This window comes from bacterium, assembly GCA_035295165.1.
Lineage (GTDB): Bacteria > Sysuimicrobiota > Sysuimicrobiia > Sysuimicrobiales > Segetimicrobiaceae > JAJPIA01.
On sequence record DATGJN010000020.1, the window covers coordinates 1 to 50,491 of the forward strand.

Consider the following 50,491-nt stretch of genomic DNA (forward strand, 5'->3'; position numbering starts at 1 on the left):
ATGAAAGGTCCGAACATCATCCACGTCCCCACCTCGCAGCAGTCGGGCCACCTCCTCCTCGCAGGGATTTGGTGACCCAGATTCAGTCGGGGTGGGGAATTTTACTCCGGCTCTTTGAGGAGTCTAGCACCGGTCGTGACACAGCGTCCATCGGGCGTACTGCGCGGCGCCCCCGGTGGCAACGATGCACGCGCGTGCACATCGGTGGCATACGTTTGACCGAAAAACGGGACGTTGGCGGGCTGGCGTACAGTCCACGGTCCTTTGTCTTTTTGACGGAGACCTTCTTTATCAATCCGCGGGGACGGATCGTGGGCAAGTTTCTGGGCGAGCTGCTCGACGCATCGGCGGGACGCCGCGCGGTCGAGGCCCTCTTGGCGGACCGGCGCCTCGTCCCGTAGCCGGCGTTCCTAGTAGCCGTTGCCTGGGTAGCTCCACAGGTGCCGCCCGATTGGGTTGCTGGCGCCCGGGGTGACGCCGGCCGGCAGCACGTCCACGCCGTCCGGGACGTTGAGGTAGCCGGGCGCCGTGCCAGGCACCCCCGTGTGGCCGTACTGCCAGACGATACGCTTCGTGGCCGGATCGATCACGATGACACGGTGGTTGAAATCGTCATTCAGCAGCACCATCCGGTTCGGCAGCTGCACGGCGAGCGACGGGTGGTTGAGGCGCCCGGGACCCGACAGCACCTGGTACTGCCAGAGCACCTTGCCTTTGGGTGACATGATCACGATTGCGCCGGGGTTGGTGTAGAACACGCAGATTACGTTGCCGTCCGGCGTGAAGTTGGCATCGGACGGGTAGTAGAACGCGGATGGAAACCGCAGCGTCCACACCACGCGTCCCTCGCGGTCGAGCAGGATCGCGTCGTTCCCGTTGATCTGCGTCACCAACATACCCTGATCGGGCGCCGGAAAGTCGCCGTTCGGCGCGGAGAAGTACCGCGGCGGATCGATCCGCATCACGCCGGTGTGGCCGTACTGCTTGATGATCCGCTTGGTCCGGCGGTCGATGAACACGATTCGCTGGTTCTTGATGTCGGCCGCGGTGATGAGCCCGCCGCCGCGGGCGTACAGGAAGGCGTCGTCCGGGGTATTGAGGTAGCCTGGCGCGCGCCCCGGCACGCCGGGGTGACCGTAGCTCCAGACGATCCTGCGGGTCCGGAAGTCGATGATCGAGATCATGTGGTGGTCTTCTTCGTTGGTGATGATCTCGTCGAAGTGCGGGCCGAAGAAGACATCGTCGTCGTCTCGCAGGGGAGACGCCCGGCCGGGCTGCGGCATCTGCCATACGATGTGCTTGTCCGGCGTGACGAGCAGGATCCGGTTGTTGCTCGCGTCGGCGATCAGCACATCGTCGGGGAGAACCGGGTTGGCCCGGCGGGCACCCCAGGGGAGCGCCTGCGGGGCAGGGCTTGCGGGTGGGACCGCGCCGCCGGCCAGGAGCGCGCAGACGAGGACTCCGTTCACGATCAGACCGCGATGCATGATCCCATCATAGTACAGCGCCCGTCTCGGACACCGCGGCGAGCGCGCGGCGGACACTTGATGGCGCGCGAGTTCATTTGTCGAGATCTCCCTCGAACTCCACCCCTTGCACTGATGACGACCGTTGCGGAAGGATCTCCTTAGTCGACCCCTCAACTCGTGGTAGATACCCCTTGATCCATAAGCTCTTCCGCGCGGCGGTTGGGACTACCCTTTCTCAAAGCCCGTGAAACCGCCGAAACGGTCACGCCTATTTGACGTGCCGCCTGACTGCGGGACAGCGTACCGGCTTCTATAGCGGGCCTCAGAGCCTCCAGGTTACCATCCAGCACTGCGGGTCGACCGATAATATGCTTCCCCTGCTTCCTGGCACGCTCCATACCTGCCCGGTTGCCCGGACGCGTTCTGAGATGAGACTGCGCTCGAACTGCGCGAACGATGCCAGAATGTTGAGCATCAGATCGGCAACTGGCGAGGTTCCCGACGTGTCGAGCCACGGTTCCGAATACGACCGCAACCCCACGCCCCACCGACGGAACTCCTCAACGGCCGTCGCCATGTGCGCGACTGACCGGAAGGCCCGGTCGAGCTTCCAGACGAGAATCGCATCCAACTTTCGGCGGGATGCCTGGGTGAGTAGCTCCCGCCAGGCCGTTCGGCCGCGTAGATCGGTCGCGCTGGCGTGGTCGACGTACTCCCCTGCCGACGACCATGCCTGGGCCGTGACGAACTCGCGAAGCGGAAGTAGCTGGGTGTCGGGATTCTGTTCCCTGTCACTAGTGGAAACTCGAGCGAGTGGAGGTCGCCATCGGGCCGGATTGGGGTGCCACGGTAGATCAGTTCGTCGAGGGATCGTCGGGATGACCGCTCGGCAGCTCACGCGGCACTCTGAGGTTCCTCGGCGCCGCTCGCTCCCCTTGGACGATGGGCACGCGTGTGCAAGCGAGCCTGAACGGTTGTTCGCGCAGGACGGCTCTGGCACCGCTGCCGAATACTCCCGCCATTCACAAGACTCTACCGAGACGATGACCCAACTCTCCCCTGCGGTTCGTGAGTTTCTGGACGGGCTCGCCGGGATTATCGCCCGCGATATCCTTCGGAGCCGGTGATGGGGAGTCGCGACGCAACACAGGACGCTCCGCGCCTAGCGGCGGCAGTCTACGCTCGGTTTTCCTCCGAGCGCCAGAAGGCGACCTCGATCGAGGACCAGGTCAACCTGTGCCGCGAGGCAGCGGAGCGGTTCCGCTGCACAGTCCTCTCGGACCACGTGTACGGGGATGTCGAAATCAGCGGTGCCGTCGAACAGCGGCCGGCCTACTCGGCACTCCTGGCCGCAGCCAAGGCGAAACGGATCGATGCGATTCTCGTGGAGAGTCAGGACCGCCTGTGGCGCGACCAGGGCGAGTTGCACCATGCCCTGAAGCGTCTGCGATTCTGGGGCACACGGGTCTTTTCTGTCATGGCGGGCACCGACCTGACCGAAAAGACTGGTAGCCTGCTCGCGTCGGTTACGGGGTGGAAAGATGAAGTGTTCCTCGAGGATCTCCGCGAGAAGACCCGGCGCGGAATGCTCGGCCAGATCAGGCGGGGGCTATGCGCTGGTGGTCGCGCATATGGTTATCGCAGCCAGCCGATCCTCGACGATCACCAGCAAATCACCGGCTACCGCAGGGTCATCGATCCTGATGAAGCTGGCACCGTGCGGCGGATCTTCGAGCTCTACGCCGCCGGGTATTCGCCGAAGACGATCGTCCACGTTCTGAACGACGAGCGTGTGTCTCCTCCGCGCCCGGTGCGGGGTCGGCGGCTACGGGGCTGGACGTGGACGACGGTAAGCGGATCGTCCAAGAAGGCGTTCGGCATCCTCCACAACCCGATCTATGTCGGGCGCCTCGTGTGGAACCGCAGCCGCAAGGTGCGAGATCCTGAGACCGGCAAACGCACCATGCGGATGCGGCCCAAGGACGAATGGACCTGGACCGATGCCCCGGCACTGCGGATCGTGCCCCAGGGACCTGTGGGACCAGGTGCAGATCCGCCGGCAGAATCGGCAGAGCTCTCCGGCTGCCGCGTCGGGTCGCAAGCCGAAGTACCTGTTCAGCGGCCTGCTCATCTGTGCGGAGTGCGGAAGTCGGTACACCCTTCAAGACTCCACCCGCGGCTACTACGCCTGTAGCGGTCACGTGAATCGGGGCGCCGCCGTCTGCGCGAATACCAAGAAGGTCCGTCGCGATCGGCTCGAAGCGGAGCTATTGGATGCGTTGTTCAACGAGTTGTTCACGCCGGCCGCGGTAGCCTATCTTACGCAGCAGGTCGATGCTGCTATTGCTCGAGACTCAGAGAGTCTGCATGATCGGCGGACTAGTTTGGAGCGCGACCTCATCCAGGCCAAGACCGAGCTCGCGAACGTCCTCGACGCGATTCGGCAGGGCCTCGCCACGCCTGCGACCAGACATCTGCTGGAAACGTGCGAGCGCCGTGTGGTCGAGTGCGAGGCGGCGCCGCTGTCGATAGTGATCGCACGCTATCTCGGTGATCTGCGCGCGCAACGCTCAGCACCGATGTCGAGGCGGCTCGGTTACTATTGGCGAAACTCCTCGGATCCGTCATCCTGAGGCGAGTAGGCCCACACCTGGTCGCAGAAATCGAGGGCAACATGGAGGCGATGCTCAATAGCGAGGAAGTGTGTAGTGATAACCATGGTGCCGGGAGGGGGATTTGAACCCCCACGGGTTGCCCCACACGCCCCTCAAACGTGCGCGTCTGCCAGATTCCGCCATCCCGGCGCGGAGAAAACGCCCTGCCCGGTCAGGCGGCAGGGACAGCTCATTATACGAATCGCCCTGGGACGGTGTCAATCAAGTCGGCTTCGCAGCGATCTACCGAAACACAACCGGTCGCCGCTGGCGCTGCCGCGATCGCGGCGGCGACTCAGGGCCGCAAACGCGGCGCGGGCGTCCGTCCGGGAATCCGGCCGCGCTTGGCGATGGGGCGGCCGTTAATCTCGTGAAGATCCATCGTCATGTCGATCGGCGACGCGCCGCTCACGTAGCTTCCAACCCCGAACGCGGAGACGCCGGCCTCAATCAGCGCCGGGATCCGTTCCGGCGTGACCCCGCCCGACACGAAAATCTGAACGGCCGGATGCCCGGCGAGCGCGAGCCTCGCCCGGACCTCGCGGACGAGGTCCGGGGTAACGCTGCCCCGCTCGCGGGGCGTGTCGAGCCGGATTGCGGACAGGTCAGGCCCCATCGCCTCGGCGATGCGCACGGCCTCGACCGTCTCGTCCGTGAACGTGTCGACGAGCACGAGCCGCGGCACCCCGGACGGCATGAGTTCATGATACGCGGTGGCGGCCCGCAGTGTGTCACCGACGAGGAGAATGAATGCGTGCGGCATGGTGCCCACCGGTTCTTGGCCGGCGAGTTTCGCGCCGAGAATGCATGCGGCGCCGCGCATGCCGCCGACAATCGCCGCGCGCTCCATGACAGGCGCGACGGCCGGGTGGACGTGGCGCGCACCGAACGAATACACCGGAGTCTCCCCCGCCACCGCAACCACGTGCCGGGCCGCCGTCGCCCAGCCGCTCGGGTGGGAGAGCATCCCGAGAAGCACGGTCTCGTACATGCCGAACTGCCCGTATGGCCCCTCGATGCGCATCACCACTTCGCGGGCCGAGAACGTCTCCCCGTCCCGGAGGGACTCGATGAGCACCCCGGTGTTTCGCAACAGATAGCGCACCTCGTCCACGCCCGCGAGCACGCCGTCGCTGCTGGCGAAGATCTCCGCCACCACCGGCGTGTCGGCCAACCCTAAGGATCGGAGAATCTCCAACGTGCGGACGAAATAGATGTCGGTCGTGGCGCCGGCGAGGATCTCCTCGTGCGAGGCGCTGTGGAGGCGATGCTGGGCGTCGGCGGTGTACCGGCCGACGTCGTCGAGCGATGTGAAGGCGGTCGGCTTCCGCGGCACCTCGGAACCGGCTGTCAGCGACCGAACTTAGTGATGACGAGGACGAGCGACGTGATGCCGAATACGATCGCCAGCGATGATGTCACCCGGAGCAGCAGGGTTTCGCGAGGCTTAGGCCCGTGGAACAGACGGGCGCCCCCGCCGCCGATGGAGCCGAGCCCTTCGCCCTTGGGGCCCTGGAGCACGATCACCCCGACAACGGCGGCGGCGGCAATGAGATGAATAATCAGGATCACGTTCGTCACCCGGACACCCCCAAACTACAGCCTTACTAGATTAGCATACTCCGGGATGCCGTCCAAGGCCCCAACCGGGCCTGCCAGCCCAAGGGCTGCCATCCGGCCCGACCGAAGAACGGGACCAGACTCACGGGGAACCCCGAACAGGCGCGTGCGGGGCGCCGGGGTACGCACCGGCTTGGGTCCGGGGGTCATCAGTCTAGCGCGCGGCCGCGCGTACGATCTCGGCGAACGCGCCGGCGTCGAGGCTGGCCCCACCAACGAGCGCCCCGTCGATGCCCGGTCGCTCGAGGAACTCGCCGATGTTGGCGGGTTTGACGCTGCCGCCGTACAGCACCCGAACCTTCTCGGCAGCAGGGACGCTCCCGGCGGTGGCGAGCTGGGCGCGGATCAGCGCGGCCACGCGGTCCGCCTCGGCGCCAGTCGCGGTCAAGCCGGTCCCGATCGCCCAGACCGGCTCGTACGCAATCACGACGTCGTGCAGTCGGTCGGGAGGGATCGTGTTGGTCGCCGCCGAGAGCTGGCGGACGATCACCCCGTCCGCGTCGCCGCGCTCCCGGTCCTGCAGTCCCTCCCCGACGCACACGATCGGCGTGAGGCCGTGGGCCAGCGCGGTTTGCGCCTTGAGACCGACGTCCGCGTCGCGTTCCCCGCAATACAACCGCCGCTCGGAGTGCCCGAGGATGACGACGCGGCAACCCAGATCCACCAGCATCGGCGCGGCGATCTCGCCGGTGTAGGCACCCTCGGGCTCCCAATGCATGGTCTGGGCGCCCAAGAGCACACTCGTCCCCTCGATAGCCCGCCCCACCGCCTCCAGCGCGGTCGCCGGCGGGCACAGGACGACCTGCGGACCGGTTATCTCCGCGACCGCCGCGACGACGTCCCGCGCCAGCCGCACAGCGGCCTCGCGCGTCAGGTGCATCTTCCAGTTACCGGCGATGAGAGGTACGCGCATCCGATGTGGGTGACGCCTAGGCGTCCTGCAGGACGGCGACCCCCGGCAGCGTCTTGCCCTCCATGAACTCCAGCGAGGCGCCCCCGCCGGTGCTGACGTGCGTCATCTTCCCGGTGTATCCGAACTCCTCGACTGCGGCGCCGGTGTCGCCGCCGCCGACGATCGACTCTCCGCAGGACTCCGCGACCGCCTTCGCGATCGCGCGGGTGCCCTCGGCGAACGCCGGGATCTCGAACACCCCCATCGGACCGTTCCACAGCACCGTCCCCGCGCTGGCAATCGGCGCGCCGAACGCCGCAACCGTCCGCGGGCCGATGTCCACACCCGCCCACCCCGCGGGGATCGCACGGGCGTCCACCACGCGCGTCGGGGCACCGGCCTCGACGCGCTCCGCCACGACCACGTCCACCGGGAGCACCAGGGTCACGCCGCGCTGCTCCGCCTCCTGCATCAACTCGCGGGCAAGGTCCAGCCGGTCCGCTTCGCACAGCGACGACCCGATCTCGGCGCCGCCCGCGCGCAAAAATGTGTAGCACATACCGCCGCCGATGAGCATCGTCTGCGCGAGCCGAAGCAGGTTGCGGATCACGCCGATCTTGTCGCCGACCTTGGCCCCGCCCAGAATGACGACGAGCGGGCGCTGGGGCTGCTCCAAGACCTTGCCGAGGAACTGGAGCTCGCGCTCCATCAGGAGGCCCGCCACCGCGGGCAAGAACGCCGCGATCCCCGCCGTGCTGGCGTGCGCCCGGTGTGCGGTGCCGAATGCGTCATTCACGTACACATCGGCCAGCGCCGCGAGTTGCTTCGCGAATGCGGGATCGTTGGCTTCCTCTTCCTTGTGGAACCGCAGGTTCTCGAGCAGCACCACGTCGCCGGGCCGCATCGCCGCAACCGCGTCCGCCACCGCCGGGCCGACGCAGTCGTCGAGCTTGCGCACCGGCCGGCCCAGCAATTCGCCGAGGCGCGCCGCGACCGGGTCCATCCGCAGCGCGGGATCGGGCCCTTTCGGCCGCCCCAGGTGAGAGGCGAGAATCACGGCGGCGCCGTGCTCGAGCAGGTAGGTAATCGTCGGCAGCGACGCGACGATCCGGAGATCGTCGGTGATGCGCCCCCCCTCCAACGGCACGTTGAAGTCCACGCGGACGAACACGCGCCGCCCCTTCACCTCGATGTCCCGAATCGTCTTCTTCCGCATCGGCCGCCCTGAGTGTGCCGGGGTGCTCAGGCGCCCCGCTCGATGATGTAGTGCACGAGATCGGCGATGCGGCACGAGTAGCCCCATTCATTGTCGTACCAGGACAGGACCTTGACCAGGTCCCCCACGGCCATCGTCGACGCCGCGTCCACGATCCCGCTGCGAGGATCGCCCTTGAAGTCCATCGACACGAGCGGTTCGTCCGTGTATCCGAGGTAGCCCTTCAGCTCGCCTTCCGCCGCCCGCTTGAACGCCCGGTTGATGTCGTCCACCGACCCGGGCTTCTCCAGCGTCACGGTCAGGTCCACCAAGGACACCGTCGGGGTGGGCACCCGCAACGCCAGCCCGTTCATCTTCCCCTTCAACTCCGGCAGCACGATCGAGATCGCCTTCGCGGCCCCGGTGGTCGTGGGGATGATGTTCAGCGCCGCCGCCCGCGCGCGCCGCAGGTCCCGATGCACCGTGTCGAGGATCACCTGATCGTTCGTGTAGGAGTGGATCGTGTTCATGAAGCCGCTGCGGATCCCGAACGACTGGGACAGGACCTTCGCGGTGACGGACAGGCAGTTGGTCGTGCAGGAGCCGTTGCTGACGATGCGGTGCTTCGCCGGGTCGTACGCGGTGTGGTTGACGCCCATGTTGACGGTGATGTCCTCGCCCGTCGCCGGCGCGGTGATGACGACGCGCTTGGCGCCGCCGCCCGTCAGGTGGGCCACCGCCTTCGCCGCATCCGTGAACCGCCCCGTGGACTCGATGACGAGGTCGACGCCGTGGGTGCGCCAGGGGAGCTTGGCGGGATCCCGTTCGGAGAGCACATCGATCTTCCGGCCGTCAATGACGATCGCGGCCTCGCCGGATTCGACCGTCCCGGGGTACTGCCCGTACGTGCTGTCGTACTTGAATAGATGCGCGTTCGTCCTGACGTCCGTCAGATCGTTGACGGCGGCGACCTCCATCGCCGGATACCGGTTGAGCATCGCCCGTAACACCAATCGGCCGATCCGGCCGAACCCGTTGATCCCGATGCGCGCCATGCCGCGCCCCCTTCTCCGTGCGCGGGACGCCCCGCGCGCCCACGCACTCTCACTACTAGTATATCGCGCCTACGTCTCGCCCGCCTCGAGCGGTGGCGTACGCCACACCAGCCCCATGAGGTCCCGGCGGATGAAGCCGATGTTGTTGAAGATCCGGATGCTGAATGCGACCACGGCGCCCAGGTAGATGTCCAGCCCCAGCAGATCGCCGAGCGCGGTCAGCCCCGCGGCAAACAGGGTATTGACAACGAACCCGGAGAGAAACACGCGCAGGTCGAACCGCCCCTCGAACTGCGCGCGGGCACCTCCGAGCAGCGTGTCGACCGCCGCGAGGATCGCGATCGCGCTGTACTTGACGTAGGTCAGCGGCACCTGGAAGCTGACGAGCAGCCCCAGGGCGAGGCCGGCCAGCAGCCCCACGATCGGCAGTACCATCGCGCTCACCTCCCCGTGTCGACCGGTGTGGCGAACCGGTGCACAAACGTGCCCGCGTACGCCGACAACCGGACGTCGCTCTCGACCGCCACCGTGACCGGAAAATCGAACGCGCGCAGCTCGTCGAGAATGCCGCCGCGTGCCGTGACCACGGTCCGCAGCGCGTGCGGATCGCCGATCGCCTCGATGCGGTACGGCGGCGCGAGCCGGCGCGCGTTGCACAAGATCGTCGTGCCGACGCAGGAGATGCCGGTCGTCCCGACGACACGTTCGCCGTTGACGGCGACGGCCTCGGCGCCTCCGGCGAACAGCGCGGCGACGACCGCGTACACGTCGGAGTAGTGGATCAATACCAAGTTCGGATCTTCGCCCGGCCGGAGCGCGCGCGTGCTGTCGGAGATCGTGACGAGCACGCCCGGCCCGTGCACGGCGCTCAGTCCGGCGAGGGTCCGCATCCGGCTCAGGTCGGCGGCGAGCGCCGCCGTCGCTTCCCGGCCGGCCGCCGCCCGCTGCTCCTCGTCGGCGATGCCCTGCCGCAGTTCCGCCAGCCGTTCGCGAAGGTCCGCCTGGCGTTGCTCGGCCTGCTGATAGCGGTACGCCACCTCGCCGAGGCGTCCGGAGGTCACCTGCAGGCTCGTTTCGATCGAGCGCTCCGTGCGCACCTGCACCGCGAGCACGAAGCCCACGGCAAGCGCAACCGCGGTCAGGCCGATCTGCCAGGAACGCGCCGTCATCGCCGTCTCTCCGCTCACGCGGCTCCGGGGGCCCGACTTTCCTCGCGGCCGGCGGGCGAGACGCGGAGCATGCCCCACTGCAGTGTGCTCACGGCCTCGACGGAGCGCCGCGGTGCGGCGATGTCCAGCGCGACGCCGCCCGGCCGCACGCCCAGGACCGTGCCGAGGGCCACCAACCCGCCGTCCGCGTCGGCGAGCCCGACGAGCCGGTGTCGAAGCTCGCGAGCCGGCAATTCGGCGACGATGCGGGCGGCGGGGACGCGGCGTCCGGCATGGACGACACTCCGCTCCTGCCGCACCGTGTCGAGGTTCAGGGTCAAGGTGCGGGCGTCTCGAAAGTACTGCGCAAACTGGTGCTCGCGAAACGCCCGGCGCTCCCGGCTCGAGCGCTTCCGCGCCCGCAGATCGGGGCGGAGACGGTGGACCGTCACGCCCCCAGGCATGCGCGCGAGGATCGCCTCGACCTCTTCGGCGCGCTGGATCGCGACTACGTGCCGCGGCTCCGCCGCACGTACCTCTCGAACCTTGGCTGCGACCGCCGCCGCGCCCTCGATCCACCCGGTGGTATCGACCACGATCGTCGAGGCGCCGAGCGCCTGCGCCCGCGTGATCAACCGCACGATCCCGTCGACCACGAACCGGTGCGTGTCGCGGGGAGAGGTGTCGCCGACAAAGTAGGCAGCGCGAAGCGGGATCTCGATCATCCGTCGCACGGGACGGTCCACCATGCCCAATCCAACCGTGGTGGGCGGGCCCAGATCCGACTGCCCGGTGTCGGCGTCGACGATCGCTGGCCGGCGTCCGGCGCGAACCGCGCCGTTGGCCAGCGCGGTGGCGAATGTCGTTTTGCCGACGTCCACCGACCCAAGGATCACCACGACGCCTGGCGCGTCCAGGATCGCGCTGATCGCCTTCCGCCACTCCACCATCGTGCCCTCGCCACGCCGGCGTCGCCCCGACGGCGTGGCCCGCGTGCGGCCGTCTACGTCCCGGACGAGGCTTTGGCCTCCAGCTTCTTCTTGATGCGCTTGAGCCGAAACACGTCCTCGCGGGCGCGCTGCTCTAGGACGTCGCGGATGTACCGGATCTCGCCCCGGATCCGCGGGATCACCACTTGCTCGAGCGCGTTCACCCGGCGGGTCGTCTTCTTGATCTCTTCGCCGATCTTGCGGAGCGTCACCTCGGTGCTCGCGACGTCCAGCAGCGCGGCGACGATCTCCTCGAAGTGGTCAGCGCTCTCCACGGTGCGCGATGTCACCGCCACGGGGTCCTGTCCGCGGGTGAGCACCGTGCGCCGCACTTCGTCCGTGGTAATCGTGGGGATGCGGGTTCCCCACACGTTCCTGCTGTCGATCCCGACCTCGAGGCGGCGCCCGTCGGCGAGCGCCGCCGACTCAAGCACCTCTCGCCCCTCGACCGCCTTCGCGAGGCTCAGCAGCGTGTAGGCTTCGCCGGCGGTCTGCATCAACCGCTCGCGCGCAGCGAGCGCGCGCCGGACGATGTTGAAAAAGTCCGCGACCAGCGCGTCGCGCTTGCGCTTCAGCAGATCGACCCCCTGCTGCGCCAGTTTGACCTGGTTCTGGCGCTGCAGGAGGTTCATTCGGGTTGGGCTGATCGTATCGGCCATCGGTGTGCTCGCTCCGCTCGCCGCCGTGTGTCGCGCGAGACGGGACCTGCGTCCCGCCCGTCGGTGTGGGCGCGCGCGCTAGACCCGGATCTCGCCGGGCCGGTAGACCTTCTCCAACTGCTCCCCGTAGTAGTATTTATCCACGTGATCCTTGCTGATCCGCGTCAGCGCCGTCTTCGGGAACGTCGACAACAGTTTCCAGCCCAGGGTCAGCGAATCCTCGATAGACCGGTCCGCCCCGCCCTGGTTGATGAACTCCTTCTCGAACCCGTCCGCGAAGCGCAGATACAGACGGTCGTTTTCCGTCAACGCCTCCTCGCCGATGATCGCGACGAGACGCCGGAGGTCCAGGCCTTGCGCGTACGCCGAGTACAGCTGGTCGGCGACCTGCCGGTGGTCGACACGCGTCCGGCCCTTGCCGATGCCGTTGTTCATGAGACGCGACAAACTCGGCAGCGGGTTGATCGGCGGGTAGATCCCCTGCCGGTGCAGCGGGCGCGCCAGCACCAGCTGCCCCTCCGTAATGTACCCGGTCAGGTCGGCGATTGGGTGCGTGATGTCGTCGTCGGGCATCGTCAGAATCGGCACCTGCGTGATCGTCCCCTTCTTGTTCTTCAGACGGCCGGCCCGCTCGTAGATGCTGGCGAGGTCGGTGTACATGTAGCCGGGGTAGCCGCGCCGGCCGGGGATCTCTTCGCGCGCGGCGCCGATCTCGCGCAGCGCCTCACAGTAGTTGGTCATGTCGGTCAAGATCACGAGCACCTGCATGTCGAGTTCGTAGGCGAGGTACTCGGCGACCGTGAGCGCGGCGCGCGGCGTCATCAGCCGCTCGATCGTCGGATCGTCGGCGAGGTTCATGAACACCACGCTGCGCGCGAGCGCCCCGGTGCTCTCGAACTCGTGGATGAAGAACGACGCCTCCCGCTGAGTGATCCCCATCGCGCCGAACACCACCGAAAACTGCTCGGCCTCGCCGAGCACCTTCGACTGGCGCGCGATCTGCGCGGCGATTTCGTTCGCGGGCAGCCCGGCCCCGGAAAAGATCGGCAGCTTCTGCCCCCGCACCAAGGTGTTCATCACGTCCACCGTGGAGATCCCGGTCTGGATGAACTCGGCGGGCTTCTCCCGCGCGACCGGGTTGATCGGCGCGCCGAGGATCGGGATCCGCTTCTCGGGGATGATCGGCGGCAGCCCGTCGATCGGGTCGCCGAGGCCGTTGAACCGGCGCCCGATCATCTCGCGGCTGACCGCGATCCGGGCGACGTCCTCGCGCAGACTGAGCGACGTCTTGGCGAGGTCCATCCCGCGCGTCTCCTCGAACACCTGAATCACCGCGTTCCGGGTGGAGACCTCGATCACCTGTCCGCCGCGGACGCTGCCGTCCTGGACGTGGATCTCAACGATCGCCCCGTACGACAGGTCCTTCGCGCCCTCGACGAACAACAGCGGTCCCGAGATGTAGTTGATGCTGGTATAGCGCTTAGTCGCCAGGTTCATCGGACTCCCTCCTTCGCCGCGGCGCCGCGCTGCCCGTCGCCGCCCGCAGCCGCCCCCGCGTGCCCCTTGAACGCCGCGGGCAGCTCCCGCAAGAACTCGTCGATGACGGTCTTGAACTTGTCGTTTGGCACTTCCTTGAACCGGGCGATCTGTTCGTTCTGCGGCAGATTGAGCATCTCGTCGATCGTCATATCCCCTTTGAGCGCGACGCCCGCGGCTTCGTAGAACGCCCGCATCCCGCGAACCATCCAATACGCCTTCTCCAGCGTGCACGAGGCGTCCACCTCGCTGAACGCGCTCTGCTGGAGGAAGAACTCGCGGATCATCCGGCCGAGCTCGATCACCAGCCGCTCGTCGTCCTGCAACGCATCCGGCCCCACGAGCTGGACCACTTCCTGCAGGCCGGCCTCGCGGGCCAGGATCGCGCTCAACCAGCTCCGCTGCTCGGTGAAGTCCTTCGCCACGTTCTCGGCGTACCAGGCGTTGAGCAGGCTCTCGTACAGGCTGTAGGACCGGTTCCAGTTGATCGACGGGAAGTGCCGCCGGTAGGCGAGCTGCGCGTCCAACGACCAGAACGCGCCCACGATCCGCAGCGTGCTCTGCGTCACCGGCTCCGACAGGTCGCCGCCCGGCGGCGATACCGCGCCGACCACCGTCACGGCGCCGACGCGCTGGTCCTTGCCGAGCACGACCGCGCGGCCGGCCCGCTCGTAGAACGCGGACAGCCGGCTGGCGAGGTACGGCGGGTAGCCTTCCTCCGCCGGCATCTCCTCCAGCCGGGAGGAGATCTCGCGCAGCGCTTCGGCCCAGCGGCTCGTGGAATCGGCCATCAACGCGACGCGGTAGCCCATGTCGCGGAAGTACTCCGCCATCGTGACGCCGGTATAAATGCTCGCCTCGCGGGCCGCGACGGGCATGTTCGAGGTGTTCGCGACCAGGATCGTCCGCTCCATGAGCGGGCGTCCGTTCCGCGGGTCCTCGAGCTCGGGGAACTCGGTCAGCACGTCGGTCATCTCGTTCCCGCGCTCGCCGCAGCCGACGTAGACGATGATGTCCGCGTTCGACCACTTGGACAGCGTCTGCTGCACGACCGTCTTCCCGCTGCCGAACGGCCCGGGCACCGCCGCCGTCCCTCCCATCGCCACCGGGAACAGGACGTCCAGCACCCGCTGCCCGGTCACGAACAGCTCCGTCGGCTCCAGCTTCCGCGCGGCGGGGCGCGGCACGCGCACCGGCCACGTGGTCATCATGCGGAGCTCGATCCCGCCCTTCAGCCGCGCGACGACGTCGGTCACCTTGAACTCGCCGCCTCTGATCTCGGCGAGCTCGTCCTCGGCGACGTCCGGGGGGACCATGATCCGGTGCGCGTACGAGTACTCCTGCACCTCGCCGATCACGTCGCCCGGCCCGACCCGGTCGCCCGCCTTGGCCTTCGGCACGAACGTCCACTTCCGCTCCCGATCCAGGGAGTTCACGACGACGCCGCGCGAAATGAAGTCGCCTTGGGCCTCGCGGATCTTGTCGAGCGGGCGCTGGATGCCGTCGTAGATGCTGCTCAGCATCCCGGGGCCCAGTTCGAGCTGCAAGGGCGCATCGGTGGACTCCACCGGCTCGCCGACGAACAGCCCCGAGGTATCCTCGTACACCTGCACGAACGCCGTGTCCCCGTCCAGCCGGATGATCTCGCCGATCAGCTTCTCCCGGCCCACCCGCACGATGTCGTACATGCGCGCGCCGGCCAGGCCGTGGGCGATCACCGCCGGGCCCGAGATGCGCGTAATCTCGCCTACGACCGCCATGGGTCCGTCCTCCCCGCGGAATGCGACTCCGTCCTCACTTGAGCTTCACGTAGAATCCGATGTGCTCTTTCACGAGGCGGGCGATGTACGCCTCCCCGCTCTCCATCTCCACCCGGGCCGGCGGCAGCGGCACGACGATCGGCAGATCCCGGCCGCGCAGGAGCCGGGCGCGCGCCTCGTCGGTGCCGGCGAGCAGGTCCTCGTTCACCGCGACGACGCCGTACCCCGCCGCGATGCACGCCTGGAGCTCTTCGAGGGCACGGGCGGGCGTGTCCGCCTCGCGCACTTCCACCCCGGCGAGACGGAACCCCGTCGCCGTCTCGCCGTCGGTGATCACCGCCATCTTATACATTCACGAGCTCCCGGCGCGCGACGTCCTCGGGAATGCCGAGTTGGCGCGCGTGCGCGACGACGCGCAGGTTGCTGACCTCGGCGCCCTTCCGCGCGAGGTATCCGATCACCACGTCCAGCGCGAGCGGATCCCCCATGTACATCCGGGCGGTCATCCGCACGAACGACTGGTCGATCGCCCGTTCCATCTCCGGCAGATCCTCGGTCCCGGTCAGGTCGGCGCCGAACAGCCGCATCGTCGCGACCTCGGAGAGGCTCGACTGCGGATCGGCGAGCGTGAGAAAGCGCTCCAGCGGCAACGATCCCCCCGAGACGAAGAACCGCTCCCGCTCCTCGCGGGGCAGGTCCTTGATCCGGCGCAGCTTGAGCGCCGTCTTCAGGTTGGTCATCGTGACCTCCGCCAGGAGGTACCGGCGGAGCGCGGACTCGCCCTCGGTGTCGGCGATCCGCATGCCGTACCGGACGTAGGCGCGGTCGAGCGCCATCTCCACGTCGAGCAAGCTGCCGCCGCGCTGCGCCGCGTCCACGCCTTCCCGCAGCGCACGGGCGAGCGGGTGCATCCACGTAACGAGCGTATCCGCGATCGCCTTGAGGTCCGGCTGCTGCAGCAGTTCCTTGAGCTTCACCTCGCTCAAGAGGCCCCCCGGAAACAGCGTGCCGAGGATCTCCTCCTGGCTTCGCCCCGTGGACTTCCCCCGGATGATCGCCCGGATGTTCTGCAGATCGTACCGCAGCAGCACGACCTCGATCACGTCCCGGGGAGTGCCGTCCGCGAAACTCAGGATGCGTTGGGTCGTGTGGTAGAAGTTCTGCGACAACGCTTCGTCGACCGCCCGCACGCCGGCGAAGCGGCTCAGCGCCTCCTGCAGCTCGAGGTTGTACGGGGTGTCGGCCAGCGCCTGGATGACCGCCTCCAGGTCGGGGGCGTGGAGGAGCTCCTCGGCGCGTCCCGGCGGAAGCAGACGGGATTTCATGACCTTGACGCGCGCGTTGATGTACGCGAAGTCGCCCATCGGCCTCGACGTCAGCGGCTGCGGGGGCTCACGCGCCCCACAGCACCTCCGCGACCCGGGAGACCAGTTCGCGCCGCGCGCGGGCGAGCCGACCGGGCAGCATGTTCTCAATGATCGCCCGTCCGTCCTGGCTCACGAGACGGACGCCGTCCCGCACGCCGGGAGCTTCTCGCACCTCCGCGTCGAGACCGAGCTCTCGCACGACCTCGCGGGCCGCGTCCGCGTCCCCAGGGGAGACCTCCACCGCGACACGCCCGCCGGAGACCCCCCGCGCCGCCTCCCGGAGCAGAGCGCGGATCATCGCCCGCCGGCGCGCCGGATCGGCCGCCGCGGCGCGCACCTCCGCCTCCGCGCGCTCGAACACCGCGCGGATGCCCTCGTCCTTCGCCGCGAGCACGAGCGCCGCCGCCCGCAGGCTGGCGGTGCTGGTGGCGCGAGCGTGCTCCTGCGCGCGCTCTCCCTCCAACCGGTGCCGGCCCGCCGCCAGCGCCTCCTCGGCCTCGCGGCGCCCGGCCGCGAGGATCTCCTCCGCCCGCGCCCGGGCCTCGCCGAGGGCCTTGTCCTTCTCGGCCCTCGCCTCCCGTTCGAGCAGCTGGCTCAGCTCGGATCCCATGAGATCGTTCGCCCCCGGGATCGGGCTACAGCTTCCCGTACAGGAAGAACGCCATCACGAACCCGAAGATGACCAGCGTCTCCGGAAGCACGAACAGCACCAGCATCAGTCCGAACATCTCCGGCCGCTCGGCGATCACGCCCGCCGCCGCACCCAGGATGCGGGACTGTGCGATGCCGGTACCGACGGCGCCCAGGCCGATCGCCAATCCGACGCCGATGCCCATCGCGCCCGCGCCGGGGCTGACCTCCGGTTTTGCCCCCGCCTGTTGCGCCGACGCGGCCAGCGAGAATCCGATCACGAACAGCGCCGCGACGGTCAGAGCGAGCAGGACATTCCGTTGCCTCACGAGACTCCACCTCCGGTACGTTGGAATGGGCGATAGCGGTGCCCGGTGTCCTGGTAGTACTTGAACGCGGAGAAGAACTCGACCCAGAAAAGACGTGCCGGCTGCAGAATATGCCCGATCAGCGTGAGGCCGAAGAACAGCATGTGGCCGAGCGCGCCGACGAGCACGCCCAACACGAGAACCGCGAACCCGCTCCCGAGCTGGTTCGCCACGTTCGCGAGCGCCACGGACGCCATCCCGACCGCGAAGATTCGCGCGTACGAGATGAACGCGCCAAACGTGGAAATCGACTCCATGACCCACATCAGGCTGGAGAGCGACACGGAGAGGACGAGCGCGAGCAGGAACACGACCGCGCTGACGAGCATCACGGGACTGAAGAAGCTCGACGGGAGCACGTGGACCTGGGTCGCCATCCACAGGAAGACCGTGGTTCCGCCCCCGATGAGCGCGAGCGCCTCGAGGAGGTCCTTGCGGTGCCGGTGCCTGACCGCCTTGGCGATGTGCATCACTTGACCGAGGTAGACCTGCACGAGGCCGAACCCGATCGACAGGTACAGGTACGTGGTCAGGTTCTCGATCCGGTCGAACATCGGGTGGAACCCCGGGAAGAGCCGTTCCGGCAGATACCCGAAGAACTCCCCAAAGACCACGCCGAACACCATCGTCCACGCGGTCATCCAGCCGAGCAGCGTGGCCACCTGACGGAGGATGGGCACCGGCAGCGTGAATCCGAAATCCATGCCGGCGATGACCGCGCGCCACGGCCGACCCAATCTCGCCCGCGAGGCGAAGAACAGCGTGATCGCGAGCAGGAGCAACCCGTACCCGACGTCCCCGATGATCAACCCCACCCACAGGGGCATGCCGACCGCGAAGAAGATCGTGGGGTCAAACGTCCCGTACTTGGGCGGATCGAAGATGGCGAGAAACAGCTGGAACGGCTTGACCCACCCCGGGTTGTCGAGCAGCACCGGCACCTGTTCCGCGTGGTGGATCGGCGCCGGCTCATGGAACACGAACACGTCGGCGCCGAAGCGCTTGCGCAGCGCGGTGCGGATCGCCCCGACCTGACGCGTCGGCGCCCAGCCGTACAGGGTGAACGTATAGCGCGATTGCGGGATCTGCAGCATCAGCTCGAACCGATGCACCGCGTCCCGCGCGACGGTCGCGATCGCGGCCACCTCGGCGCGCCACTTGCGCGACAGATGCATCAGCCCGGCGCGCAGGTTCTCGAGTTCCCCCGGCAGACGGCGGCCGCGTTCTTGCAGATACGGCACGGCCTCGCCGAGCGGCTTTCCCTGGACGCTGGCCGGGAGCCGGAGCTCGCTGGCGCCCGCCCGCGTGAGGGCCCCGCGCACGGCCTCGGCATCCTCGGCCGTAAACGCCACCACCACGCCCACCCGCCGGTCGTCCACCTGGCGGGCGACGAACGCCGCGCGTCCGTGGGTCGCCTGCGCCAGCTCGGTGCGCAGCGCCTCGACCGCGCCCGCCTTCGCCTCGAGGACGAACCCCGCCGCGTTCACGCGCGTGCTCGTCTCGAGGAGCGCGAGCAACGGCCCCAGCGCTTCGATCGCCGGCCCGTAGGCCCGGAGCAGCTCGAGCTCTTCCTCCGCATCCAGCAGCCGACGGGTGAGGTCCTTCGCCTCCGCGTCGATCGGCTCGACGCGCCGGCGAAGGGCATCCGGGGACTGGCTCAGGAACGCGGCAGTGTCGACGATGGGGATCTCGATTGCGGGAAGCAGGGCCAGCACGCCCTCCGACAACGCGCGCAGGGCGTCCCAGCTGGCGCGGTCGGCCTGGTCGGCGTCCGACAACTCACGCGGCGCGAACGTCTCGTCGGCCGCGCGGACGTGGTCGACGTGGAGCGCGCCGAGTTCCTGGACCGCCTCCACGACGTCCCGCTGAAGCCGCCGGGGCCCGAGCACCGTGATCCGGCTCATGGACACAATCATTCGCGGTCCCCGAGGACCTCGCGCACGACGACATCTGCGGCCCGAGACAGCCGCTCCGCGGCCCGCGTCCGAATTGTCTTCGCCTCGGCGCCGGCGCGCTCGAGGATCTCCGCCGTGACCTTCTGCGCCTCGGCGGTCCCCGCGGCCGCGGCCTCCGCCGCCTCGCGCTCCAACTGCCCCCGGGCGCGCGCACGAATCTCCTCGGCCTCGCGCTGCGCCTGCTCGACGAGCCGCGCGGCCTCGGCTTTGGCCCTGGCTAACTCTTCCTGTAGCGAACGCTCTTTGTCGGCAATTTCTCGGAGGATCTGATCGTCGGAGGAATGCGTAGAGGCATCAGATTGTGCCATGGACACTCCCATAGACAAAAAAATAGCGCCCGTGGACCGAGGCCGTTCTCGCTCCCACGCGGCCCTCGGACGCCGGGGCCGTTGGCTGATCCGATCGTAACAAACCACGCGAAGCCCTGTCAAGGCCGGTGCGGGTGCGGCGACGGCGCTCATGCGGACGCCTCCGGCGAGTGCGCTCTGCTGACGCAGGCCCATTCTCGCACCGCGCCGGCGGGCCGACAATTCCGCGCGAGGTCATGGCCCGCGCCGGCCGTCCCGGCGCGGGAACGCTAGACCCGGAGCAGCATCGACGCGCGCTGGACGAGCCGGATAAACGGCTCAGGGAATACACCGAGCAGGAGCGTCGCCGCGGCGGTGACGCCGAGCACCGCGCGCGCCAGTCCGCCCTCGGGGGCCGCGGACGCATCGGCCGGTGCGGGCGCGTACATTACCCGCAGCACACCCAGGTAGTAGTAGAGCGACGCGGCGCTGTTCAGGATGCCGACGACGGCAAGCCAGCCGAACCCGCTCTGCAGGGCGGCGCCGAACAGGCTGAGTTTCCCCCAGAACAACGCGGTCGGCGGCACGCCTGAGAGCGACAGCATGAACACGACCATGGCGAGCCCCGACAGCGGCGCGCGCCGGGCGAACCCAGCGTAGTCGGCGATCGCGTCCGAGCCGAGCGCGCGTTCGGCCGCGATCACGACGGCGAACGCGCCGACGTTCGTGAACACGTACGCCAACAGGTAGTACAGCACCGCCGCGACGCCGGACCCGACGGCCGTCGGTGACGCGACCAGCGCGACGACGCCGATCATCATGTAGCCGGCGTGCGCGATCGAGCTGTACGCGAGCATGCGCTTGATGTTCTGCTGGGACAGCGCGAGCAGGTTGCCCACGCTCATCGTCACCGCGGCGAGCGCCGCGAGGATCGGGACCCACGCTCCGGGGGGCAGGGCGACGTAGAACACCCGCAGCAGCGCGGCGAACGCGGCGGCCTTGCTGCCGACCGACAGAAACGCGGTGATCGGCGTCGGCGCGCCCTCATAGACGTCCGGTGTCCACTGGTGGAAGGGCACGAGCGATGTTTTGAAGCCGAGCCCCGCCAGGATCAGCACCGCGGCGACGACGACGAACGGCGCGGGCATCTCGGCGATCCGGGGGGCGAGCCGGTACAGGTTCGTGCTGCCGCCCGCCCCGTACAAGTACGAGAAGCCGTACAGCATGATCGCCGACGCCGCCGCGCCGAAGAAGAAGTACTTCACCCCCGCCTCGCTGCTCTTGCGGTCGCCCTTCAGCGAACCCGCGAGCACGTAGGAGACGAGCGACACGAACTCGATCGCGAGAAACAGCAGGATCAGATCGGCGGCCGCGGCCATCGCCACGAGCCCCAGCACCATGAAGACCGTGAGCACGTACACTTCGCCCTCGTGCGGCTGGCGCCGGTCCCGGAAGAACGCCATCGCCGCGAGCAGCACGAGCAGCCCGCTCGCCTCGGCGACGATCTTGAAGAACGCCGCGAACGCGTCGATCGCGTACGTGCCGCCGAAGACGAGGCGCGGCGCGACGCCGAGCAGCGCGAAGGACGGCACCAGGGCGACGGCGAGGCCCGCGACGCCAATCCACCCGACGAGTCGCTTGGCCTCGGGGCCGGTGAACAGCTCGATGACGAGCAGTCCGAGCCCGAGCAGCCCGAGCAGCAGCTCCGGGGTGATCAGCCGAAGATCCACGCGCGTCCTCCGCCCATCATCGGACCAGGCTCAAGATGTTGGTCATCGCGAGGTTGATCATCGCCACAAGCGGCCCGGGGTAGATGCCAAACAGCACCATCAGCGCGCACAGCGGCGCCACCGCCCACCGCTCCCGGCCGTCCAGATCCGGCAGCGCCGCCCACCGCGTGTTGAGCGGTCCGAAGAACAGCCGGTACACCGCCCACAGGAAGTACGCGACCGTCAGCACCACCCCGACGAGGGCGAGTACCGTCAGCGCCGGGTAGATCTGGTACGCCCCGAGAAAAATGAGAAACTCGGCGACAAACCCCATCAGCCCCGGAAGCCCGAGCGACGCCAGGATCGCGAGCAGCGCGACCCCAGAGAACACCGGCATCCGCGCCCACAGCCCGCCGAACTCCGTGAGATTGCGTGTGCCCGCCTCGCCGTCCGCGAGGACCCCCGCAACCAGGAACAACGCGCCGGTGATCACGCCGTGTGCCAGCATCTGCAGCGTGGCGCCGCTCAGCGCCTTCGTCGCCGCGTCCGTGAGCGGTCCGCCGCCGCCGGCGGCCGCCGCCGCGGCCACCCCGAGCATCACGTAGCCAAGATGCCCCACGCTGCTGTACGCGATCAGACGTTTGAAGTCGGTTTGCGCCATGGCGACGAGCGCCCCGTAGACCGCCCCGATCACGGCCAGGACGGCAACCAGCCCCGCCATCTGCCGGAACGCGTCGGGCAGCAGCGGGAGCACGATCCGGATGAACCCGTAGGCGCCGAGCTTCGACAGCACGCCCGCGAGCAGCACGCTCCCGGCCGTGGGCGCCTCGGCGTATGCGTCGGGCAGCCACGTGTGGAACGGGAACAGCGGCACCTTGATCCCGAACCCGAGGAAGAACCCCCAGAACGCCAGCACGGCGAGCGGCAGGCTGTGCGCCAGCGGCCGCTGGCCGATCAGCTCGACGATGTCGAACGTGCGGGGCGAGGCGTGCAGGTACACGAGCAGGATCGCGAGCAGCATCGCGAGCGAGCCCGCGAGCGTGTAGATGAAGAACTTCATCCCGGCGTACGCGCGCCGAGGCCCGCCCCAGATGACGATGAGAAAGTACACCGGCACCAAGCTGACTTCCCAGAACACGTAGAACAGGAAGAAATCGAGCGCCACGAAGACGCCGATCAACCCGGTCTCGAGCAGCAGCAGGAGGATCATGTACTCCTTGACGCGCGTCTCCACGCGCCAGGAGTACGCGACGCACAGGGCGACCAGCAGCGCCGTGAGCACCACAAGCGGCAGGCTCAGCCCGTCGGCGCCGAGGTGATAGCTGATCCCGATCGACGGAATCCACGGGATACGCTCGACGAGCTGCAACGCACCGGCGCGGGCGACGGCGATCGCGGCCGCCGCCCACACCGCAGCGGCGAGATCGGCGAGCGCCGTCACCATCGCGACGATGCGAAGGGTGGGCAACCGGTCGCGGGGGACCGCGAGCAGCGCCAGCGCGCCGGCGACCGGCAACCAGAGGACGACGCTTAAGAGGCCGCTCACCAGGCCAGCCTCACCAGCACGATGATCACGACGCCGAGCGCGGCGAGCAACAGATACGTTTCCTCGCGCCCGGTCTGGACGTACCGCAGGCCGAGCCCCAGCTGGCGCGCGCCCCAGCCGACGAGATTCACGAGGCCGTCGACGACGTACCGGTCGATCGCGCCGGCGAGCCAGACGACGACGGCACCGACGCGCACGAACACCCACTCGTAGGCGTCGTCGACGTAGTACTTGCGCACGAGCAGCACGTACAGCCACCGCAGATCCCGCTTCAGGCGCTCCGGCGACGCGATCCGCCAGGGATAGAGCGCGCCGGCCGCGACCCAGCCGGCGACCGCAACGGCGACCGACGCCAGCAGCACGCCGGTGTTGCCCGCCGGGGCCCCGGCCCCCACGAAGCGGATGAACCGCCCGAACGGATCGCCGAACGCGTCGGCGCCCACCCATCCCAGCACGACCGCGAGCACGCCGAGGATGACGAGCGGCACGGTCATCACGGCGGGGCTCTCATGGGGCACCCCGGCATGCCCGCCGCGCGCGTCCGCGGGCGCATCGCCGCCGCGAAACTCCCCGGCAAACGCGTACCAGCAGAGCCGCCCCATGTACAGCGACGTCAAGAAGGCGCCGGCCAGACCGAGCAGCCAGAGCGTGCGGTCGTGCGTGTAGGCCGCGAGCAGGATCGCGTCTTTGCTGAAGAACCCGGCGAACGGCGGGATCCCCGTCAGCGCGAGCGTCGCCGCGACGAACGTCCAGAACGTGATCGGCATCGCGCGGGCCAGGCCGCCCATCCGCTTCAGGTCGTTCGTCGCGACGGCGTGGATGATGCTCCCGGCCGCGAGAAACAGCAACGCCTTGAACACCGCGTGCGTGATCAGGTGGAACATCCCGGCGCTGTACCCGAGCACCCCAAGCCCGAGCATCATATAGCCGAGCTGGCTCATCGTCGAGTACGCGAGCACGCGCTTGAGGTCGTCCTCCACGACACCCATCGTCGCCGCCGCCAGCACAGTGATCCCGCCGACGTACGCCACGATCGTCAGCGCCTCGTGTCCCGGGGACAGCAGGAACAATGGGTACGCTCGCGCCACGAGGTACACGCCCGCCGCCACCATCGTCGCGGCGTGGATCAGCGCGCTCACCGGCGTCGGGCCTTCCATCGCGTCCGGCAGCCACACGTGCAGCGGCACCTGGGCGGACTTGCCGACCGCGCCGCCGAACACGAGCAGCGCCGCCACCGTGAGGAACGGCCCCCCGAGGCCCCCCGTCCCGATCGCGTGGAAGATCTCGTCGAACCGAAGCGAGCCGGTGCGGAGGTAGAGCATCAGGATGCCGATCATCATCGAGAAGTCGCCGATCCGCGTCACGATAAACGCCTTCAGCGCCGCGCGCGCCGCGGCCGGACGCTCGAACCAGAACCCGATCAGCAGGTAGGAGCACAGGCCGACGAGCTCCCACCCCACGTAGATGAACAGCAGGTTGTCGGCGAGAACCAGGAACAGCATCGAAAACTGGAACAGCGACAGGTACGAGAAGAATCGCGGGTACCGTGGGTCGCCCGCCATGTAGCCGACCGAGTAGATCGTGATCAACGACGCGACGCACCCGACCATCGCCAGCATCACCGCGCTCAGCGGGTCCACGACGAACCCCACGACGAGCGGCCGGCCGGCGGCGATCCACGTGAACGTCAGGTCGGCCCGCGCGCCCGCGGCCGCCTCGGCCAGCACCGCGAGGCCACCGAGGGCGGCGAGGACGATCGCGGCGATCGAGACGTAGGCTCCGCGGCCGGGCAGCCGCTCCCCCCAGAACGTCACCGCGACGAACGCGGCGAGCGGGAGCAGCGGGATGATCCACACGGCGGCGGTCATCGGCGCGACGCTACCATTTCATGAGGTTCAGATCGTCGACGTAGGTGGTCTCGAAACGGCGGTACGCGGCCAGGATCAGCGCCAACCCGACCGCAGCCTCGCACGCGGCCAGCGTGATCACGATCAGCGCGAAGATCTGGCCCTGCATCGCCCCGGGCGCCGCGTACTTGTTGAACGCGACGAGGTTGATGTTCGCGGCGTTCAACATCAGCTCGATCCCCATGAGCATCGCCACCGCGTTGCGGCGGGACAGCACGGCGTACAGCCCGAGGCCGAACAGGAGCGCGCTGAGGACGAGATAGTGCGCCAGCGTGATCATGCGTCGTCCTCTTTCCTGGCGATCATGATCGCGCCGACCAGCGTCACGAGCAGCACGACCGACGTGCTCTCGAACAACAGCAGGTTCGGGCCGAGAAAGCTCTGCCCGATCGCGCCCGGCGTGTACGACGGGAGCGTCCCCGCCCCCTGCGCCCACGGCGTGCGGCCGGCGAGCGCGACGAACAGCGCCGCGACGGCCGCCGCGACCGCCGCGGCGATCGGGGCCTGCTCGTTTCGCTGCCGGACGCGCAGGCCGGTGCCGCCTTCGGTGAGCATGATCACGAACAGGATCAGCACGGTGATCCCGCCGGCGTAGATCAGCACCTGGATGCCGGCAAGGAACTCCGCGTTCAGCAGGATGTAGACGCCGGTCACGCCGAGCAGCGCGGGGACCAGGGCGACCGCGCTGTGCACGAGGTTTGGGCTGCTGACGACGACGATCCCCGACGCGAGGATGATCGCCGCGAGCACGTAGAAGGCGATCGCTTCCCCGCTCATCGATGCGCGCCCGTCACGAAGTACGCCGTCACGACAAGGTTCAGCAGCGCCACCGGGATCAGGACCTTCCAGGAAAAGCCGAGCAACTGGTCGATGCGGAACCGCGGGTACGTCCACCGCACCCACATGAACACGAAGACCAACGCATACAGCTTGATCAGGAACCAGACGACCGACGGCAGCGCGGGTCCGTGCCAGCCGCCGAGAAACAGGGTCACGGCAAGCGCGGCCATGGCGAACATCTCGCCGTACTCGCCGAGTTGAAAGAGCGCGAAGCGCATCCCGGTGTATTCCGAGAAGTACCCTGCCACCAGTTCGCTCTCGGCCTCCACGAGGTCGAACGGCGCGCGGTTCACCTCCGCGGTGGCGGCCGTCAGGAAGATCAGGAACGAGATCGGTTGCGACACGACGAACCACAGATGGGTCTGCATGTTCACGATCGTCACCGTGGACAGCGAGCCGGCGAGCAGCGAGATCGTGATCAGCACGAGGCCGATCGGGATCTCGTAGCTCACCATCTGCGCGGCCGAGCGCAGGCCCCCCAACAGCGCGTACTTGTTGTTCGACCCCCATCCGGCCATGAGGATCCCGACGACGATCAAGGACGACGTCGCGGCGAAATAGAGCACCCCGATGTTGAGATCCCGGAAGATCAGCGGCCCCCAGCGCGTCGCGCCAAACGGCAGGACGACGTAGTCCAGCAGCGCCGCCAGCGGCACGATCACGACCGCGCTCGCGAAGATCGCGGCATCCGCGTTCTGCGGCACGATGTACTCCTTCTGGAGGAGCTTGATCGTGTCCGCCACCGTCTGCAGCAGGCCCCGGGGGCCGACGTGTGTCGGCCCGATGCGACTCTGCATCCAGCCGCTGATCTTGCGCTCGAGCAGGACCCCGAACATCGCCGCGACGACCGCCACGCCGCTGAAAATGACGATCGTCCCGACCACCGCGCGCAGGGCCTCGAGGTACCAGGGCATCACGCCCATTCCAGCGCGCCTTTCCGCCACGCGTACGCGAGGCCGAGGGCCAGGATCGCGAGGAAGATCACGATCGAGGCGAACGCCGGCGGGCCGAGGCTACGGGCCACGACCGCCCACGGGTACAGGTAGATGATCTCGACGTCGAACACAACGAAGATCAGGGAAAACAGGTAGTACCGGATGTTGAACTGCGACCACGCCTGCCCGATCGGCTCCACGCCGGACTCGTACGTCTCACGCTTGTGGGGATACGAGCTCCGCGGGCTGATCAACCAGATGATCGCGAACGGCAGGGACACCATCCCCGCCCCGACGATCACGAAGATCGCGACGTATCCCCAGTCGAGCAGCATCTCTCCCCCTAACCCACGCGGCGGGATGCGCATCCCGCCGGCCGCGTCGCACACCGATGCCCCGTTCCTCGACCGCACATCGTCCGAGGAGACCCGGGGCCGTCAGGACGGTGTGTGTTCTTCCGTCCCCGACAGGGGACGACCGGGGCAGGTGTGTCGCCTCTCGGGGGCCGTCGGTAAGTGGTGCAGTGTGAAGAAACCTGTCCCTGCGATGGGGCAAATCACGGATGTCATCCTAGTATTGTTCGCGCACGGGTGTCAAGACTCCTATACCGGGGCCACCGCGTGCCGGGTCTCGGGGGACACGGTCGCCAGCAGCTGCACGAGCACCGCGGCGATCTTGCGCGGATCGTGCCGCACCAGCTCGTGCTCGCTGATGAGATCCTCGGGAGCCGGGCGCAGGCCGAGCGCGCGGATCGCGTCCACGTCCGGCTCGACCGGCTCCGCCCCCTCCCGGCTGTACCGGGCCAAGAGCGCCTGGTTGCGCGGCCGGCGATCGTTGACGAGCACGTGCTCGAACAACCCCGGTCCGGCCTGCTCGAGCAGCACCCGCACGTGGTCGGACGCCTTGAATCCACGCGTCTCCCCGTGCTGCGTCATGACGTTGCAGATGTAGACCTTCAGCCCGCGAGCGCGGCGCAGTGCGTCGGCGACCCCGTCGACCAACAGGTTGGGCAGGATGCTCGTGTACAGGCTGCCCGGCCCCAGCACGATGAGGTCGGCCTCCGCGATCGCGTCGAGCACGTCCTGGGGCGCGGGCACATGCGCGGGCTCGAGAAAAACGCGGCGGATCGTTCCGCCCGCGCGGGTGATGGCCGACTCCCCCTTCACGACCGTCCCGTCGACGAACTCGGCGCACAGGGTCACGTCGTGCAGCGTCGTCGGGAGGACGCGCCCGCGGATCGCCAGCACCTTGCTGCACTCCTTGAGCGCGGTCTCGAGATCCCCCGCGACCTGCGACATGCTCGCGATGAACAGGTTGCCGAAGCTGTGCCCGTCGAGCGCGCCGCCCTTGAACCGGTGCTCGAACAGACGCGTCAGCAACGGCTCTGCCTCGGCCAGCGCGACCAGGCAGTTCCGGATGTCGCCAGGCGGCAGGATTCCCTGCTCCCGCCGGAGCCGGCCGGACGATCCCCCGTCGTCGAACACCGTGACGACGGCGGTGAGATTCGTGCTCTCCCGCTTGAGCCCCCGCAGCAGCGTGCTCAGCCCGGTGCCGCCGCCGAGCACGACGATCTTTGGGCCCCGCTGCAGCTGTCGCTGTTGCACGAGCAGCTCGACGAGGCGCGGATCGCCGCGCGGCAGGAAGACGTCTACGATCGAGCGGATCGTCTCCCGCAGGCCGAAGATGATGATCGCAACACCGAGCAGGACCAGCAGCAACCCGCCGAGCATCGGGGAGAACACATGGCCGGTGACCCGGTAGGCGACGTCGATCGCCTGGATCAGCGCGAGCTCCAGCACCCCGAGCAGCTTCACGTTGACGACAAGGGCCACGCCGGTGCTGACCAGAAAGATCCCGACGGCCATCACCGCGACCCACCGCTTCACGCCCAACCCCGGCTCGAGCCAGCGCAACCATACGCGCAGCCGGCCGAAGGGGGCGCCGTTCGACGCTCCGTTCAGGCTCATTCCTTCCTCACATCCCGATGCTTGATCCGGACCGGATATCCCGCGTCGCGGAGAAACTTGGTGAGATCTTCTCCGACCACGACCGACCGGTGCTTCCCCCCGGTGCAGCCGATCGCGATCGTCAGGTGGGTCTTGCCCTCGGCGGCGTATTGCGGCAGCAGGTAGCCGAGCAGGTCGTGCAGGCGCCGCTCGAACTCCTGCGTCTGCTCCCACTGCAGCACCCACTCGCGCACTTCGGCACTGTGGCCGGGCAGGGTGCGCAGGGTCTCTACGTAGTGCGGGTTCGGCAGGAACCGCACGTCGAACACGAGGTCGGCGTCGAGCGGGATGCCGTGCTTGTAGCCGAACGTCGTCACGCCGACCACGAGCGAGTGCGCGCCGGACGCGCGGAGGAAGGTGTCGGCGAGCTCTTCCCGCAATTCGCGCGCGCTGAGCCCGCTCGTGTCGATGATCTTGTGCGCGCGCTCCTTGAGCGGCTGCAGCCGCCGCCGTTCGCTGCGAATGCCGTCGAGCACGCTGCCGCCGAGGGGATGCTTGCGGCGCGTCTCCTCAAATCGCCGCACCAGGACCTCGTCGGACGCGTCCAAGAACAGGATCTGGAACCGGATCCCCATCGCTGCAAGCCCGGCGAGAGCCGCATCGAGCGCGTTGAAGAATTCGCCGCCGCGCACATCGATCACAAGCGCGACGCGGCGGATGCGGCCCTGCGACTCCTGGATGATCTCCGCGAACTTCGGAATCAGCGCGGGGGGCAGATTGTCCACGCAGAAGAACCCCAGGTCCTCGAGCGCGTGCATCGCTTGGGACTTCCCCGCTCCGCTCAGTCCGGTGACGATGAGGAACTCGACGCCCCCGGCGACCACGGCGTCCGCGGGTTGATTGGTCGTCGGCTGCGGGAGGGTCGTCACACGGTCACCAGGCGGGAGAGCACGAAGCTGATCACGCTCAGCACGATCGCACCGACCAGCGCCGAGAAGAAGTTCACAATCACGAGCCGGTGGGTCACCGCGGCGACCACGTAGAGCATCCCGGCGTTGACCACGAACGTGAACAGACCGAGGGTCAGGATCGTCAGCGGCAAAGTGAGCAGCAGCAGGATCGGCCGTAAGACTGCGTTGACGATCCCGAGGACCAGCGCGGCGATCACGGCGTTCGTGAAATTGGCCACCTGCAGGCCCGGGACGACGAGCGTAGTCAGATACAGAGCCACGGCGTTGATTGCCCAGCGGATCAGCAGCCCGACCATGTGACTTCATTATAGCATGCCCCCCCGGCGCGACAGGGGATCGCCTCCGCGCCGCCGTACCCCATACGCGCCGTTCCGGATCGCATCGCTCCCGTCTCTCCAACGCGGAGCCCGCGGGGTGACAGGGTGTCTGTTCGCGTCGACGTCGCCGTGATCGGCGGCGGCGTCATCGGATCGTCGATCGCCTATCATGTGGCGCGCCGGGGCCGGCGGGTCGCCGTGTTCGACATCGCGGCCCCTGCGTCGGCGCCGAGTGCGTCGTGGGCGAGCGCCGGCGGCGTCCGCCAGCAAGGGCGGGACCCCCGGGAATGGCGCCTCACGCGCGAGGCCGCCGCCCGGTGGCCGGCGCTCACGACCGAACTGGGCGCCGATCTCGAGTACCGTCAGGGCGGGCACCTGCACCTCGTGGAACGCGACGAGGATTTGCGGGCCCTCGAAGCGCGCGTCGCCCGCGAGCGCGCCGCCGGCCTCGACGTGCACATGGTCTACGATCGGGACCTGCGCGCCGTCGCGCCGGATGTGATGGCGAGCGCGCGCGCGGGGGCGTACAGCCCGGGCGACGGCCAGGCCAACCCGAGGCTGACGACCCGCGCGTTCGCGGCCGCCGCGGTGGCGCGGGGCGCCACGTACTACACGAGCGCGGCGCCGGCCCGGTTACTCCACGACGGCGACCGGATCGAGGGCGTCGAATCGGCAGCGGAACGCGCGGCGGCGGAGTGGGTCGTGCTCGCCGCGGGCGCGTGGAGCACGCCCGTGGCCGCGGAGGTCGGACTCGACCTTCCCATTGCGACGCGCGCTCCTCAGATGCTGCTGACGGACCCAGCCCCCGCGGCGCTCGTTCCGACGGTCACCGCCGCCGGGCACCGCCTGTCGCTCAAACAGCTGCCGTCGGGCGAGTTCTTCATCGGCGGCGGATGGCCGAGCGACATCGACCACAAGCGCATGTCGTGCGCCGTGCGGAGCGAGCACGTCGACCGCAGCCGGTGCGTCGCGGCCGCCGTGTTTCCGCCGCTCCGGTTGCGACGGATCGCGCAGGTCTGGTGCGGCCTGGAAGCCCAGAGCATCGACGGGGTGCCGCTGCTCGGCATGGTGCCGGGACTGGACGGGCTGTGCGTCGCCGTGGGATTTTCCGGGCACGGTTTCCAGCTCTCGCCGGCCGTCGGCCGGGCGGTCGCCGATCTGCTCACGGGCCGCTGGACGGAGGCGCTCGAGCCGCTGTCGCCGTCGCGGTTCGTCTCCCTCGCCGCCGCCGCGATCCGCGCGTTCCGAAGCGAAGCCGACACCGGCATCCCGCCCGGCGCGCTCGGGTAGCGGGTCTCCTCCCGGGCGTTCGCGCCATCGAACAGCCGTGTCCCACGGAACGGCCGATATGCGTCCTGGTCGGACACGACGAGGAGTTCCGCGCCGTCAGGGTGCCCGACCGGCGACAATGGGTGTGACAGTGACGCGATCGGCTACCGCAGCGCGGCTCTGACCAGCGCCGCGACGCCGCTCGGCAGCGTCGCGACCCGCGCGCCGGCGGTTTCGAGCGCCTCGATCTTGTGGTCGGCCGTGCCCTCGGTCCCGGAGATCACGGCCCCAGCGTGTCCCATCCGCTTGCCGGCCGGTGCGGTGCGGCCGGCGATGTAGGCGACGACCGGCTTTCGGACGTTCGCCTGGATGTACCGGGCGGCGGCCTCCTCCGCGCTGCCGCCGATCTCGCCGAGCAACACGATCGCCCGTGTGTCGGGATCCGCGTTGAACAGCTCCAGCGCTTCGACGAATGAGGTCCCGACGACCGGGTCTCCGCCGAGCCCGACCGCCGTCGACTGCCCGAGCCCGGCGCGCGTCAGCCCCGCGACGACCTCGTACGTCAGCGTGCCGCTGCGGGAGACGAGGCCGACCGGTCCCGGTTCGAACAGCTGCGTCGGCATGATCCCGACGCGGCACTGTCCCGGCGTCGTCACCCCGGGGCCGTTCGGGCCGAGCACCCGGACGCCCTGCTGTCGCGCGTATCCGACGACCTCGATCGCGTCGTGCACCGGCATCCCCTCGGTGATGATGACGACGGGATCGAGCCGGCTGGCGATCGCCTCGAGGGCCGCGTCACGCGCGAACCGCGCGGGAACGAAGATGCAGCACGCGTTCGCGCCCGTGGCGCGCACCGCCTCGTCCACGGTATCGAACACCGGCACGTCGTGCGTCCTGGTGCCGCCTTTGCCGGGGGTCACCCCGGCAACGACCTTGGTCCCCGCGTGTAGCATGAGGCCGGTGTGGAACGCACCCTGGTAGCCCGTGATCCCTTGGACCAGCAGGCGCGTCTGGCTCCCAACGATGACGGCCATCTACCGGCCTCCCCGCTTCGCGGCGCCGCGCGCCAGCTCGACCGCCATCCGTGCTCCCTCGTCGGGGTCCAGACCGGCCGCGATGCCGGCGTCCTTGAGAATCTTCTGCCCCTCCGCCTCGTTCGTCCCGGTGAGCCGGATGCTCGCCGGCACCTTCGGCGGGTTTTCGACGATCCCGCGCGCGACGTCGTCGCACCGCGTGATCCCGCCGAAGATGTTGATGAACACGGCGCGCACCCCGGGTTTCCGCTGGACGATCCCGAGCGCCGTCTGCATCGCTTCCGCGCTCGCGCCCCCGCCGACATCGAGGAAGTTGGCCGCGCGGCCGCCGAAGTGCGCGAGCAGATCGAGCGTGCTCATCACGAGTCCCGCGCCGTTTCCGATCACCGCGATGTCGCCGTCCAGCTCGACGTACGAGAGCCCGTGTTTCTTGGCGGCGGCCTCGAGCTCGGTCATCTCCTCGTTCGCCGGCAGCCCCGCGTGGCGGTAGAGCGCATTGTCGTCGAGAACCAGCTTGGCATCCACGCACAACAAGTGGCCGCCGACCAGCGCCAGAGGGTTGATCTCCGCGAGATCGGCGTCCTCGGCCCAGTACAGTCGGTACAGGGTGGCGGCGATCTTCACGAACTCCTCGAGCAGGGCGCCCGTGAACCCGAGCCGGCGGCCCACGACGCGCGCCTGGAAATCGGGGAAGCCGAGGAACGGGTCCGCCTCGGCGCGGGCGATCTTCTCCGGCGCCGTGTGGGCGACCGTCTCGATCTCCACGCCGCCCTCGGCCGACGCGATCGCGGCGACCCGCCCGGTGGTCCGATCGGTCACGAACGCCAGATAGTATTCCTTCTCGATATCCGCGGCCTCGACGACCAGCACGCGCGTGACGCGCTCGCCCTTGATGTCCATCCCGAGGATCGCCCGGGCCCGCTCCTCGGCTTCCTTGGGGGTCGCGGCGAGTTTCACGCCGCCCGCCTTGCCGCGCCCGCCGACGAGCACCTGCGCCTTCACGACCACCGGATAGCGGAGCGTGAGCGTCGCAACCTGCTCGGGCCGCTCGATGACCGTGCCCTTCTGCACCGGAAGCCCGTACCGAGCAAAGTACTCCTTGGCCTGGTACTCGTGCAGCTTCATTGCCCTACCCCTTGACCAGCGCGACGTTCTCGCGGATGCTCTTGACCGCTTCGTCGAACGCGGCCCGCTCGACGCCCTCGAGCGGGATCTCGTAGATCCGCTCCACGCCGCCGGCCCCGAGGATCGCCGGCACGCCGACGTACAGATCTTGGACCCCATACTGGCCGGTCAGATATGCCGACAGCGGGATCACGCGCTTGCGGTCCTGCAGGATCGCCTCGACCATCTCGCAGATCGCCGCCCCCGGCGCGAAGAACGCGCTGCCGGTCTTGAGCAGGCCGACGATCTCGGCGCCTCCCTTGCGCGTCCGCTCCACGATCGCCGCGATCTTGTCCGGCGGCAGCAGCAGGCGGAGCGGCATGCCGCCGACGGTCGCGAGACTCGCAAGCGGGACCATGTGGGTGTCGCTGTGCGCCCCGATCACGAGCGCCGACACGTCCCGCACGGACACCCCGAGCTCGCGGGCGATGAACGTCCGGAACCGCGTGCTGTCGAGGGCACCGCTTTGCCCCATCACGCGCGCGGGCGGGAACCCGCTCGCCTTGTACGCGAGATACACCATCGCGTCGAGCGGGTTGGTCACCACGATCAGGCAGGCCCGCGGCGACCGCCGCGTGACCTCTTGCGTCACCTTCGTGACGATCCCGGCGTTGACGTTCAGAAGATCCTCGCGGCTCATCCCCGGCTTGCGGGCGACGCCGGCGACGATCACGACGACGTCGGATCCCGCGGTGTCATCGTAGTTGTTGGTCCCCGTGATCGTGACGTCAAACCCCTCGATCGGGCCCGCCTGGCTGAGGTCGAGCGCCTTGCCCTGCGGCATCCCCTCGATCACGTCCACGAGCACGACGTCGGCAAGCCGGTGCGACACGAGCCACTGCGCCGCCGAGTGCCCGACGTTGCCCGCCCCCACGATGCTGACCTTTGCTCGCGTTCCCGCCACCGACGTGTCTCCTTCTCCGGCGCCGACTAGCGTCCCCTACCCCTTCGCCGGGTGCGCTCCTAGAACTGGTCGATCACGGCGGTCGCGAACTCGCTGGTCCTGACTTCGCGGGCCCCGTCCATCAACCGCGCAAGGTCGTAGGTCACGATCTTCTTGCGGAACGTCGCCTCGAGCCCACGGACGACCGCGTCGGCGGCCTCGGTCCACCCGAGGTGCTCGAGCATCATCACCCCGGAGAGAATCAGCGAGCCGGGGTTGACCTTGTCCTGGTTCGCGTACCGGGGTGCGGTGCCGTGGGTCGCCTCGAAAACCGCGTGGAAGTCGCTGATGTTCCCGCCGGGGGCCATCCCGATGCCGCCGACCTGAGCCGCGACCGCGTCCGACAGGTAGTCGCCGTTCAGGTTGGAGGTGGCGATCACGTCAAACGATGTCGGTCGGGTGAGCACGTGCTGGAACGTGACATCCGCGATATAGTCCTGGATCAGCACCTTTCCGGCCGGCACCTTGCCGCCGTGCGTCTTCTCGACGTCGTCCCACGGAATCGTGCGGTCGCCGAACTCCTCGCGTGCCAGTTCGTACCCCCAGTCCTTGAACGCGCCCTCCGTGTACTTCATGATGTTGCCCTTGTGGACGAGCGTCACGCTCTTGCGGTGACGGTCGATCGCGTACCGGAGCGCCTTGCGGATCAGGCGCTTGCTGCCGTACGGGCTCATCGGCTTGAGGCCTACGCCGGAGTCCTGACGGACCTTCCATTTGAACTCCTGGTTCACGAAGTCGATCAACTTTTTCGCCTCGGGCGTGCCACTCGCGAACTCGTAGCCGACGTAGATGTCCTCCATGTTCTCGCGAAAGATGATCATATCGACCTGCTCCGGGTGCTTGACCGGGCTCGGCACGTTCTCGAAGTGCCGGACCGGACGCACGCATGCGTACAGATCGAGGAGCTGACGCAGCGCCACGTTCAGGCTGCGCATCCCGCCGCCCACCGGCGTCGTCAGCGGTCCTTTGATCCCGACGACGTAGTGGGAGAACGCGCGCAGAGTGTCCTCCGGCAGCCACGTCTTGAAGCGGTTGAACGACTTCTCGCCGGCAAACACCTCGAACCAGACGATCCGCCGCTTCTTCCCGTACGCCTTCGCGACCGCGCCGTCGAGCACGCGCACCGTCGCCTTCCAGATGTCGGGGCCGGTGCCGTCGCCTTCGATGTAGGGGAGGATCGGCGTGTCGGGGACGTGCAGCGTGTTGTCTCGGATCTCGATCGGCGCACCCTCTGTGGGAGGGGTCAGCGAGTCAAACGTCGGCATGACGGCGTGCTCCTTCGCTCAGGATCGGTGGCCGGGCCGCCCACTCGCCGGCCCCCGGCCGCCGCTCAGGTCGTGTCCGCCCCGGCGCGGCGCCCCGCGTTCCTAGGTGCCGCGTGGTTCTTTCCGCCCGCCGAAAACGCGGAGCAGGGCACGCCACGGATCGAAGTACTCATCGGCGACGCGCTCCTTGAGCGGGATAATGGCGTTGTCGGTAATGTGAATGTGCTCGGGGCAGACCTCTTCGCAGCACTTCGTGATGTTACAGAACCCGATCCCGCCGCGGCCGTGGAGCAGCGCCGTGCGCGACAGCGTGTCCTTCGGATGCATCTCCAGCCCGGCGATGCGCACCATGAACCGAGGGCCGTAGTACCGGTCCGTGCCGTCGTGCTCGCGGAGCACATGGCAGACGTCCTGACACAGGAAGCACTCGATGCACTTCCGGAACTCGAACAACCGGTCCACGTCCTCCGCGTACATCTTCCACGGCCCCTGGTCGTTCGGCGCGGGCGTGAACGGCGGGATCTGCTGGTTCACCCGGTAGTTCCACGAGACGTCGGTCACGAGGTCCTTGATCAGCGGAAACACCTTCATCGGCCGGACCGTGATCGGCTGCCCCGCGAAGTCGTCGAGACGCGTCTTGCACATCAACCGGGGCTTCCCGTTCACCTCTGCGCTGCACGACCCGCACTTCGCGGCCTTGCAGTTCCACCGGCACGCCAGCGTAGAGTCCTGGTGCGCTTGGATGTAGTGGATCGCGTCGAGGACGACCATCCCCTCGGTCACCGGCACCTGGTAGGTGCGGAGGTCGCCGCCGCTTTTGTCGCCTCTGAAGACGTGGAACGTTGCTTCTGCCATCGTTGCCTCCCGCCGGACGTTTGCCGGCTACGCCGGCGCGCCCCCGTCAGAAAATTCCGCGCACCGGCGTATACGCCCCCCGGCTCATGCCTTCGCCTCGAGCAGCCGCGCGAGCTCCGGCGGGATCTGCGGCACCGGGCGCGTCGACACCGCCATTCCCGCGTCGGTGTGCTTGACCACAAGGTTTTTGCGGCCCCACTCCGGGTTCTGGTCCGGAAAGTCGAGTCGCCAGTGGGCCCCTCGGCTCTCCGTCCGCTCGATCGCGGACCGCAGGATCGCCTCGCACAGCACCAGCATGAAACGAACGTCGCGGCACGTGTGCCACCCGGGGTTGAACAGCTGCGACCCGCCGACGTGCATGCGATCGGCCCGCGCCTGCAGGGTCAAGATCTTCTCCAGCCCGGCCTTGAGCTCGTCGCCCTTCCGGGCGATCCCGGCGTGCGTACCCATGACTTCCTGCAGCTCCTCGTGGAGCTGGTACGGGTTCTCTGCGCCGTTCGCCTCGAACGGCCGCAGCAGGAGCTGCCGCTCCGCGTCCGCCTGCCCGTCGTCCACCCGCGGCGCGCGATCGAGGCCCTTCGCGTACCGCGCCGCGTGCTCGCCTGCGCGCCTGCCGAACACCACGAGGTCGCTCAAGGAGTTGCCGCCGAGCCGGTTCGCCCCGTGGAGCCCGGCCGCGACCTCGCCGCCGGCGTACAGCCCGGGGACCGTCGTGGCGCCCTCGCCGGCCGCCACGCGCACCCCGCCCATCACGTAGTGGATGGTCGGCGCGACCTCCATCGGCGACTTGGTGATGTCGATGTCGGCGAGCTTGAGGAACTGATCGTACATGCTCGGCAGCTTCTTCTTGATGAAGTCCGCGCCGCGATGGGAGATGTCGAGGAACGCGCCGCCGTGCGGGCTCCCGCGGCCGGCCTGGACCTCCTTGTAGATCGAGCGCGCAACCACGTCGCGGCTGCTCAGGTCCATCTTCTTCGGATCGTACCGCTGCATGAACCGCTCACCTTCGGAGTTCCGGAGAATCCCGCCCTCCCCGCGCACCGCTTCCGTGACCAGAATCCCGCGCACCCCCGGCGGCCAGACCATGCCGGTCGGGTGGAACTGCACCATCTCCATGTCCATCAACTCCGCGCCGGCCTCGTACGCCATCGCGCAGCCGTCCCCGGTGCACTCCCACGAGTTGCTCGTGACCTTGAAGAGTTTGCCCCATCCGCCGGTGCCGAGGACGACCGCTTTGGCCTTGATCAGCACGAATCGCCCGTCCTCCCGCCGGTATCCGAACGCCCCGGCGATCCGGTCGCCGTCCTTGAGCAACCGCGTCAGGGTCACTTCCATGTGAACCTCGACGCCGCTGTGGATCGCCCGATCTTGGAGGGTGCGGATCAGCTCCAGCCCCGTGCGGTCGCCGACGTGACACAGCCGGCGGTACGTGTGCGCCCCGAACGGACGCTGCATGATCCGCCCGTCCGGCGTGCGGTCAAACAGGCCTCCCCAGCGCTCCAGTTCGTAGACGCGGTCGGGGGCTTCCTTGGCAAAGATCTCGACCATGCGGTAATCGTTGATCATCTGCCCGCCGCGCATCGTGTCGGCGAAGTGGACCTCCCAGCCGTCCTTGGGATCCAGGTTCGCCAGCGCGGCGGCGATGCCGCCCTCGGCCATCACCGTGTGGGCCTTCCCGAGCAGCGACTTGCAGACGAGGCCGACCTTGACGCCGGCCTCGGCGGCCGCGATCGCCGCGCGCAACCCCGAACCGCCCGCGCCGATCACGAGCACGTCATATTGGTGCGACTCGTACCACTCAGCCACCCCGGCGCACCCTCCCCCTCGCCCCTCTCGTCGGCACCGGCCTAGAACAACCTCGGGTCGGTGATGACCCCTGCCATCAGCAGCCGCACGTATACGTCGGCGAGTCCGACGGAGAACAGACTCGCCCACGCCCACATCGGATGGCGGTGGTTGAACGGATTGACCCACTGCCACGCGCGGTATCGGACGCGCCCGCCGTGCGCGCAGGAATAGCAATCGAGGTTCCCGCCGACGATGTGCCGGAACGCGTGGCAGCCAGCGGTGTACCCCGTCAGGAGCACGACATTGGCGAGGAACAAGAGCGACCCGAGATGGACGCCAAACTGTCCGTTGAAGACGAACGCGTCGATCGCGTCCTTCCACAGGAAGGCGAGCACGATGATCGCCAGGTACAGGAAGAAACGATGCAGGTTATTGAGGAGGAACGGAAACGCGGTCTCGCCGGCGTACCGTCCGCGCGACTCGCCAATCGCGCAGGACACCGGGTCCCGGAAGAACGAGCGGTAGTAGGCTTTACGGTAGTAGTAGCATGTGGCCCGAAACCCCAGCGGCGCCCACAGCACCCACCACGCGGGTGAGATCGGAATCCCGGCGATCCTGATCGGCGGTGAGTAGAACGGCGAGAGGTACGGAGCGAAGTACCCGTGTCCCTGGAGCGCCACCCAAATGGAGTACACGCCGAACGCACTCAGGATCACGACCGTTGCAATTGGTTGGAGCCACCAAGGATACGCCGGGGCGTACGAATGCGACGCCGTTTCGTCAGCCATGGGAACCGTCCGGAAGCCTGACCTGAGAACCTGTAGCGTGCTTCGGTCCGGGTTTCGGCGTTTCCTCCCCTCGCCCCGCACCGGCGGTGCGGGGCGGCTGCGCGCAGGAACGTGGCGTGCGCCGAGTGAAACCCACCGCGATGATCCGGCGGTGCGCGACCATCGCCCACCCGGACATGATGCGGACTCGCACGGCTGGCGGGAGCACGTCCATGAGCATCAACTTCACGGACCTCTTCTGGCTCTTATTCGTCCTCTCGGTGCTGCAACCGGTGCTCGCGCGGCAGTTGCAGCAGATGGCGCGACTCCGCCTGCTGCAGCTGCTCGAGCGCCAGCGGGGCAGCCGGGTGATCGCGCTCATCCATCGTGAGGAGACGGTCAACTTCCTCGGCATCCCGATCGTCCGCTACATCGACATCCAGGACTCGGAGAACCTGCTGCGGGCGATTCGCCTGACGTCCCCCGAGCTCCCGATCGACGTGATCCTGCACACCCCGGGAGGGCTGGTGCTCGCGGCGGAACAGATCGCCCGCGCCCTGCGCGATCATCGCGGGCGAGTCACGGTGTTCGTGCCGCACTACGCGATGTCCGGAGGCACGCTGATCGCCCTCGCCGCCGACGCGATCGTCATGGACGAACACGCCGTCCTCGGTCCCGTCGACCCGCAGCTCGGCCAGTATCCCGCGGTCTCGATCATCGCGGTGGTCGATCGCAAACCTATCGAGCGGGTGAACGACGAGACGCTGATCCTCGCGAACATCGCCAGGAAGGCCGTGGCGCAGGTCCGGGCGGTGGTCGTCGAGCTCGTCTCGCGCCGGCTCCCGTCCGACCGCGCGGAGGCGCTCGCCACCAGGCTGGCCGGCGGCGAGTGGACACACGACTATCCGATCACGGTGACGGAGGCCCGCGCGCTCGGCTTCGAGGTCTCGACGGACGTGCCGCGCGCGATCTACGATCTGATGCAGCTCTACCCGCAGGCGGGGCGGAACCGCCCCTCGGTCGAGTACGTGCCGCTCCCGTACCGGATGCCCGCGGTCCCGCGCTCGCCCGACCCGCGGGAGAAGTAGCCCGCGCCGCGACCCGGCGGGGCCGCCACCGGCGCGTCTATCGGGCGGGGATCCAGGTCGCGTCCGCGTTGCCGGCCATGTGGTTCGCGGCGCGCGCGAGCACGAAGAGCAGGTCCGAGAGCCGGTTCACGAACCGGAGCAGGTCCGCGTTGACCGGCGCATGAGCGGCCAGCGTCACGATCTCCCGCTCCGCGCGCCGCGCCACCGTCCGCGCCACGTGCAGCGCCGCCGCGGACGGCGTGCCGCCGGGCAGGACGAACGTCTTCAACGGAGGCAGCGCGTCCTCGAACCGGTCGATGTCCCCCTCGAGCGCGGCCACCCACGCCGGCGCCACCCGCTGGATGTGGGCCGCAGCCGCAGAGGACGCCGTCGGGGGCGTGGCGAGCTCGGCGCCAAGATCGAAGAGGTGGTGTTGGAGCCGCGCCAGGACCGCGTCGATCTCCGGTGCCGGACCCGCAGCGCGGGCCACGCCGAGCGCGGCGTTGGTTTCGTCGATCGCCCCGTACGCGCGCACGCGGAGATCGTCCTTCCGGACCCGCTGCCCGCCGAAAAGACTCGTGTCTCCGCTGTCGCCGGTGCGGGTGTAGATCCGCGTCACTCGCCCAGCCGGCGCGGACGGGGCCGCTCACTCATCGGCCGCCACGCTCTCCCGCCGGCCCCCCGTGGTCGCGACGCCCTCGTCCGCCCCAGCGAGATACGTCCGAAACCACGCGGTAATGTGGCGCAGGCGCTCCAGCCGGTGCTTGGGCTGCCCGTTCCGCGAGAGGTCGTGACTCTCGTTCGGAAACCGCACGAACAGCGTCGGCACGCCCTGCTTCTTCAGCGCGACGAAGAGCTGCTCGCCCTGCTCGATCGGACACCGGTGGTCGTTCTCGCTGTGCAGGATGAGGGTCGGCGTTTGCATCTGGCGGACGTAGGTGATCGGCGAGCGCTCGCGGTAGAACTCCGGGGATTCCCACGGCTCCCCAGGATACTCCCAGAATCCCTTCATGTAGGCGAGGTCCGACGTGCCCCACTGGCTGGAGGCGTTGCTGATGCCGCGCATCGTCACCGCGGCGCGGAAGCGTTGGGTATGCCCGACGATCCAGTTCGTCATGAACCCTCCGTAGCTGCCGCCGGCAACCCCCAGCCGGTCAGGGTCGATCCACGCGTACGTCGCGATCGCGTGATCGACGCCGCGCATCAGATCCTGGTAGTCCTTTCCGCCCCAGTCGTGGCGCGTGCCCGCCGTGAACGTCTGACCGTATCCCTGGCTGCCGCGCGGGTTCATGTAGATCACGCCGTACCCTTCCGCGACGAGGAGCTGCAGTTCGTGGAAGAACGCATGGCCGTACGCGGCGTGCGGCCCGCCGTGAACCTCGAGAATCGTCGGCACGCGGCCGCCCTTGGCGGCGGCCGGCCGCAGGACCCACCCCTCGACCGTCCATCCATCCACGCTGGCGAACTCGAAGCGGTCGGGGGACGCGAGCGCGAGCGTGCGGAGCAGCGGTCCGGTGTGGTCGGTGAGCCGCCGCAGCGAGGCCGGCGCGGCCCCGAGGTCCGCAACCGCCACCTCGCCCGGCGTGAGCGGGTCGCTCTCCACGCACGCCACCCGTCCCGTCCGCGGCGCCACCGAGCACCCGATCAACTCGTGGTCGCCCCGCGTCTCCGGGCGGACCGGCCCGCCGTCCGCAGCCACCGAGGCGATCTGCGTGCTCCCACCGTCACCGAGCATGAAGAACAGCCGGCGGCCGTCGGCGGACCAGGTGAGGCCACCGGACGACGGGTGCGCGCGCATGTCCGTGACGATGTGGTGGCCGACGCTCCGGTCGGCATCCGCGGTCAGGCACGCGGGGTCGCCGCCGGCGGCGGGCACGACCCACACCTGCCAGTTGGTGGCACCCCAGCACGTGTTGTCGTGTCCGATGTAGGCGATGCGGCTGCCGTCCGGGGACCACGCCGGCGACTGGATCGGTCCGATCCCCCGCGTCAGCCGGCGCGCCGGCGCGGACGGTGGGATCTTGCCGGTCGGGATGATCCACACGTCGGCCGTGTTCGTCAAATCCGCGTTCGGATCCGGGTTTGCGGCGTACGCGAGGGTCGTCCCATCCGGCGACCACGCCGGGAAGAGGTGATCGTACTCCCCCTGGGTCAGCGGCCTCGCGTCCCCGCCGGACGCAGCCACGATGAAGATCTGCTTCCAGCGCCCGTCCCAAAAGCCTTCGCCGTCCTGCTTGTAGCGAAGCCTCGAGATCACGCGGACGTCGCTGTCGTCGCGGGACTCCGGTGCCGCCGGCGGCTTGCCCACGAACGCGAGCGAACGGCCGTCCGGGGCCCAGGCGAGATCCGACGGCGACATCTTCCCCGAGGTGAGCGGCCGCGCCTCGCCGCCCCCGATCGGAATGACCCAGATCTGCTTGTCGCCGCCGCGATCCGACACGAACGCGATCTGCGCGCCGTCGGGCGACCACCGAGGACTGATGTCGCGGCCCTTCGCGGTCGTCAGCTGGCGCGGCGCGCCCCCGCCCGAGGGCACGACCCACAGGTGCGTGCGGTAGGCGTTCGCGTCCCGGTCCGCGGTCGTCACGGTGTACGCGATCTGGGAGCCGTCCGGAGAGAACTGCGGATCGTTCACCACGGGGAGCGCCACCAGGTCCTCGATCGTGATCAACCGGCGGCCGGCATCTTTCTTCGGTTCCTTGTTCGCCACGGTCTCTCGTCACCCCCGGTTCGATGTCATGCGCCCGGTGGCGCAGGAACGCACGCGCGGGACGCCCGTGCGGGGATAGGCACACGTGGTGCACGTTCGCCGGTCCGCGAACCGCTCCCTCCCGGTCCCGGGCGACGTCACCGCCCGAGCGCGAGCCGCTGCGCGAGCACCGAAGGAAGGTCGCGGGCGGCCATCTTGGCCTGCGTCGTCGCGAGCGCGTACGAAACACGCCGCAGGGTAACCGTTCCCGCGTCGGCGTCGAGGATCAAGTAGGACGCGCGCGGATCGCCGTCGCGGGGCTGGCCCACGCTGCCCACGTTGACGATGTAGCGGGCGTCCGGCCTCAGCCGGACCGGCGAGCCCGGAGGCAGCGTCACGGTGCCGACCCTGCCGTCGGGTTCGAGAACGAATGCGCCCGGGATGTGCGTATGGCCGACGAAACAGCACGTGAACGCGGCGGCAGAGAAGTTCGCGAGCGCGGCGGGCAGATCGAGGATGTACTCCTCGATCGGATCGCGCGGGCTGCCGTGGACCGCGAGGCCGCCGGCGATATCCCGCCGGAGCGGCAGCGCGGCAAGCCACGTCCGCGTCTCGGCGAGGAGCACGGTCTGGGTCCACTCGATCGCGGCGCGTGCGAGCGCGCTGAACGTGTCGAGATCGACCGCACCGAGCGCCGCCCGGTCGTGATTCCCGGCCACCGTGGCGGCACCCAGGTCGCGCACGCGGGCCGCGCACTCGTTGGGGTCGGGGCCGTACCCTACGACGTCGCCGAGGCACACGTACGCGTCCGGCCGCCCCGACCCGGCCTCGGCCAGGACGGCCTCGAGCGCCTCCAGGTTCGCGTGGACATCGGAGAAAATCGCGTACCGCATCGGGGCAGCGCAGCCCCCCTCAACCGCGTGCGGCGCGGGGGCTCCGCAGGGGGGTCACGGGGGCACCGTCAGCGCCGGCGTTTCGCCAGCTCGCCGAACACACGCGCCGGGTCGACGCCCTGATAGACGAGCAGCACCAAGATGTGAAACCACAGGTCCGCCGTTTCCTCGACGAGCCTCGAGGGTGTCTCCTTTCGCGCCGCGCGGGTCACTTCGGCGGCCTCTTCCATGACCTTCTCGTTCAAACGCGCCAGCCCCTCGGCGAAGAGACCGGAGGTGTACGACCCGGCCCGGGGCTCGCGCCGCCGGTCGACGAGGACCGCGGCCAGCTCCCCGAGGATCTCCGGACCGGACGCCCCGGCCGCTGCGCGGTCGCTGGGCGCCGGCGCGGCGGCGGGGCCAGCGCGTTCGGCGCTGGCGGCGCCGGGCGGCGCTTCGACCGCGCGGACCCTGCCGTCTTCGAGGACGAGGCTTCTATAGAAACAGGTCGCGTGACCGGTGTGGCAGGCCGGCCCGACCTGGTCCACGGCCAGCACCAGGGCGTCCCCGTCGCAGTCCATCCTGACGGCGCGCACACGCTGCGTGTGCCCCGATTCCTCTCCCTTGCGCCACAGGCGCCGTCGGCTGCGGCTCCAGTACCACGCCTGCCCGGTGGCGAGGGTTCGCTCCAGCGCCTCCCGGTTCATGTGCGCCACCATCAGGACGGCGCCGGTCGCGGCGTCCTGCGCCACCGCCATGACCAGGCCGGCCGCATCGAAGGTCACGGCATCGGCTTCACGCATGACTCAGACTCCCTCCACCGGACGCACGGGCACCCCGTGGTCCGCCATGAACGTCTTGACCGCGGCGATACTGTATTTGCGATAGTGGAAAATCGAGGCCGCGAGCACGGCGTCCGCGTCCGCCTCCACGATGGCGTCGAGGAGGTGCTGCGGGGTCCCGGCGCCTCCCGACGCGATCACCGGAATCCGCACCGCCCGCGTCACCGCGCGGGTCAGCTCGACGTCGTACCCGTCCTCGTGTCCGTCCTCGTCCATGCTCGTCAGCAGCAACTCCCCCGCGCCGAGGGCGGCCGCGCGCTGGGCCCACCCCACCGCGTCCAGGCCCGTCGGGGTGCGCCCGCCGTGCACGTACACCTCCCACCGATCGGGGCCCACGCGCCGGGCGTCGATCGCGATCACCACGCACTGGCTGCCGAACTGGAGCGCCGCCTCGCGGATCACATCGGGGCGCTGCACGGCGGCGGTGTTGATGCCCACCTTGTCGGCGCCCGCCCGCAGCATGCGGCGCAGGTCGGCGACGGTCCGGAGCCCTCCCCCCACGGTGAACGGGATCGTGAGCACTTCGGCGGTCTTCCGCACGACGTCCTCCATGATCCCCCGGCCCTCGTGGCTCGCGGTGATGTCCAGGAACACCAGCTCGTCCGCGCCCTCGCGGTCGTACAGTGTCGCGAGCTCGACCGGGTCCCCGGCGTCACGGAGGTTCACGAAGCTCGTCCCTTTGACGACACGGCCCTCCGTGACGTCCAGGCAGGGGATCACGCGGCGCACCAGCATCTCAGGCCGCCGCGGCGAGCAAGTCCTCGAGGCTCGCCCGCCCCTCGTACAGCGCCCGGCCAACGATCACGCCTTCGAGCCCTCGGGCCTCGAGCGCCCGCAGGCGGCGCACGTCGGCGGCCGAGGCGACGCCGCCCGACGCGATCACCGGCACGTTCGCGACGCCGAGCATCGCCTCGAACGCGGCCAGGTTCGGACCGTCGAGCATGCCGTCGCGGCCGGTGTCCGTGTAGATGATCCGCCGCGCGCCCGCGCCGGTGACCCGCGTCGCCGCCTCGAGCGCGGGTTCACCGGTCGTGGTCACCCACCCCTGCGTCACCACCGCCCCGCCTCGCGCATCGATGCCGACCGCGATGCGGTCGCCGAACCGCGCGCACGCGTCCCGGAGCAGCTCCGGGGACGTCGCGGCCATCGTCCCCAGGATGACGCGGGCGGCGCCCTCCGCGAGATAGCGCTCGATCGTCGCGAGGTCGCGGATGCCTCCGCCGACCTCGACGGGGACGCGAAGCGCGCGGATCAGGCGGATGATCGTCCCCTCGTTGCCGGGTCGCCCGTCGAACGCCCCGTCCAGGTCGACGACATGCACCCACGCGGCGCCTGCGTGCTGCCAGCGAAGCGCGGCCGCGACGGGATCGTCGCCGTACACCCGCTCCCGATCGGCCGCCCCCTGGATCAGGCGCACGCACCGCCCGCCGCGAATGTCAACGGAAGGAAGCACCAGCACCGGCGACCCACCTCGCAACGTTTTGGAGCATCCGCACGCCGACGGGCCCGGACTTCTCGGGGTGGAACTGCGTCGCCCAGAGGTTATCCCGGCCGACCACGGCGGCGATGTCGCCGCCGTACGACGTGGTGGCCGCGACGAGCCCGGCGTCCGCGGGTGCGACGTGGTAGGAGTGCACGAAGTACACGTACGCTCCGCTGGCGATGCCCGCGAGCAGGGGCGACGGACGCTCGACCCGCAGCTGGTTCCAGCCCATGTGCGGCACCTTGACGGCCTCCGGCAGCCGGACGACGCGCCCGGGCAGCACACCGAGGCCCAGATGGAGCCCATCCTCCTCGCTCTCGTCGAACAGCAACTGCATCCCGAGACACACGCCGAGGAACGGCCGACCCGCGCGCACGTGCTCGGCGATCCGCTCCGCCCACCCGAGCGCGCGCAGCCGCGCGACCGCCGGGCCAAACGCGCCGTCCCCGGGGACGACGAGCGCGGTCATCGACTCGAGCCCCTGCGGGGTCTCCACGACCCTCGCGTCGAGCCCGAGCCGCAGAAGCGCCTGGCGGATGCTGTGCAGGTTGCCGGCGCCGTAGTCGACGATCGCGATCACGCCAGGGTCCCTTTCGTCGACGGCACGTCGCGGATGCGCGGGTCGAGTTCCGTCGCGCGGTCGAGCGCCAGGGCCAGCGCTTTGAACGCGGCCTCGACGATGTGATGGGCGTTCCGACCGTGCAGCAGCACGAGGTGCAGCGTGATCCCGGCGTTCACCGCGAACGCCCGGAAGAACTCCTCGGTGAGATCGGTGTCGTAGGCGCCGAGGCGTTGGCGCGCCACGGGCACGCCGTAGTGGAGAAACGGCCGCCCGCTCACGTCGGCCACCGCCAGCACCAACGCTTCGTCAAGCGGCGCGTGCGCGGACGCGAATCGCCGAATACCCGCGCCGTCGCCGAGCGCGTCCCGCAGCGCGCGGCCGAGCGCGATCCCGACGTCTTCGACGGTGTGGTGGGCGTCCACGGCCAGGTCGCCGGTCGCGGTCACCGTGAGATCGAACCGGCCGTGGCGGGCGATCTGGGCGAGCATGTGGTCGAGGAACGGGATCCCGGTCGCAATGTCGCTTCGGCCGGTCCCGTCGACCGCCCAGGCGGCGTCCACGCGCGTCTCGCCCGTCTCCCGGACCACGCGCCCGCGTCGGCTCATTCGCCCTGTCCCCGCGCCGTCACGGCCAGCACGTGCGCGGGGAAGTCTTCGTACCGCCCGAGGTGTTCCACAACCGGCCTGGCGGCGGCGAGCCCACGCGCGTCCAGATGCGCGACCGAGGTCGTCTTCAGATAGCTGAGGACGGTCACGCCGGATCCGACCCGCGCGAACCCGCCGGTCGGCAGCGCGGCGGGCACGCCGAGCGCGTAGTTGCCGGCGGAGAATGGCGTGTCCTGGCCGAGCAGCACCTCGCCCGCGTTCCGGATGCGGCCGAGGGTCGCCAACGGATCCCGGGTCGCGACCTGGAGATGCTCGGGCGCGTACAGGTTCACGAACGCGATGGCCTCGTCAAGCGTCGGCGCGACGACCGCGCCGCCGCAGTCACTCAACGCCGCCTCCGCAAACTCACGCCGCCACGCCGGCAGCTGTCCGAGATAGCGCGGCAGCATCGCCTGCACCTCGTCCACCAGCGAGGCGGACGCCGTGACGAGGATCGCCGCCGAGTCTTTGCCGTGTTCGGCCTCGTTCAGCAGATCCAGCGCGAGACGGGACGGGTCCGCGGAGTCGTCCGCGAGGATCATGGATTCGGTCGGGCCGAGCACGGAGAGGAGCCGCACCCCGAACGCCTGCACCGCGATCTGCGCGGCGGTCACGTAGGGGTTGCCCGGCCCGCCGAGGAGGCGCACCCGCGGAAACGTCGCGGTGCCGAAGGCGAGTGCGGCCACGCCGGCGACGCCGTTTGCGCGAAACACCTGCGTGACCCCGAGCAGATCGGCCGCGACCAGCAGGGCCGGATCGGCGCGCCCGTCCTTGCGCGGCGGGACCAGCACGGCGATCTCCTCGACCCCAGCCACCACCGCGGGTGTCACCATGGTGATGAACGTCGACGGGAACGCTCCCTTGCCGCTCGGCACGTACACGCCCACGCTCTCGACCGGCGTCCACTTGACGCCCACCGTAATGCCCGGCTCCAGCTCGTCCATCGCGAGCTGAGGCGGCCGCAGCCACTCGCTGTAGCGACGGGCGCGATCGATGCTCGTGGCCAGCGCGGTGCGAAGGCCGTCGTCCACGGCCTCGTGCGCCTGGACGAACTCCTCCCGGCCGACGCGTAGCCGGTCCGGCGGCAGCGTGACACCGTCGTGGCGCTGCGTGTACTCGACGACCGCGGGGTCGCCGCGGCGTTGGACGTCCTCGACGATCCCCCGCACGTGCGCGATCCGTTCCGGCGCGAACATCTCCGCGCTCGAGCGCCCGAGGATCCGCTGCAACCGTGCGGACGAAACCTCGCCCAGCTTCACCACGTCCACACGCGTCCCTCCTTGTACCGCGCTGTGCGGCCGACCGTCCGACTCCGGCGGCCCCGCCGGGCTACGCCGACGGCGCGGCCGTGCGCTGCCTGACCGCAGCCCGCAGCCGCTCGACGACGGCCGCGACCGCGTCCGCACGGCTGCGCAGGCTCACGCGGTTGACCACCAACCGGGCGGTGGCCTGAAACAGCTCGGCGACCTCCACCAGGTGGTTCTCCGCGAGCGTCCGCCCCGTCATCACGAGATCCATGATCCCGTCGGCGAGACCGACTTGAGGAGCGAGCTCAACCGCGCCGTGCATGGTGATGATGTCGACCGAGTGGCCCCGGCTCCAGAAGTACCGTTCCGTCACGCGCGGATACTTTGTCGCGATGCGCAACGGACTCTTTCGCTCCCACGTCTCCGCCGCGTCCTGCGGGAACGCGAGGATCCCCCGGCAGAATCCGAACCCAAGGTCCACCAACTCGTAGACGTCGCACGCTTGCTCGAGAAGCGTGTCCTTGCCGGCGATGCCCAAGTCCGCAGCACCGTGTTCCACGTACGTCAGCAGATCCACCGGTTTCGCGATCAGACAGCGGATCGTCCCGTCGACACCCGGGAGGATCAGCCGCCGGGTGTCGCGCCACGCTCCCGCCGCCAGATACCCGCCGGCCTCGAGCGTCGCCATCGCCCCTTCCAGCAGGCGTCCGGACGGGATCGCGATCGTGACCATGCTCATGACGTGGTCTCCTCCCCTGCGGGACCGACGAGGTCCGCTAGCGCGACGGTGTGCTCCCGGCCGTCGCGCTCCCGCACCACGACCGCCTGCCCGCGCACCAGCAGCGCGCGTTCGACCCCCCGCGCGATCGCCTCGCGCGCCACCACGTCCCACGCGCGGCCCTGCACCTCGACGGCCACCGTGAGATCGTGAGCCCGCAGCGCCCGTGCGCAGGCGAGCGCCGCCTCGCGGCTCCCGTTCTCGAACGCCACGACGGCATCGGGCGCCCACGCGTCCACCGCGCCTTCCTCGGCGGACAGCACGCGCTCGACGCGCACGGCGAATCCCGTTGCGGGCCATGAGACGCCGAAGCGTTCCAACAGCCGGTCGTACCGGCCGCCGCCCAGCAGCGGGACGCCGAGGGTCGGGGTGTGCCCCTCGAAAACGATGCCCGTGTAGTAGTCGAAGTCCCGGATGATGCTGAGATCGACCGTCACCGCGTCCCACGCGCCCGACGCGCGGAGCATCCGCTGCAACGCGGCGAGGTCCTGCACGACCGCGCGGACCTCGGGCGCGTCCGCAAGCCGCCCGGCCTCTTCCAGCGCGCTCGGCCCCTGGAGCGTCGGCAGCGCCAGCAAGGCGCGTACATGGGACGGCGCCGCGCGCTGCGTTTCCAGCAGGCGGCGCAACCCCACGAAGTCCTTCTGGTAGAGCAGCGCGCGCACGTCCTCCAATTCCGGTTCGGGGAGATCCAGTCCGGCAAGCAGGCCGCGCAGGAAACCGACGTGGCCGAGACTGATCGAGAACTGTCCGACGCCGGTCGCCTGCAGCGCTTCCACCGCCATCGTCACGATCTCGGCGTCCGCCTCGAGGGTCCCCGCTCCGATAAGCTCGCACCCCACTTGCGGAAACTCCCGCAGCCGCGCGGATCCGGCCTCGCGCCACCGGAACACCTGCCCGGCATAGGCCAGCCGCAACGGCAGCGCGGTGCCGCGCAGCCGCGTCGCGACAAGACGCGCCACGGGTGTCGTGATCTCGGGCCGTAGCGCGAGGAGCTCCCCACCGCGGTCCACAAGCTTGAACAGGCTGTCGCCCGCCGCGCTCCCCTCGCCCCGCACCAGCACGTCAAGGTACTCGAGCGTAGGGGTGGTCACCTCGCGGTACCCCCACCGCCGCACGCGCCCCAGAATCCCGCCGACGACCTCCCGCACCCGGGCGGTCTCGTCCGGGAGCAGGTCGCGGGTGCCCGACGGGATCTGTTGCCAGCGCTCCAGGTGCATCAGCGGGGAACCGTCCTTCTTTATCAAGATAAAGCGCTACCGCAGCAAAGACATCCGACGTATGGTAACATACGTCGCCCCCACCGTCAATCATACCCAACCCTACCTGTAGTAGTTCAGCAATAATGTCACCCCCTAACAGTTCCGTGACTATGTCACCCTGGGACTATGACCAGGGAGACGATCATGTTGAGTCAGAAGGATCAACAGCGCGTGCAGGTCCTGACACAGGTCCATCGGGGCACGG

The 50,491-nt window shown here is 69.1% G+C and carries 51 protein-coding genes and 1 tRNA gene; 5 read left to right on the forward strand and 47 right to left on the reverse strand.

Annotation, left to right across the window (positions count from 1 at the left end):
• Positions 1–215: 215 nt before the first annotated feature.
• On the forward strand, positions 216–401 hold the full coding sequence (locus VKZ50_02815; GenBank protein ID HLJ58643.1) for a hypothetical protein: 186 nt from the start codon (positions 216–218) through the stop codon (positions 399–401).
• 9 nt (positions 402–410) lie between these two features.
• Here VKZ50_02815 and VKZ50_02820 read toward each other — a convergent pair whose 3' ends face one another.
• Positions 411–1,487, reverse strand: coding sequence for a PQQ-binding-like beta-propeller repeat protein (locus VKZ50_02820; GenBank protein HLJ58644.1), 1,077 nt, complete (start codon positions 1,485–1,487; stop codon positions 411–413).
• Positions 1,488–2,595: 1,108 nt separating this feature from the next.
• Here VKZ50_02820 and VKZ50_02825 point away from each other — a divergent pair.
• Both VKZ50_02825 and VKZ50_02830 read left to right on the forward strand, forming a co-directional pair.
• Positions 2,596–3,663, forward strand: a complete 1,068-nt coding sequence (locus VKZ50_02825) for a recombinase family protein (protein HLJ58645.1) — start codon at positions 2,596–2,598, stop codon at positions 3,661–3,663.
• A complete protein-coding gene (locus VKZ50_02830) occupies positions 3,599–4,102 on the forward strand; it encodes a zinc ribbon domain-containing protein (GenBank protein HLJ58646.1) in 504 nt (167 codons plus the stop codon). The genes VKZ50_02825 and VKZ50_02830 overlap by 65 nt, the downstream gene beginning before the upstream one ends.
• A gap of 85 nt (positions 4,103–4,187) precedes the next feature.
• On the opposite strand, the gene VKZ50_02835 is transcribed toward VKZ50_02830, so the two are convergent.
• From VKZ50_02835 to VKZ50_02970, 28 genes are all read right to left on the reverse strand, one after another.
• Positions 4,188–4,273, reverse strand: a tRNA-Leu gene (locus tag VKZ50_02835).
• Between the two features lie 145 nt (positions 4,274–4,418).
• Positions 4,419–5,459: a nicotinate phosphoribosyltransferase gene (locus VKZ50_02840; protein HLJ58647.1), complete on the reverse strand. Its 1,041-nt coding sequence runs from the start codon at positions 5,457–5,459 to the stop codon at positions 4,419–4,421.
• Positions 5,460–5,473: 14 nt separating this feature from the next.
• A complete protein-coding gene (gene secG / locus VKZ50_02845) occupies positions 5,474–5,704 on the reverse strand; it encodes a preprotein translocase subunit SecG (protein HLJ58648.1) in 231 nt (76 codons plus the stop codon).
• A 193-nt stretch (positions 5,705–5,897) separates the two neighbouring features.
• Entirely contained in the window at positions 5,898–6,656 is a 759-nt protein-coding gene (gene tpiA, locus VKZ50_02850; GenBank protein ID HLJ58649.1) for a triose-phosphate isomerase, read from the reverse strand.
• Between the two features lie 16 nt (positions 6,657–6,672).
• Positions 6,673–7,851: a phosphoglycerate kinase gene (locus VKZ50_02855; GenBank protein HLJ58650.1), complete on the reverse strand. Its 1,179-nt coding sequence runs from the start codon at positions 7,849–7,851 to the stop codon at positions 6,673–6,675.
• A 26-nt stretch (positions 7,852–7,877) separates the two neighbouring features.
• Positions 7,878–8,885: a type I glyceraldehyde-3-phosphate dehydrogenase gene (gap, locus tag VKZ50_02860; GenBank protein HLJ58651.1), complete on the reverse strand. Its 1,008-nt coding sequence runs from the start codon at positions 8,883–8,885 to the stop codon at positions 7,878–7,880.
• Between the two features lie 69 nt (positions 8,886–8,954).
• On the reverse strand, positions 8,955–9,320 hold the full coding sequence (locus VKZ50_02865) for a small basic family protein (protein HLJ58652.1): 366 nt from the start codon (positions 9,318–9,320) through the stop codon (positions 8,955–8,957).
• Between the two features lie 5 nt (positions 9,321–9,325).
• A complete protein-coding gene (locus VKZ50_02870) occupies positions 9,326–10,054 on the reverse strand; it encodes a DUF881 domain-containing protein (protein ID HLJ58653.1) in 729 nt (242 codons plus the stop codon).
• A gap of 14 nt (positions 10,055–10,068) precedes the next feature.
• Positions 10,069–10,983, reverse strand: a complete 915-nt coding sequence (locus tag VKZ50_02875) for a Clp1/GlmU family protein (protein HLJ58654.1) — start codon at positions 10,981–10,983, stop codon at positions 10,069–10,071.
• A 53-nt stretch (positions 10,984–11,036) separates the two neighbouring features.
• The gene (locus VKZ50_02880) at positions 11,037–11,681 is read right to left on the reverse strand and encodes a V-type ATP synthase subunit D (protein ID HLJ58655.1); all 645 of its coding nucleotides are present in this window, start codon (positions 11,679–11,681) and stop codon (positions 11,037–11,039) included.
• A gap of 78 nt (positions 11,682–11,759) precedes the next feature.
• A complete protein-coding gene (locus VKZ50_02885) occupies positions 11,760–13,178 on the reverse strand; it encodes a V-type ATP synthase subunit B (protein ID HLJ58656.1) in 1,419 nt (472 codons plus the stop codon).
• Complete coding sequence (locus tag VKZ50_02890) at positions 13,175–14,977, reverse strand: V-type ATP synthase subunit A (protein HLJ58657.1); 1,803 nt, start codon at positions 14,975–14,977, stop codon at positions 13,175–13,177. The genes VKZ50_02885 and VKZ50_02890 overlap by 4 nt, the downstream gene beginning before the upstream one ends.
• A gap of 34 nt (positions 14,978–15,011) precedes the next feature.
• Entirely contained in the window at positions 15,012–15,329 is a 318-nt protein-coding gene (locus tag VKZ50_02895) for a V-type ATP synthase subunit F (GenBank protein ID HLJ58658.1), read from the reverse strand.
• Positions 15,322–16,341: a V-type ATPase subunit gene (locus VKZ50_02900; GenBank protein ID HLJ58659.1), complete on the reverse strand. Its 1,020-nt coding sequence runs from the start codon at positions 16,339–16,341 to the stop codon at positions 15,322–15,324. The genes VKZ50_02895 and VKZ50_02900 overlap by 8 nt, the downstream gene beginning before the upstream one ends.
• A gap of 28 nt (positions 16,342–16,369) precedes the next feature.
• The gene (locus tag VKZ50_02905) at positions 16,370–16,954 is read right to left on the reverse strand and encodes a V-type ATP synthase subunit E (protein ID HLJ58660.1); all 585 of its coding nucleotides are present in this window, start codon (positions 16,952–16,954) and stop codon (positions 16,370–16,372) included.
• Positions 16,955–16,979: 25 nt separating this feature from the next.
• A complete protein-coding gene (locus VKZ50_02910) occupies positions 16,980–17,303 on the reverse strand; it encodes a F0F1 ATP synthase subunit C (protein HLJ58661.1) in 324 nt (107 codons plus the stop codon).
• Complete coding sequence (locus VKZ50_02915; GenBank protein ID HLJ58662.1) at positions 17,300–19,246, reverse strand: hypothetical protein; 1,947 nt, start codon at positions 19,244–19,246, stop codon at positions 17,300–17,302. The genes VKZ50_02910 and VKZ50_02915 overlap by 4 nt, the downstream gene beginning before the upstream one ends.
• 8 nt (positions 19,247–19,254) lie before the next feature.
• A complete protein-coding gene (locus VKZ50_02920) occupies positions 19,255–19,605 on the reverse strand; it encodes a V-type ATPase subunit subunit G family protein (protein HLJ58663.1) in 351 nt (116 codons plus the stop codon).
• Positions 19,606–19,874: 269 nt separating this feature from the next.
• Positions 19,875–21,314, reverse strand: a complete 1,440-nt coding sequence (locus VKZ50_02925; protein HLJ58664.1) for an NADH-quinone oxidoreductase subunit N — start codon at positions 21,312–21,314, stop codon at positions 19,875–19,877.
• A 16-nt stretch (positions 21,315–21,330) separates the two neighbouring features.
• Entirely contained in the window at positions 21,331–22,839 is a 1,509-nt protein-coding gene (locus VKZ50_02930; GenBank protein ID HLJ58665.1) for an NADH-quinone oxidoreductase subunit M, read from the reverse strand.
• Complete coding sequence (gene nuoL / locus VKZ50_02935) at positions 22,836–24,707, reverse strand: NADH-quinone oxidoreductase subunit L (GenBank protein HLJ58666.1); 1,872 nt, start codon at positions 24,705–24,707, stop codon at positions 22,836–22,838. Before nuoL ends, VKZ50_02930 begins: the two co-directional genes overlap by 4 nt.
• Positions 24,708–24,717: 10 nt before the next feature.
• A complete protein-coding gene (gene nuoK, locus VKZ50_02940; protein ID HLJ58667.1) occupies positions 24,718–25,026 on the reverse strand; it encodes an NADH-quinone oxidoreductase subunit NuoK in 309 nt (102 codons plus the stop codon).
• Positions 25,023–25,523, reverse strand: a complete 501-nt coding sequence (locus VKZ50_02945; protein ID HLJ58668.1) for an NADH-quinone oxidoreductase subunit J — start codon at positions 25,521–25,523, stop codon at positions 25,023–25,025. The genes nuoK and VKZ50_02945 overlap by 4 nt, the downstream gene beginning before the upstream one ends.
• Complete coding sequence (nuoH, locus tag VKZ50_02950; GenBank protein ID HLJ58669.1) at positions 25,520–26,500, reverse strand: NADH-quinone oxidoreductase subunit NuoH; 981 nt, start codon at positions 26,498–26,500, stop codon at positions 25,520–25,522. Before nuoH ends, VKZ50_02945 begins: the two co-directional genes overlap by 4 nt.
• Positions 26,500–26,889, reverse strand: coding sequence for an NADH-quinone oxidoreductase subunit A (gene ndhC, locus VKZ50_02955; GenBank protein ID HLJ58670.1), 390 nt, complete (start codon positions 26,887–26,889; stop codon positions 26,500–26,502). The genes nuoH and ndhC overlap by 1 nt, the downstream gene beginning before the upstream one ends.
• 234 nt (positions 26,890–27,123) lie before the next feature.
• Positions 27,124–28,488, reverse strand: coding sequence for a gluconeogenesis factor YvcK family protein (locus tag VKZ50_02960; GenBank protein ID HLJ58671.1), 1,365 nt, complete (start codon positions 28,486–28,488; stop codon positions 27,124–27,126).
• Positions 28,485–29,396, reverse strand: a complete 912-nt coding sequence (gene rapZ / locus VKZ50_02965) for an RNase adapter RapZ (protein ID HLJ58672.1) — start codon at positions 29,394–29,396, stop codon at positions 28,485–28,487. Before rapZ ends, VKZ50_02960 begins: the two co-directional genes overlap by 4 nt.
• Complete coding sequence (locus VKZ50_02970) at positions 29,393–29,734, reverse strand: phage holin family protein (GenBank protein HLJ58673.1); 342 nt, start codon at positions 29,732–29,734, stop codon at positions 29,393–29,395. The genes rapZ and VKZ50_02970 overlap by 4 nt, the downstream gene beginning before the upstream one ends.
• Positions 29,735–29,860: 126 nt before the next feature.
• Here VKZ50_02970 and VKZ50_02975 point away from each other — a divergent pair, with 126 nt between their 5' ends.
• The gene (locus VKZ50_02975) at positions 29,861–31,045 is read left to right on the forward strand and encodes an FAD-binding oxidoreductase (GenBank protein HLJ58674.1); all 1,185 of its coding nucleotides are present in this window, start codon (positions 29,861–29,863) and stop codon (positions 31,043–31,045) included.
• Positions 31,046–31,188: 143 nt separating this feature from the next.
• Here the strand turns inward: VKZ50_02975 and sucD are convergent, their stop codons facing one another.
• The 7 genes from sucD to VKZ50_03010 form a co-directional block, all read right to left on the reverse strand.
• On the reverse strand, positions 31,189–32,058 hold the full coding sequence (gene sucD / locus VKZ50_02980) for a succinate--CoA ligase subunit alpha (GenBank protein ID HLJ58675.1): 870 nt from the start codon (positions 32,056–32,058) through the stop codon (positions 31,189–31,191).
• On the reverse strand, positions 32,059–33,183 hold the full coding sequence (sucC, locus tag VKZ50_02985) for an ADP-forming succinate--CoA ligase subunit beta (protein ID HLJ58676.1): 1,125 nt from the start codon (positions 33,181–33,183) through the stop codon (positions 32,059–32,061). It lies immediately after the preceding gene.
• A gap of 4 nt (positions 33,184–33,187) precedes the next feature.
• Positions 33,188–34,126 (reverse strand): malate dehydrogenase, encoded by a 939-nt coding sequence (gene mdh, locus VKZ50_02990; protein ID HLJ58677.1) that lies wholly within the window; start codon positions 34,124–34,126, stop codon positions 33,188–33,190.
• Positions 34,127–34,185: 59 nt separating this feature from the next.
• Positions 34,186–35,430 carry an isocitrate dehydrogenase (NADP(+)) gene (icd, locus tag VKZ50_02995; protein HLJ58678.1) on the reverse strand — a complete coding sequence of 415 codons (1,245 nt, stop codon included), beginning with the start codon at positions 35,428–35,430 and terminating at the stop codon, positions 34,186–34,188.
• A gap of 102 nt (positions 35,431–35,532) precedes the next feature.
• Positions 35,533–36,285, reverse strand: coding sequence for a succinate dehydrogenase/fumarate reductase iron-sulfur subunit (locus tag VKZ50_03000; GenBank protein ID HLJ58679.1), 753 nt, complete (start codon positions 36,283–36,285; stop codon positions 35,533–35,535).
• Positions 36,286–36,369: 84 nt separating this feature from the next.
• On the reverse strand, positions 36,370–38,091 hold the full coding sequence (locus VKZ50_03005) for an FAD-dependent oxidoreductase (protein ID HLJ58680.1): 1,722 nt from the start codon (positions 38,089–38,091) through the stop codon (positions 36,370–36,372).
• 41 nt (positions 38,092–38,132) lie between these two features.
• Positions 38,133–38,861 (reverse strand): succinate dehydrogenase, encoded by a 729-nt coding sequence (locus VKZ50_03010; GenBank protein HLJ58681.1) that lies wholly within the window; start codon positions 38,859–38,861, stop codon positions 38,133–38,135.
• Positions 38,862–39,079: 218 nt separating this feature from the next.
• On the opposite strand from VKZ50_03010, the gene VKZ50_03015 reads away from it, so the two are divergent.
• Positions 39,080–39,928, forward strand: a complete 849-nt coding sequence (locus tag VKZ50_03015) for a hypothetical protein (protein ID HLJ58682.1) — start codon at positions 39,080–39,082, stop codon at positions 39,926–39,928.
• A gap of 37 nt (positions 39,929–39,965) precedes the next feature.
• On the opposite strand, the gene VKZ50_03020 is transcribed toward VKZ50_03015, so the two are convergent.
• The 11 genes from VKZ50_03020 to hisZ all read right to left on the reverse strand — a co-directional run bounded on the left by VKZ50_03020 (position 39,966) and on the right by hisZ (position 50,244).
• Positions 39,966–40,526 carry a cob(I)yrinic acid a,c-diamide adenosyltransferase gene (locus VKZ50_03020; GenBank protein HLJ58683.1) on the reverse strand — a complete coding sequence of 187 codons (561 nt, stop codon included), beginning with the start codon at positions 40,524–40,526 and terminating at the stop codon, positions 39,966–39,968.
• Positions 40,527–40,553: 27 nt separating this feature from the next.
• Positions 40,554–42,617 (reverse strand): S9 family peptidase, encoded by a 2,064-nt coding sequence (locus tag VKZ50_03025; GenBank protein HLJ58684.1) that lies wholly within the window; start codon positions 42,615–42,617, stop codon positions 40,554–40,556.
• A 137-nt stretch (positions 42,618–42,754) separates the two neighbouring features.
• Positions 42,755–43,489 carry a metallophosphoesterase family protein gene (locus tag VKZ50_03030; GenBank protein ID HLJ58685.1) on the reverse strand — a complete coding sequence of 245 codons (735 nt, stop codon included), beginning with the start codon at positions 43,487–43,489 and terminating at the stop codon, positions 42,755–42,757.
• Between the two features lie 68 nt (positions 43,490–43,557).
• Positions 43,558–44,271, reverse strand: a complete 714-nt coding sequence (hisIE, locus tag VKZ50_03035; protein ID HLJ58686.1) for a bifunctional phosphoribosyl-AMP cyclohydrolase/phosphoribosyl-ATP diphosphatase HisIE — start codon at positions 44,269–44,271, stop codon at positions 43,558–43,560.
• A gap of 3 nt (positions 44,272–44,274) precedes the next feature.
• Complete coding sequence (gene hisF / locus VKZ50_03040) at positions 44,275–45,045, reverse strand: imidazole glycerol phosphate synthase subunit HisF (protein ID HLJ58687.1); 771 nt, start codon at positions 45,043–45,045, stop codon at positions 44,275–44,277.
• A gap of 1 nt (position 45,046) precedes the next feature.
• The gene (gene hisA, locus VKZ50_03045; GenBank protein ID HLJ58688.1) at positions 45,047–45,769 is read right to left on the reverse strand and encodes a 1-(5-phosphoribosyl)-5-[(5-phosphoribosylamino)methylideneamino]imidazole-4-carboxamide isomerase; all 723 of its coding nucleotides are present in this window, start codon (positions 45,767–45,769) and stop codon (positions 45,047–45,049) included.
• The gene (gene hisH, locus VKZ50_03050; GenBank protein HLJ58689.1) at positions 45,747–46,373 is read right to left on the reverse strand and encodes an imidazole glycerol phosphate synthase subunit HisH; all 627 of its coding nucleotides are present in this window, start codon (positions 46,371–46,373) and stop codon (positions 45,747–45,749) included. Before hisH ends, hisA begins: the two co-directional genes overlap by 23 nt.
• Positions 46,370–46,960 (reverse strand): imidazoleglycerol-phosphate dehydratase HisB, encoded by a 591-nt coding sequence (hisB, locus tag VKZ50_03055; GenBank protein HLJ58690.1) that lies wholly within the window; start codon positions 46,958–46,960, stop codon positions 46,370–46,372. The genes hisH and hisB overlap by 4 nt, the downstream gene beginning before the upstream one ends.
• Positions 46,957–48,267, reverse strand: a complete 1,311-nt coding sequence (hisD, locus tag VKZ50_03060; GenBank protein HLJ58691.1) for a histidinol dehydrogenase — start codon at positions 48,265–48,267, stop codon at positions 46,957–46,959. The genes hisB and hisD overlap by 4 nt, the downstream gene beginning before the upstream one ends.
• 61 nt (positions 48,268–48,328) lie before the next feature.
• On the reverse strand, positions 48,329–48,985 hold the full coding sequence (gene hisG, locus VKZ50_03065) for an ATP phosphoribosyltransferase (GenBank protein HLJ58692.1): 657 nt from the start codon (positions 48,983–48,985) through the stop codon (positions 48,329–48,331).
• A complete protein-coding gene (gene hisZ / locus VKZ50_03070; protein HLJ58693.1) occupies positions 48,982–50,244 on the reverse strand; it encodes an ATP phosphoribosyltransferase regulatory subunit in 1,263 nt (420 codons plus the stop codon). Before hisZ ends, hisG begins: the two co-directional genes overlap by 4 nt.
• Between the last annotated feature and the right edge of the window lie 247 nt (positions 50,245–50,491).

Bases quoted from the DNA above. Each gene is read 5' to 3' on its own strand.
- VKZ50_02820 (HLJ58644.1), bottom strand. From the start codon at position 1,487: ATGCATCGCGGTCTGATCGTGAACGGAGTCCTCGTCTGCGCGCTCCTG.
- VKZ50_02825 (HLJ58645.1), top strand. From the start codon at position 2,596: ATGGGGAGTCGCGACGCAACACAGGACGCTCCGCGCCTAGCGGCGGCA.
- tpiA (HLJ58649.1), bottom strand. From the start codon at position 6,656: ATGCGCGTACCTCTCATCGCCGGTAACTGGAAGATGCACCTGACGCGC.
- VKZ50_02855 (HLJ58650.1), bottom strand. From the start codon at position 7,851: ATGCGGAAGAAGACGATTCGGGACATCGAGGTGAAGGGGCGGCGCGTG.
- gap (HLJ58651.1), bottom strand. From the start codon at position 8,885: ATGGCGCGCATCGGGATCAACGGGTTCGGCCGGATCGGCCGATTGGTG.
- VKZ50_02865 (HLJ58652.1), bottom strand. From the start codon at position 9,320: ATGGTACTGCCGATCGTGGGGCTGCTGGCCGGCCTCGCCCTGGGGCTG.
- VKZ50_02870 (HLJ58653.1), bottom strand. From the start codon at position 10,054: ATGACGGCGCGTTCCTGGCAGATCGGCCTGACCGCGGTTGCGCTTGCC.
- VKZ50_02875 (HLJ58654.1), bottom strand. From the start codon at position 10,983: ATGGTGGAGTGGCGGAAGGCGATCAGCGCGATCCTGGACGCGCCAGGC.
- VKZ50_02880 (HLJ58655.1), bottom strand. From the start codon at position 11,681: ATGGCCGATACGATCAGCCCAACCCGAATGAACCTCCTGCAGCGCCAG.
- VKZ50_02885 (HLJ58656.1), bottom strand. From the start codon at position 13,178: ATGAACCTGGCGACTAAGCGCTATACCAGCATCAACTACATCTCGGGA.
- VKZ50_02890 (HLJ58657.1), bottom strand. From the start codon at position 14,977: ATGGCGGTCGTAGGCGAGATTACGCGCATCTCGGGCCCGGCGGTGATC.
- VKZ50_02895 (HLJ58658.1), bottom strand. From the start codon at position 15,329: ATGTATAAGATGGCGGTGATCACCGACGGCGAGACGGCGACGGGGTTC.
- VKZ50_02900 (HLJ58659.1), bottom strand. From the start codon at position 16,341: ATGGGCGACTTCGCGTACATCAACGCGCGCGTCAAGGTCATGAAATCC.
- VKZ50_02905 (HLJ58660.1), bottom strand. From the start codon at position 16,954: ATGGGATCCGAGCTGAGCCAGCTGCTCGAACGGGAGGCGAGGGCCGAG.
- VKZ50_02915 (HLJ58662.1), bottom strand. From the start codon at position 19,246: ATGAGCCGGATCACGGTGCTCGGGCCCCGGCGGCTTCAGCGGGACGTC.
- VKZ50_02920 (HLJ58663.1), bottom strand. From the start codon at position 19,605: ATGGCACAATCTGATGCCTCTACGCATTCCTCCGACGATCAGATCCTC.
- nuoL (HLJ58666.1), bottom strand. From the start codon at position 24,707: ATGACCGCCGCCGTGTGGATCATCCCGCTGCTCCCGCTCGCCGCGTTC.
- nuoK (HLJ58667.1), bottom strand. From the start codon at position 25,026: ATGATCACGCTGGCGCACTATCTCGTCCTCAGCGCGCTCCTGTTCGGC.
- VKZ50_02945 (HLJ58668.1), bottom strand. From the start codon at position 25,523: ATGAGCGGGGAAGCGATCGCCTTCTACGTGCTCGCGGCGATCATCCTC.
- nuoH (HLJ58669.1), bottom strand. From the start codon at position 26,500: ATGCCCTGGTACCTCGAGGCCCTGCGCGCGGTGGTCGGGACGATCGTC.
- ndhC (HLJ58670.1), bottom strand. From the start codon at position 26,889: ATGCGCATCCCGCCGCGTGGGTTAGGGGGAGAGATGCTGCTCGACTGG.
- VKZ50_02960 (HLJ58671.1), bottom strand. From the start codon at position 28,488: ATGAGCCTGAACGGAGCGTCGAACGGCGCCCCCTTCGGCCGGCTGCGC.
- VKZ50_02970 (HLJ58673.1), bottom strand. From the start codon at position 29,734: ATGGTCGGGCTGCTGATCCGCTGGGCAATCAACGCCGTGGCTCTGTAT.
- sucD (HLJ58675.1), bottom strand. From the start codon at position 32,058: ATGGCCGTCATCGTTGGGAGCCAGACGCGCCTGCTGGTCCAAGGGATC.
- sucC (HLJ58676.1), bottom strand. From the start codon at position 33,183: ATGAAGCTGCACGAGTACCAGGCCAAGGAGTACTTTGCTCGGTACGGG.
- icd (HLJ58678.1), bottom strand. From the start codon at position 35,430: ATGCCGACGTTTGACTCGCTGACCCCTCCCACAGAGGGTGCGCCGATC.
- VKZ50_03000 (HLJ58679.1), bottom strand. From the start codon at position 36,285: ATGGCAGAAGCAACGTTCCACGTCTTCAGAGGCGACAAAAGCGGCGGC.
- VKZ50_03010 (HLJ58681.1), bottom strand. From the start codon at position 38,861: ATGGCTGACGAAACGGCGTCGCATTCGTACGCCCCGGCGTATCCTTGG.
- VKZ50_03030 (HLJ58685.1), bottom strand. From the start codon at position 43,489: ATGCGGTACGCGATTTTCTCCGATGTCCACGCGAACCTGGAGGCGCTC.
- hisIE (HLJ58686.1), bottom strand. From the start codon at position 44,271: ATGCGTGAAGCCGATGCCGTGACCTTCGATGCGGCCGGCCTGGTCATG.
- hisF (HLJ58687.1), bottom strand. From the start codon at position 45,045: ATGCTGGTGCGCCGCGTGATCCCCTGCCTGGACGTCACGGAGGGCCGT.
- hisB (HLJ58690.1), bottom strand. From the start codon at position 46,960: ATGAGCCGACGCGGGCGCGTGGTCCGGGAGACGGGCGAGACGCGCGTG.
- hisG (HLJ58692.1), bottom strand. From the start codon at position 48,985: ATGAGCATGGTCACGATCGCGATCCCGTCCGGACGCCTGCTGGAAGGG.
- hisZ (HLJ58693.1), bottom strand. From the start codon at position 50,244: ATGCACCTGGAGCGCTGGCAACAGATCCCGTCGGGCACCCGCGACCTG.